This window comes from Arthrobacter sp. PM3, assembly GCF_003352915.1.
Taxonomy (GTDB): Bacteria; Actinomycetota; Actinomycetes; order Actinomycetales; family Micrococcaceae; genus Arthrobacter.
Window position 1 is genome coordinate 4089808 of sequence record NZ_CP022314.1, and the last position, 42149, is coordinate 4131956.

Below are 42149 nucleotides of genomic sequence, written 5' to 3' on the forward strand. Positions count from 1 at the left end.
GCACCGGGCCCGACCCCTCCGACCGGGCCCGCACCCTGCGCCGGGACCGTCACGGCCCCGCACCGGCGGACAGTCCGCCCCAGTAGACTGTCTCCAGCCATGACATTGCATATCTCCTACCCTGCCGAGCTGCCCGTCTCCGAGCGCCGCGAAGACCTGATGGCCGCCATCGCCGCCAACCAGGTGACGATCATCGCCGGCGAGACCGGTTCGGGCAAGACCACCCAGATCCCGAAGATGTGCCTGGAACTCGGCCTGGGCGAGAACGGGCTGATCGGCCATACCCAGCCCCGCAGGCTCGCTGCCCGCACTGTCGCCGAGCGCATTGCGGAGGAACTCGGCGTCGGGATCGGCCAGGAAGTGGGCTTCCAGGTCCGGTTCACCGGCGAGGTCAGCCGGTCCACCAAGGTCAAGCTCATGACCGACGGCATCCTGCTGGCAGAAATCCAGCGCGACAAGCTGCTGCGCAAATACAACGCCATCATCATCGACGAGGCCCACGAGCGCAGCCTCAATATCGACTTCATCCTCGGCTACCTCAAGCGCATTCTGCCGCAGCGCCCCGACCTGAAGATCATCATCACCTCGGCCACCATCGATCCGGAGCGCTTCGCGAAGCACTTCGGCTCGGAGGACGAACCCTCCCCCATCATCGAGGTCTCGGGCCGGACCTTCCCGGTGGAAATCCGCTACCGGCCGCTGTCCCAGCCCGCCGGCGGCGCCGGCGCTGGCGCCGAAGATGCAGAAGAGGCGGGGGAAGGCGTGGCCCCGGACGACGAACTCGAGGAGGACCGCGACCCCCTCGACGCCGTGTGCGACGCCGTCGACGAGCTCGCCCTGGAAGCCCCCGGCGATATCCTCATCTTCTTCTCCGGCGAGCGGGAAATCCGTGACGCCGCGGAGGCCCTCAATGCCCGCATCCAGTCCAACCGGCGGCTGGCCGGCACCGAGGTGCTGCCGTTGTTCGCCCGGCTGAGCCTGCAGGAGCAGCACAAGGTCTTCCACCCGGGCGGCAAACGCCGGATCGTGCTGGCCACCAACGTGGCAGAAACCTCGCTCACGGTTCCGGGGATCAAGTACGTGATCGACACCGGCACGGCCCGCATCTCGCGCTATTCGCACCGCACCAAGGTCCAGCGCCTGCCGATCGAGCGAGTCTCACAGGCCTCCGCCAATCAGCGCTCCGGCCGCTGCGGCCGCGTCTCCGACGGCATCGCGATCCGGCTGTACTCGGAAGAGGATTTTCAGTCCCGCCCGCTGTTCACGGACCCGGAAATCCTGCGCACCAACCTCGCCGCCGTCATCCTGCAGATGACGGCCATGGGTGTGGCGCGCGGACCCAAGGATGTGGAGAATTTCCCCTTCGTGGAGCCGCCGGATTCACGGGCCATTAACGACGGCGTCAGCCTCCTGCGCGAGCTCGGCGCCCTGAGCGCGGCGCGCGCGCCCGAACGGAACGGTGCCGGTCAAGAGAACGACGGCGGCGGGCGTCGCGGAGGCCGCCGGCCGGCGGGGGCCGGACGAAACGGCGGCGGGCTGACCGCCGTCGGACAGAAGCTGGCCCAGCTGCCGGTGGACCCGCGCCTTGGCCGCATGATCGTGGAAGCGGGCAAGCGCGGCTGCGTGCGTGAGGTCATGATCCTGGCGGCCGCCCTCACAATCCAGGACCCGCGTGAGCGTCCGACCGACAAGCAGCAGCTCGCGGCGGAGAAGCATGCGCGGTTCCGCGACGAGAACTCGGACTTCACCGGCTACCTGAACCTGTGGAACTACCTGCAGGAGAAGCAGCAGGAGCTGTCCTCCACCGCGTTCCGCCGGCTCTGCCGCACCGAATTCATCAACTACCTCCGGGTCCGTGAGTGGCAGGACCTCTTCGCCCAGCTGCGCCAGCTCGCCCGGCCGCTGGGCATCAGCCTGGACAACAAACGGCTGGCCGATCCCGTGGGCAACCACGACGGCATCCACATCAGCCTGCTCTCGGGCCTGCTGAGCCACATCGGCATCCTCGACGAGCGCAAGCGCGAGTACGCCGGCGCCCGCGGCAGCCGCTTCGCGATTTTCCCGGGCTCGGCGCTGTTCAAGAAGTCGCCCACCTTTGTGATGGCCGCCGAACTGGTGGAAACCAGCAGGCTCTGGGCGCGGGTGGCCGCGAAGTTCGATCCGTTGTGGGTTGAGCAGGTGGCGCCGGACCTGGTCAAGCGCAGCTACAGTGAACCGCACTGGTCCAAGAAGATGGGCTCGGTGATGGCCCACGAGAAGGTCACCCTCTACGGCGTGCCCATCATCCCGAACCGCCGCGTCAACTACGGGAACGTGGACCCGGAGCTGTCCCGCGAGCTCTTCATCCGCCACGCCCTGGTGGAGGGCGACTGGCAGACGCACCACAAGTTCTTCCACCGCAACCGCGCCCTGCTCCAGGAGGTTGAGGAGCTTGAGGCCCGGATGCGGCGCCGCGACATCCTGGTCGATGACGAGACCCTCTTCGAGTTTTATGACGCACGGATCGGACAGGAGGTCGTCTCCGAGCGGCACTTCGACAAGTGGTGGAAGGACGCCCGGCAGCAGGACCCGACGCTGCTGGACTTCGAGAAATCCCTGCTGATCAGCGAGGACGCCGCGGCGCTGGACGATTCGGCCTACCCGAAGACCCTGCTGCACAAGGGTTTCGAACTGCCGCTGAGCTACGAGTTCCACCCGGTTGCGCCGGGATCGCCGCCGAACCCGTCCGACGGCGTCACCGCCGAGGTGCCCGTCCTGTTCCTGAACCAGCTCGACGACGCCGCGTTCCGCTGGCTCATCCCCGGGCAGCGCGTGGAACTGGTGACGGCGCTCATCAAGTCACTGCCCAAACAGGTCCGCAAGAACTTCGTTCCCGCGCCCGACGTCGCCCGGCAGGCGGTGGCGGCACTGGACGCCGACTTCGATCCCGCCACGGACGAGCTTGAGCCGTCGCTCGAACTGGTGCTGCGCCGGATCCGCGGACAGGTCATCCCGCCGGGGTCCTGGAACTGGGACGCGGTGCCCGCCCATCTTCGCGTCAGCTTCCGCGTGGTGGATTCGCGCGGCAAGGTGCTGGATGAAGGCAAGGACCTCGCCGCACTGCAGGAACGCCTGGCCCCCGCCACCCGCCGGGCCGTCGCGGAATCCCTCGGTGCGACGCCGGGCACCACAGCACCAAAGGCGGCCGGCAAGGCCCCGGCCGGCAAGTCCGCCGGTTCCGCCCGGACGGTTGCCCCGCCGTCGGCGGCTCCGTCGACTGCAGGACCGGCAGCCCCGGGCGGGTTCACCGAACTGTCCGGGCTCAAGGACTGGACCTTCGGAACCCTGGCGCAGCAGGTCCAGGGCAGCGTCGGCGGGCACACCGTCACCGGCTACCCGGCCCTGGTGGATGAGGGAAGTTCGGTGGCGCTGCGGCTGTTCCAGACCGCATCCGAGCAGCAGGAGGCCATGCGCGCCGGCGTCATCCGGCTCCTGGCCCTGAAGGTTCCGCCGCCGGACCGCTATGTTCTGGAGCACCTGAACAACACGGAGAAGCTGGCGTTCAGCCAGAACCCGCACGGCTCCGTGTCCGCGCTGATCGCCGACTGTTCCCTGGCCGCGATCGACAAGCTCACGCCGGCCGGGCTGCCGTGGGACGAGGCGTCGTTCAAAGCACTCTACGAAATCGTCCGGGCGGAGCTGATCGACACCGTCTTTACCGTCACCGCCGTCGTCGAACGCGTCCTGGCCAGCACCCGCCGGATCGAAAAGCAGCTGAAGGGCACAACGAGCCTGGCACTGATCAGCGCGCTCAACGACATCCGGAGCCAGCTGGAGCAGCTGGTCTACCCGGGCTTTGTGGCACGCACGGGCTACGCCCAGCTCAGCCAGCTGCCGCGCTACCTCGCCGCGATTGAAAAGCGGCTCGAAAAGCTGCCCGGCAATGTCCAGCGGGATGCCCAGCACATGGCTGCGGTCCAGGCGCTCGAGGACGACTACGACGACGCCGTCTCAGCACTGCTGCCCGGCCGGCGGGCCGGCGCGGAGTTAACCCACGTGCGCTGGATGATTGAAGAACTCCGGGTGAGCTTCTTCGCCGTCGAACTCGGCACCGCCTATTCCGTCTCTGAGAAGCGGATCAGGGCGGCGCTGAACAAGGTGCTGGCGCCGGCGTAGCGGATCTAGGCGGCCGGGACGTGCTCCGCGTGGCCCGCCTTCCGCAGGCCCTCGCGGAGTTTCTCCGCGTTGGCGTCCAGGCGGGCCGGATCCGGGTGCTGGTCCACCGAGCCGAAATCGAAGTCCGCCATCGAGTTCGACGGCCACACGTGCACATGCATGTGGTTGATTTCGTAGCCGGCCACGATCAGGCCGGCCCGGGCGGCGTCGAACACGTCCACCTGGACGGCACCGATCTTGCGGGCGACGTCCATGACCCGGCCGAGAACCTCGGGAGTAGCGTCGGTCCAGCGGTCCACTTCCTCGGTGGGCACCACGAGGGTGTGGCCGTCGGCCAGCGGGCCCACGGTCAGGAACGCCACGACGTCGTCCTCGCGCCAGACGAAGCGGCCGGGGATCTCGCCGTTGATGATTTTCGTGAAGAGAGTGCTCATGCGTCCGCCTTTTCTGCCGGGGACCCCAGGGTGCTGGCGTCCAGGACAAAACGGTACTTTACATCGCCGGCCACCATGCGGTCGTACGCTTCGTTGAGCTGGTCCGCCGTGACCACTTCGACGTCGGACACCACGCCGTGTTCGGCGCAGAAGTCCAGCATCTCCTGGGTTTCCGCGATCCCGCCGATGAGTGAACCGGCGTAGGCGATCCGGCGCCGGATCAGTGCGCCGGGGTTGACCGGAGGCATCGCTTCCGAGGGCAGTCCCAGCTGGAACAGCGCCCCGTCCAGGCGCAGCGTGCGGAAGTACGGGTTGAGGTCGTGCGGCGCGGCGACGGTGTCGATGATGACGTCGATGCTCCGGTTCGCGGCCTCCATCGCGGCCGGGTCCGTGGAGAGGATGACGTCGTCGGCGCCCAGTTCGCGGGCAGCGGCGAACTTCTTTTCCGACGTCGTGAAGACCTTCACCTCGGCCCCCATGGCCTTGGCGATCTTCACGGCCATGTGGCCGAGGCCGCCAAGTCCGACAACGCCGACGACGTCGCCTTCCTCGACCTCGAAGTGGTTCAAGGGCGAATAGGTGGTGATGCCGGCGCAGAGCAGGGGCGCCGCGGCGGCGGGGTCCAGGCTTTCCGGGACGCGCAGGACGTAGTTGCGGTCCACGACGATCGAGGTGGCGTACCCGCCTTGGGTGATGGCGCCGCCGTTGCGGGCGTCCCTGGCCCCGTACGTTCCCACCATGCCGTTCTCGCAGTACTGCTCGAGCCCGTCCAGGCAGCTCTCGCATTCGCGGCAGGAATCCACCATGCAGCCCACGCCCACGCGCTCCCCCACCGTGAAATCGTCGACGGCGGAACCCACCCGGGTGACCCGGCCGACGATCTCGTGGCCCGGGATCAGCGGGTACGTGTCGCCGCCCCATTCGCCGCGGGTGGCGTGCACGTCCGAGTGGCAGAGGCCGCAGAACTCGATGGCGATCTCGACGTCGTCCTCCTTGGGCGCCCGGCGGGAGACCGTCAGCGGGACAAGCCCGCTATCCGGCGCGGTGGCGCCGTACGCGGCGGCCAGGGTGGGGCCGGCGGTGTTGGCGGACTTGGCGGCGCCCCCGTCCTCGACGTCGGGAAGCGGCTTGGCAAAGGGCGGCGGTACGGGGCGTCCTGGAGTCATGATCCCGACGCTACCCCCGTGACCGGTTCCCATGCCACTTGGACCTGTGGCCCCCCGCACGCCGGGGCCTCGTGGTCCCCGCAACACCGCCCCGTTCCCGGTGCCCGGCGGGGACACCCTTGCGGGGCCCGCCGCCCCGCGGGACATGCTCAGTGGTGAACTCAAGGAGTGGGCATATGCCCCAAGTGTCCAGTGTTCAGAGCAAGCACTGGACATGCTCCTGGTCCGGAGCCACGTCCGGGGCGCATGTCCAGCGGCAGAGCCCACGACGGAGCATTCCCAGTGGTTCCGACGAGGCCGAGGAAGCATGTCCAGCCGCGGGGTCCACGGCGGAGCATGTCCCTTGCCTGAACCCAGACTCGGGGAGCATGTCCAGTGCTGCGGACGAGCCCGAGGGGGCATGCCCAGCCGGGGAGGCCAAGACGGAGCATGTCCCTTGCCTTAGCCCAGACTCGGGGAGCATGTCCAGCGGTGAACCTAGGAGACGCTGCCCGTGGACCTTCCGGCCGCAGTTTCAACGTCCTCGCCGTACGGTGCCTCGCCGGTGACAACGTCACGCGCGGCATCATGGCACCACTCGGAGAACGAACCGGGATACAGGGCAGCGGCAAAGCCGGCAATCTCAAGGGCGGCAATTTCGTGGGCGGCCGTCACGCCGGAGCCGCAGTACACGGCGGTCGGGACGTCGGACCGGTAGCCGAGCCGCTCGAAGCGCTCCCGCAGCTCCGCCGGGCCCAGAAAGCGGCCGTCAGCCTGCAGATTGCCGGTGGTGGGGGCACTGACGGCACCGGGAATGTGGCCCGCGCGGGGATCCACGGGCTCGACTTCCCCGCGGTACCGCTCCCCCGCCCGGGCGTCGAGCAAAAGCCCGTACCGGCTCCAGGACGCGGCCTGCCCGGCGTCGATCGCGGGCATGGCGCCGGCAGACAGCGTGACATTGCCTGCTGGGGGCTGCTCGGCCCCGGCGGCCAGGCCGAACCCTGCCTCACGCCAGGCGGCCAGGCCGCCGTCGAGCAGCTGAACCGGACCGAAGCCGGCGTCGCGCAGCATCCACCAGACCCGGGCGGCGGCCATGTTGCCGCTGTCGTCATACGCCACGACGGCGTCGCCGTCGCTGATGCCCCAGCGGCGAGCGCACTCCTGGAACTGCTCCGCCGGAGGCAGGGGATGCCGTCCGCGCCCCGGTTCCGCGGGTCCGGCGAGTTCGGTGGCAAGGTCCACGAAGACCGCGCCGGGGATATGTCCGTGCAGATAGTGGTCGTGGCCGTGCGGGTCACCCAGCGTCCAGCGAACATCGAGGAGCACGGTGCGCTGGCCGCTTTCGCGGTCGTCCAGCCGGCTCTTGAGGGCGGCGGCATCGATGAGGGTGTCCATCCGTCCACTCTATCTTCGCGGCCGCAGCACCCCCGGTAGGCTGAAGCAGTGAACACCGCGCACCTGCAGGACCGGGACTGGGCCGACGAGGCCGTCCGCCGGATCAACGCCGAAAACAACCGGTCCGCCGATACCCACCTGTATTCGGTCCCGCTCCCCGACCACTGGGGCGTCCAGCTGTACCTGAAGGACGAATCTACGCACCGCACGGGCAGCCTCAAGCACCGGCTGGCACGGTCGCTGTTCCTGTTCGGCCTTGTCAACGGCTGGATCCGGGAAGGCACCACTATTGTGGAGGCCTCCAGCGGCAGCACCGCCGTGTCCGAAGCCTACTTTGCGCAGCTGCTGGGCCTGCCCTTCATCGCGGTGATGACCCGGACCACCAGCCCGGAGAAGATCGCCCTGATTGAGCAGTTCGGCGGCTCGTGCCATCTGGTGGACCACGCCTCCGAGGTCTACGAGGCAGCCGCCGATCTGGCCGCCAGCACGGGCGGGCACTACATGGACCAGTTCACGTACGCCGAGCGGGCTACGGACTGGCGCGGGAACAACAACATCGCCGAGTCGATCTTCGACCAGTTGGCGCTGGAAGAGCACCCGGTCCCGCGCTGGGTGGTGGTCGGTGCGGGTACCGGCGGGACCAGCGCCACGATCGGCCGCTACCTGCGCTACCACCGCCACGAAACGCGGCTCGCCGTCGTTGATCCGGAAAACTCGGCGTTCTATCCGGGTTGGCGGGACAGCCGGTCCGACGGCGGTTTGGCAGCTGCCGGTGCCGGTACCGGCCTGCCGTCACGCATCGAGGGGATCGGCCGGCCGCGGATGGAGCCGAGTTTTGTCCCGGCGGTTATCGACCACATGATCCAGGTCCCCGACGCAGCGTCCGTCGCGGCCATGCGCCACCTGCGCGAACACGCCGGACTGCACGCCGGGCCGTCCACCGGCACCAACCTCTGGGGCACGTGGCAGCTCATCGCCGCGATGATCGCGGAAGGCCGCCGGGGCAGTATCGTCACGCTGATGTGCGACGCCGGTGACCGTTACGCCGGGAACTACTACAACCCGGAGTGGCTGGCGGCCCAGGGCATCGATCCCGAGCCCCACGAGGCCGCGCTGCGCGGGTTCTTCAAGACCGGCACCTGGCCGGCCTGACGCACCGAGGCGCCTGCGGCTAAACCTCCACTGAGTCTCCGCTGGAGAGGTGCCGGTACTCGCTGCCGTACTTCGCGCCGATCCGGGTCACGTGCCCCTCGATCAGGCCCCGGCCCATGTCGTTCAGGAGCGCATCGTGGATCGGGAACGCGTGCGGGGCGCGGACGCCGATCACAAAGTCCACCACCTCCCCCACTTTGTTCCACGGGGCATGAATCGGGACAAGGAGGGTCTTCACGTCGACGCCGTCGGGAATCGCGAAGGAGTCCCCCGGGTGGTACACGTTGTCATCCACGAGGTAGCCGACATTGGCCACGACCGGAATCTGCGGATGGATGAGCGCATGCTGGCCGCCGAAGGTCCGGACCGAGAAGCCTGCGGTCTCAAAGTCCTCGCCCGCGGCCGCAACGTGGATGCGGCCGCCGGCATCGGGCGCCTTGCTGCGGAGCGTGGCGGCCACGGCTTCCGGGGCGTACAGCTCAAGCGCGGCGCTGCCCAGCAGTGCCCCTGCGACGGCGTCGACATCCACATGGTCCGCGTGCTCGTGCGTGATCAGCACGGCGTCGGCTCCGGCCAGCGCCTGGTCTGTCTCAGAGAATGTTCCCGGGTCAAAGACCAGCACCCGGCTGTCCTTCTCTAGGCGGACACAGGCGTGCGTGAATTTGGTCAGCTTCATCCGGCCAGCCTAGGCAACGGCCGCCACGGTGTCCACGAAGCTCTGCCGGCAGACGTGCACGCTGGTAATCTTGGACATTGCCAGTCCCAGCGGGTCCCACCCGCGAAACCCCAAGCGAAGCGAGTTCCACGATGCCCCAGGGCGCCACCGCCGGCAGCAGCCGGCCCCCCGCCTCGGCACAAGCGGCGCAGGCGGCACCGGTGCAGGGCAAGGAGCAGCGGGTCACCAAACAGCGCCTCGCCGTCAGTGCCGCCCTGGACGATCTCGCGGACTTCGTGAGCACCCAGGAGCTGTACCGCATCCTCCAGGAGCGCGGGACCGCGGTGTCCCTGGCCACCTCGTACCGCATTCTGCAGTCCCTCGCCGACGACGGACTGGTCGATGTCCTGCGCAACGCGGACGGCGAAGCCGTGTACCGGCGCTGCGCCGTCACCGGGCACCACCATCACCTGCTGTGCCGCAACTGCGGCAAGGCGGTGGAAGTCGAAGCCCCCGCAGTGGAGGCCTGGGCGGCGCGGATCGCCAAGGAGCACGGCTTCACCGCGGTGGAGCACACCGTGGAAATTTTCGGGCTGTGCCCCGAGTGCACGGCGTTGCAGGCCGGAAACTAACGCACAACCAGCTCAGGCGGCCGCCGTCGCCCTCGGCACCACCCTGCCGTTGAGTCCGCGCCTGGCCCGGGCTCCGCCGATCACCCGGCAGGCAACGTAGATCAGGAAGGACAGCGTCGTCACGTAGGGGCTGATCGGCAGCCGGCCGCCGAGGGCCAGCAGGATGCCGCCGACCGTCGCGGTCATGGCGAAGACGATGCTCAGGGTGACCACCAGCCGTGGTGAGGACGTGACCCGCATGGCGGCCGCCGCCGGAGTGATCAGCAGGGCCAGGACCAGCAGGGCGCCCACAATCTGGATGGACAGCGCCACGCTGATTCCCAGCAGCACCATGAAGCCAAGGGACAAGGCCCGCACAGGGACGCCGCGGGCGGTGGCGACGTCGGGGTCCACGCTGGCAAAAGTCAGCGGCCGCCAGATGGCGACCAGCGCCAGCATTACGACGACGGCGGCGACCGCCAGGACCTGCAGCTGCACCGTTCCGACGGACACAATCTGCCCGGTGAGCAGGCCGAACTTATTGGCGGCCCGGCCCTCGTACAGCGACAGGAACAGGATGCCCAGGCCCAGCCCGAACGGCATGACGACGCCGATGATCGAGTTCTTGTCCCGGGCACGGACCCCCATGAGGCCCAGCACCAGGGCCGCCAGCACGGACCCCGCCAGCGACCCGACGACGACGTTCGCGCCGATCAGGAGCGCGAACGCCGCGCCGGCAAAGGACAGTTCGGAGATGCCGTGGACCGCGAAGGCCAGGTCACGTTTCATCACGAAGGTGCCCATCAGGCCGCCCAGCAGCCCGAGGACTGCGCCGGCCCAGATCGAGTTCTGCACGAGCACCAGCAGTTCGCCGTAGTTCTCGAAGTTGAAGATTGACTGCAGCAGGTTGCCCAGATCCATCTAGCCCACCTCCCCTGCGACCGAATGGGCGTCGTGGTGGTGGTGCGTCGTGGCATCGGGCAGCCCCACCACAATCAGGCGGCCGTTGGCCTGAATGACCTCAACGTGGCTGCCGTACAAATCGGAGAGCACCTCGGTGGTCATGACCTCTGCTGGAGTGCCCACACGGAACCGTCCGCCGGCCAGGTACAGGACCCGGTCCACGTAGTCCATGATCGGGTTGATCTCATGCGTCACGAACACGACGGCGCTGTCCGCATCACGGCACTGCTTGTTGATCAAGGCGCTGACGGCCTGCTGGTGCTGAAGGTCAAGGGACAGCAGCGGCTCGTCGCACAGGAGAACCTTCGGATCCGTGGCGAGGGCCTGGGCAACGCGCAGGCGCTGCTGCTCACCGCCGGACAGCTGCCCCACCGGGACCCTGGCGTAGTCGGAGGCCCCGACCAGCTCCAGGAGTTCGTCAACCTTGCGGTCTACTTTCCTGCCGCCCAGGCGGATGCCCCAGCGGTGCCCGTCGACGCCGAGGGCCACGAGGTCGCGGGCGCGCAGCGGCGTGTCGGGGTCGAATGACTTCTGCTGCGGCACGTAGCCGATCCTCAGGCTGCCCCGTTCAACGGGCCGTCCGCCGAGCACGGCCGTGCCCGTGCTGAGCTCTTGCAGCCCGAGCAGGACCTTCAGGAAGGTGGTCTTGCCGCTGCCGTTGGGACCGAGCACGGCAAAGAATTCGCCCGGGTTGATATCCAGGTCCAGGCCCTCCCACAGCGTCCGTTGGCCGAACTGCAGGGAAGCGCCACGGAGGCTCACTACCGGTGTCAAATGAGGTTTCCTCGAGTTCCTGCGGGGCCGGCCGCGCCCGCTGTTGCGATCATCCTAGGGCCTTGCTGATGTTCTCCACATTTCCGGTCATCCACTGCAGGTAGGACTGGCCGTCCGGGAGGGTTTCGCTGAAGTTCACCACCGGGACACCGGCAGTCTCGGCGGCCTTTTTCAGCGCCACCGTCTGCGGCCCCTCGGTCTGGGTGTTGTAGGCCAGCAGCCGGACGCCCTTGGCGGCGATGAGATCGACGGCAGCTTTCAGCACGGCCGGGGGAACATCGGCGTCTTCTTCGATCGCGGCCGTGTATGCGGTAGGGGTCTCGTTCTCCAGCCCGGCGTCTTCAAGCAGGTACAGCGGCACCGGTTCGGTGACGGCCACGGGCACGTGGCCGTCACCGGACTTCATACCGGCGAGCCTGGTTTCCAGGCCGCCGAGCGAGGCCTTGAACGACGCCGCGTTGGTCCGGAACGTCTCCGCCGAGCCCGGCTCCAGCGCCGCCAGCTTCTCGGCCACGGCGTCGGCGAGCCGGGACACGGCCGGCAGGCTGTACCAGACGTGCTCGTTCAAGCCGGTGTGCCCATGCGCATGACCGGAGGAATCGGGGCTCGACGCCGGACTTTCGGCAGTCATGCCGGAGACCTCCACGGCGTTGATGACGTTGCCGTGGTCCAGTCCGGTGTCTGTTGCGAGGGTGTCCATGAAGGCGTCGTAGCCGCCGCCGTTCTCCACCACGAGTTCGGCTTTGGATACGGCCAGCTTGTCCTGAGTGGTCGCCTCGTACGAGTGCGGGTCCTGGCTGGTGCGGTTGATGATGGAACTGACCCGCACCTTGTCGCCGCCGATGCTGGAGACGATGTCGCCGTACACGCTGGTGGAGGCGACGACGTCGACGATCCCGTCGCCGGCGGTGCCGCGCGAACTTCCCGGCGTCGGCGCACACGCGGTGAGCAGGAGGCCCAGGCCGGCGAGGCCAGCAAGCATGGCTCGGGAAGCGGGAAGGCGCACAGGAGACCTCGGATCTGTTATTGAGAATCAGGAGCAATAGCAACACGAGTGTATCCCTAAATAGGAATCATTCCTATTTAGGGATACAGGGCGTGCCGCAGGTCCGTCCCTGCGCTACTGCTCCTGGCCCAGCCTCCGGTAGCCCGTGGCCTGCGTCGCGTCGCGGATCTCGCCGACCAGCTGCTCGATCACGTCCTCCAGGAACAATACGCCCCAGGTCAGGCCGTCCGGGCCGATCACGCGCGCCAGGTGCGAGCCCGTGCGCTGCATGACGGACATGGCCTTTTCGATTTCATCGTCCATGGCAAGGTTCGCCAGCGACCGGATGCGGCTTTCCGCAATCGGCTGCTGGTATCCGGAGTCCGGGATGGACAGGACGTCCTTGATGTGGAGGTAGCCGGAAAGCATGCCGTCCTCATCCAGCATCGGGAAGCGGGAGAACCCGGTCCGGCTGACGGCCTTTTCGAATTCGGCCGGCGTGGTGGCCGCCTTGAGCATGACGAGCTTTTCCAGCGGGACCATCACGTGGGAGGCCGTGTGCTCGGAGAACTCCAGGGCTCCCGTGATGAGTCCGGCGTCGTCGTCCACGAGCCCGTGGCGGGTCGATTCCTGCACGATCGACTGCACTTCTTCGAGGGTAAACGTGGACGCGACTTCGTCCTTCGGCTCGATCCGCATGAGCTTCAGGATGTGGTTGGCCGACCAGTTCAGGGCCGCGATGACGGGCTTGACCATCCGGGCAATGAACATTAGCGGCGGAGCCAGGAGCAGCGCTGCCTTGTCCGCGACCGACACGGAGATGTTCTTCGGCACCATTTCGCCGAACGTGACGTGCAGGAAGGTCACCACCAGCAGGGCGATGGCGAAGGCCGCAATGTCGGCGGCCTCCACCGGGATGCCCGCAGCCTCCAGCGGCACGGCCAGCAGGTGGTGGATGGCAGGTTCTGCCACCTGCAGGATCAGCAGCGAGCAGACGGTGATGCCGAGCTGGGCGCACGCGAGCATGAGGGAGACATTTTCCATTGCCCGCAGCGTGGTCTGTGCGCGCTTGGACCCGGCCTCGGCCAGCGGCTCGATCTGGCTCCGGCGCGCGGACATGACGGCGAACTCGGCCGCCACAAAGAAGGCGTTGCCGACCAGCAGGACGGCAAGCCAGAAGATTCCGGCCCAGTCGCTCATGCGGCACCTGCCTGGCTGGCGGGCTGGCCGTCTCCTGACAACCGCGCGGGCTTGAAACAGATCCGGTCGATCCGGCGGCCGTCCATGCGGGTCACGCTGAGCGTCCCGCCGACGACGTCGACCGTGTCACCGACTGCCGCGATGCGGCCAAGCTGGCGCATGAGGTAGCCTCCCACCGTTTCGTAGGCAGCCTCGTCGGGCACGGTCAGGCCCGGGATCTGCTCGGAGAGTTCATCGGGGCGCAGCAGGCCGGGGAAGTACCAGTCCCCCGAGGCGCTTTGGAGCAGGCCCGGCCGGACCTTGTCATGCTCGTCGGCCACTTCCCCGACGATTTCCTCCACAAGGTCCTCCAGGGTGGCGACCCCGGCCGTTCCGCCGTACTCGTCGAGGACAACTGCCAATTGCAGGTTCCCCTCGCGAAGCTCGGCGAGGAGGGCATCCAGGTGGATGGTCTCCGGCACCCGGAGCACGTCCGTCATGATCGCGCCGGCCTGCAGCTTGGCGCGCCTGTCCGCGGGCACGGCGATGGCCTTCTTGATGTGGACCACGCCGCGAATGTCATCGGAGGACTCGCCGATCACCGGGAACCGGGAGTAACCGGTGCGTTTGGCCGCCTCTACGATGTCCGAAACCGGTTGATCGGCGTCGATGGTTTCCACGCGGATGCGCGGAGTCATGACGTCGGCGGCGGTCTGGCCGGAGAACTTCAGCGTCCGGGCGATGAAGTTCGCGGTGCCGGCGTCGAGAGTGCCCATGGCGGCGGAGCGCCGCACGAGCGAGGCCAGTTCGGCCGGGGTGCGGGCGCCGGAGATCTCCTCCTTGGCCTCCAGCCCGAAGACGTTGAGGACCTTGTTGGAGAAACCGTTGAGGACCACGATTGCGGGCTTGAAGATGGCCGTGAACACCAGCTGGGGCCGGGCGACGGCCTTGCCGATCGGGAACGAGAGCGCGATTGCCATGTTCTTGGGCACGAGTTCGCCGATCACCATGGAGAGCAGGGTGGCCAGCGCCATCGCCAGGATCAAAGACAGCGACGTGATCGCCGCGGGCGGGACGCCGACGGCGGCGAGGGGACCTTCGAGCAGCTTGCCGACCGACGGTTCCATGACGTAGCCGGTCAGCAGTGTGGTCAAGGTGATGCCCAGCTGACAGCTGGACAGCTGGGTGGAGAGGGACTTGAGGCATTTGAGCAGGGGCTCGGCCCCGGTGTCCCCGTTGTCGACGGCGCGCTGCACCGTTGCCTGGTCGAGGGCGACGAGGGAAAATTCCACGGCCACGAAAAAGCCGGTGCCGAGGATGAGCAGGAGGCCTGCTACAAGGAGAAGCCATTCCATTTAGCGGCCTGCTTCCCGGGCCGCGGCACAGGGCCGTGGCCGTTGCAGGGGACGCAGCGGCCGGTGGTGCCCGGCCGGTGGGCGGACCGGCGGAGGATGGTCGGCGGAGGCCGACCCTGTTTCCTGGAAGGCTCCGGGGTGGCGTGCTGCCGGAGAGTGATGGGCGCGTGAACGGGGATTGCCGGCTCTGCGGGTGGACTGCGCGGGAACGGATTCCGTTCGCCGCTGGCAGCTCCCAGGCCGGCACCTAGATTTACTGTCCATAAGGACTTCAGTCTACAGGAGCGGCCGCCACGAGCCTCCGACCTGCGTCGTCACCCTGCGCCGTCACGGGCCGCCTGCCTCACCAGCTCTGTGGAACGGGCCGGCCTTCCTCGTACCCGGCTGCGGACTGGATGCCGGCCACGGCGCGTTCCCGGAAGCCGGCGAGGTCGGCGGCGCCGGCATAGCTCATCGAACTGCGCAGGCCGGCGGTGATCATGTCCAGCAGGTCCTCGACCCCGGGACGCGCCGCATCCACGTACATCCGGGAGGTGGAGATGCCTTCCTCGAAGAGGGCCTTGCGGTCCTTCTCAAAGGCCCCCTCGCGCTGGTTGCGGTTCTGAACCGCCCGGGCGGACGCCATGCCGAAGCTCTCCTTGTACTGCCGGCCGGCGGCGTCGAGCTGCAAGTCCCCCGGGCTTTCGTGCGTGCCGGCAAACCACGAGCCGATCATGACTTGGCTGGCCCCGGCGGCCAGGGCCAGGGCGACATCGCGCGGATACCGGACACCGCCGTCGGCCCACACCCTGCCGCCGGCCTCCCGCGCCGCGGCGGAGCATTCCAGGACCGCGCTGAATTGCGGGCGGCCCACGGCCGTCATCATGCGGGTGGTGCACATGGCGCCCGGCCCCACTCCCACCTTGACGATGTCCGCGCCGGCCTCGATCAGCTCCCGGGTTGCCTCGCCGGTCACCACGTTGCCGGCCACCACGGGCACGCCGGGGTTGAGTCCCTTCACGGCGGCCAGGGCATCGAACATCTTCTGCTGGTGGCCGTGGGCCGTGTCAAGGACCAGCACATTCACGCCGGCGGCCAGCAACTCGGCCGCGCGGCCGGCAACATCTCCGTTGATCCCGACGGCGGCGGCAACCTTCAGTTTCCCGTCCTCATCCAGCGACGGGCGGTAGATCGTGGACCGCAGGGCGCCCTTGCGGGTGAGCACGCCCGCCAGGACCCCGTCCTGCTGCACCGGGGCGTAGTCCGTCCCGGCCGCATCCATTGCGTCAAAGGCGCGCCGCAGGGCGCGCGCCGAACCGGCGCCGGCGCCGCCGTCGGCCGACCCGTCCGCGAGCATCCCGGCGTCGAGCACGAGCGGCTGGTGGCGGACGACGGCGGCCAGGGACGCGAAACGGTCCTGGCCCTCACAATCGGCGGCGCGGACCACTCCGGTGACGGCCCCGGCGGCATCAACCACCACCACGGCACCGTGGGGGCGCTTGCCCATGAGGTGGACGGCGTCAATGACGGTGTCCGTGGGCGCCAGGGTCACGGGTGTTTCGAGGAGCGGGTGGCGGCCCTTGATCCAGGCCGCGACGTCCCGGATGACATCGAGGGGCACGTCTTGCGGCAGCACGCCCAGCCCGCCGCGCCGGGCCATCGTCTCGGCCATCCGCTTCCCCGTCACCGCCGTCATGTTCGCGGCCACCAGCGGGATCGACGAGCCGGTGCCGTCGTCGGCCGCGAGGTCCACGTCCAGGCGCGAGGTCACGTCGGAACGGGACGGCACCAGGAAGAGGTCGGAGTAGGTCAGATCGGTGGTGGGCTCACTGAGGAAACGCACGGCTGCTCCTTTAATTGGCACTTCAGCGCCAAGCGGGTTCTCCCACGATTCTAGGGTGAATTCCGGCGCGGGCGGCAGCGTGATTCGGCGGCCGCGGCGGCAGATGATGATTTGGGTCACGCTTATTGGCGGTTTGGCAAGAATCGTAACTAGACTGGCATGGGTCTGGGTTCACTGGACGCAGAGACTGGCTCGATCGTTGTGCCAAGGCACCGTGGAAGCCGACGGGAATCAAACTCATGGAAGAGGCGTATTTCAAGTGCCAGAGCAGCCTAGCCACCGTCTACCAGAGGAATTTGGCGGAAACGAGTGGCTCGTTGACGAACTGTATGAGCGTTACCAGAAGGACAAGAACACGGTTGACGCCAAGTGGTGGCCGCTGTTCGAATCCTTTGAAGCAAGTGACGCCTCGTCCGCCAACGGAACATCCGGCGCAGCGACCGCTGTGCGCCCCGCCACCCGTGAACTTCCCGTTGTAGCGCAGGCTGCGGCAACCCAGGCAGCAGCCGCCCCCGCGGCGCCCGCTCCGGCCGCGCCCGCCGCCCCCGCTCCGGTTTCCCCCGCCGCTCCGGCCCCCGCCGCCAAGAGGATCCCGGCCACTGTCGCCCGGGACCGCGCCAAGTCCTCCGATGCCGGCCCCGGCACCGCGCCGATCCCCGCGCAGCTGCCCAAGAACGTCAAAGCCCCGACCGCGCCGGAAGAGGACGTGGTCTCTGTCCTGCGCGGCCCGGCCAAGGCCATCGCCTCGAACATGGTCACCAGCCTGGAAGTGCCTACCGCCACGAGCGTCCGCGCCATCCCGGCCAAGCTGCTGATCGACAACCGCGTGGTCATCAACTCCAACCTGGCCCGCGCCCGCGGCGGCAAGGTCTCCTTCACGCACCTGATCGGCTACGCCGTCATCCGCGCCCTGTCCCAGTTCCCGTCGATGAACGTCTACTACGACGAGATCGACGGCAAGCCGGTGGCTGTCCAGCCCGCGCACGTGAACTTCGGCATCGCGATTGACATGCCCAAGCCGGACGGCACCCGCCTGCTCATGGTGCCGAACATCAAGAAGGCGGAGACCCTCAACTTCTCCGAGTTCTGGCACACCTATGAGGACCTGATCAAGCGTGCCCGCAACGGCAAGCTGACCGCGGATGACCACTCGGGCACCACCGTGTCCCTGACCAACCCCGGCGGCATCGGCACCGTGCACTCCGTGCCCCGTCTGTCCAAGGGCCAGGCCGCCATCATCGGCGTCGGCGCGCTCGATTACCCGGCCGAGTTCCAGGGTGCCAGCGAAAAGATCATCGCCCAGAACGCGATCAGCAAGGTCCTGACGCTGACCTCCACCTATGATCACCGCGTCATCCAGGGCGCCGGCAGCGGCGAATTCCTCAAGCTCGTGCACCAGCTCCTGCTCGGCGCGCAGAACTTCTACGACGAGATCTTCGAGTCCCTGCGCATCCCGTACGAGCCCGTGCGCTGGAGCCCGGACCTGCAGGTGGACCCCGCCGATGAGATCAACAAGGTCGCCCGGATCCAGCAGCTCATCCACGCCTACCGCGTGCGCGGCCACCTCATGGCGGACACCGATCCCCTGGAGTACGTCCAGCGCAAGCACCCGGACCTCGATGTCCTGACCTACGGCCTCACGCTGTGGGACCTGGACCGCGAATGGCCCACCGGCGGCTTCGGCGGCAAGCCGATGCTTAAGTTCCGCGACATCCTCGGCGTGCTCCGCGACGCCTACTGCCGCACCGCCGGCATCGAGTACATGCACATCCAGGACCCGGCCGAGCGCAAGTGGTTCCAGGACCAGATCGAGCACCCGTACTCCAAGCCGAGCCGCGATGAGCAGCTGCGCATCGTCTCCAAGCTCAACGCCGCCGAGGCCTTTGAGACGTTCCTGCAGACCAAGTTCGTCGGCCAGAAGCGCTTCTCGCTCGAAGGCGGCGAGTCCCTGATTCCGCTGCTGGACGCAATCATCTCCGACGCCGCCGACGACGAGCTGGACGAAGTGGCGATCGGCATGGCCCACCGCGGCCGGCTCAACGTGCTCACCAATATCGCCGGCAAGACGTACGCCCAGGTGTTCCGCGAATTCGAAGGCACCCAGGACCCCCGCTCGGTGCAGGGTTCCGGCGACGTGAAGTACCACCTCGGCACCGAGGGAACCTTCACCTCGGACAACGGCAAGGAGACCAAGGTCTACCTCGCCGCCAACCCGTCGCACCTCGAGGCCGTCGACTCGGTCCTGGAGGGCATCGTCCGCGCCAAGCAGGACCGCCTGGACCAGGGCGAGGCCTTCCCCGTGCTGCCGATCATGGTGCACGGCGACGCCGCCTTCGCCGGCCAGGGCGTAGTGGCGGAGACCCTCAACCTCTCCCAGCTGCGCGGCTACCGCACCGGCGGCACCATCCACGTCGTGGTCAACAACCAGGTCGGCTTCACCACGGCGCCGTCCTCCTCGCGCTCCTCCACCTACTCCACGGACGTCGCCAAGATGATCCAGGCGCCGGTGTTCCACGTCAACGGCGATGACCCGGAGGCCGTGGTCCGCATCGGCCAGCTCGCCTACGAGTTCCGCCAGCGTTTCCACAAGGACGTTGTCATCGACATGGTGTGCTACCGCCGCCGGGGCCACAACGAGGGCGACGACCCCTCGATGACCCAGCCGCTGATGTACAACCTGATCGAAGCCAAGCGTTCGGTCCGCAAGCTGTACACCGAATCGCTGATCGGCCGCGGTGACATCACCGAGGAAGAGGCCGAGCAGCTGCTGCGCGACTACCAGGAACGCCTGGAGCGCGTCTTCGCCGAAACGCACGCCGCGCAGACGTCCCCGATCCCGATCATCACAGCCGATTCCGCCGCGGTGTCCGATCTCGAACGCCCGATTGCCCAGCAGTCCGATTCCGGCGTCAGCACCCCGGCGTCCACCGCGATCTCCGCGGAAACCCTGGCCCGCATCGGCAAGGCCCACACCGCCATTCCGGAGGGCTTCACCGTCCACGCCAAGCTCAAGCAGCTGCTGGAGAAGCGCGAGGCTATGTCCCGCGAAGGCGGCATCGACTGGGGCTTCGGCGAGCTCGCGGCCTTCGGCTCGCTCATCATGGAAGGCGTTCCCGTCCGGCTCGCCGGCCAGGACTCGCGCCGCGGCACGTTCGTGCAGCGCCACGCGGTCTTCCACGACCGGGCCAACGGTGACGAGTGGCTGCCGCTTGCCCACCTCTCGGAGGACCAGGCCAAGCTGTGGATCTACGATTCCCTGCTGTCCGAATACGCCGCCATGGGCTTCGAGTACGGCTACTCCGTGGAGCGCCCGGACGCCCTGGTGCTCTGGGAGGCGCAGTTCGGCGACTTCGTCAACGGCGCGCAGACCATCATCGATGAGTTCATCTCCTCCGCCGAGCAGAAGTGGGGCCAGCGGTCCTCGCTCGTCCTCATGCTGCCGCACGGCTACGAGGGCCAGGGACCGGACCACTCCTCCGCCCGGATCGAGCGTTTCCTCCAGCTCTGCGCCGAAGAGAACATGATCGTGGCCAACCCCACGACGTCGGCCTCGCACTTCCACCTGCTGCGCCGCCAGGCCTACAGCAAGCCGCGCAAGCCGCTCATCATCTTCACGCCGAAGCAGCTGCTCCGCCTCAAGGCGGCCGCGTCATCCGTGGAGGACTTCACCACCGGTTCGTTCCGTCCGGTCATCCCGGAACACGAGCAGCTGCAGGCGGACGCCGTCGAACGCGTGCTGCTGGTGTCCGGGCGCCTGTACTACGATCTGCTGTCCACCCGGCAGAAGACCGAGAACAAGACCACCGCGATCGTGCGCGTCGAGCAGCTTTACCCGCTGCCGGCCGAGGAGATCGCCGCGGAGCTGGCGAAATACCCGAACGCCGAAGTTGTCTGGGCCCAGGATGAGCCCGCCAACCAGGGTCCGTGGCCGTTCATCGGGCTGAACCTGCCCGAGGCAATCGACCGCCGGGTCCGCCTGGTGTCCCGCCCGGCCTCCGCGTCCACCGCGGCAGGGTCGATGAAGCGTCACGCTGCAGAACAGGACGCCCTGCTCAAGCAGGCATTCGCACGTAAATAGCGGCATCGCTGCCCGGCCGGAGACTGAAACACAACACTCCGGCCGGGCAGCTCTGTTTAATGGACTGTTAGTGGTCAGCTTGATGGACAGCGCTGAAGTGAAGAGGTAGTCGTGGAAGATCGGAAGCTGCGGATCGCAGCTGTTGGGGACGAGCTGTTGGCCGGGCTCGGTGATCCGCGGGCCCTGGGCTGGCTGGGCCGGGTCCTGGCCCGGACGCCGCAGGACAGCGTCGCCCTGGAGTGTTACTCGCTGCCGTGCCCGGAGGAAGGCACCGAGGGAATCGCGGCACGCTGGCTGGAGGAGGCGGGCCGCCGCTTCGGCGACCACCACGAGAACCGACTGGTGATCGGCCTGTCAGGCCGCGACATCGAATTCGGCCTGTCCACGGCCCGCAGCCGGCTGAACCTCGCCAACATCCTGGATTCCGCGTCGCAGAACAAGATCGAGGTCTTCGTCGTCGGACCCCCGCCCACGCTTGATCCGGCCCAGAACCGCCGGCTCGGCGAACTCAACACCGCCTTTGCCGACGTCACGACGCGCCGGAAGCACCTCTACGTGGACACCTTCTCGCCGCTGCTCAACCACGAGCAGTGGCGCCAGGACCTTGCGGCCAACGGCGGCACGCCGGGCCAGGCCGGCTACGGGCTCATGGCGTGGCTGGTCCTGCACCGCGGCTGGTTCCAGTGGCTGGGCATGGACACCCCGGAGTAAACCGACGCCGCTCCGCTCCGGAAATTTCGCGATATATCTTGACCGGTTCCCGGGCGCGATATATCGTGACTTCATAGTCGCGATATGTCGTTAGCCAGCCCGCCCGTTTTTCGCATCTTCGGAGGAACCATGTCAGAGAACACGTGGACCGTGACCGGCCCGCAAACCATCGACGTCGACGGCGTCCGCGCGCTTAAGCTCGGGATCGTCCGCGGCCGCTTCGACGTCGTCACCCACGACGAGAACGTGGCCACCATAGAAGTTTCGGAAATCTCCGGCGATCCGCTGTCAGTCTCGGTGGTCGACGGCCGGCTGGAGGTCCGCCACCAGCTCCACGGCGCCCATGGCTGGTTCAAGAACCTGATGGAGAGCGTCCACAACAGCAGCAACAACTCCGTGGTGATCAGCATCGCACTGCCGGCCGGCGTCGACGTCGAGGCCGGCACGGTGAGCGGCGACGGCCTGGTCTCCGGGCTCAGCGCCCACACCCGGCTGAACACCGTCTCGGGATCCGTCATGGCCGACGGCACCTCGGGAGACCTCTCCGTCAATACGGTCAGCGGCGAAGTGATCGCCCGGAACCACCACGGCGTGCTGACCGCCAAGAGCGTCTCCGGCGAAGTGACGGCCTCGGGCGAGTTCAGCCACATCCGCGCCAATACCGTCAGCGGCGACCTGAACTTCGATCTCCACGGTTTCACCCGCGATTTCGGCGCCAACTCGGTCTCCGGCGATGTCACCATCCGGCTGCCGCACGACGTCGGGGTGGACATCGTCGCCAAGTCCGCCAGCGGGGCCGTGGTCATTGACGCCCTGAAGTATGCCCAGCCCGGCGGCACCGTCCAGACCATTGCGGGACCGGACGCCAAGCTGATGCTGGTGCGGACCAACTCCGTGTCCGGCAAGACCTCCATCTTCCACGGCCAGCCGTCCGCGGACCCCGAAACGGCCCGCTGATGCCTCCCGTCTTCGCCCACGGAGCCCTGCGGCTGTACCTGCTGGCCCTGCTCGAATCCGGCCCCAAGCACGGCTACGAGCTCATCAAGGCCCTCAGCGAGCGGTTCGGCGGCACCTACTCCCCCAGCGCCGGCACCATCTACCCGCGGCTGGGCAAGCTCGAGGAGGAAGGGCTCGTCGCCACCCACACCGAAGGCCGCCGCACGAACTACAGCATCACGGCGGCAGGCCTCAACGAACTGAACAGCCGGCGGGACGAGCTCGCCGGCGTCGAGAACGACATCTCCGCCTCGGTCCGCCGGCTCGCGGACAACCTGCGCCAGGACATCCGCGTTAACATGCGCGGGCTCCGGGCCGATCTCGCGGCAACGGCGGAAGCCGCACGCTCCTCGGCCCGCGCCGGAGGGACGGCCGGCACGGGGCCTGCCGGCGCGTGGTACTCCCCGGAGGGCGAGAGGCGGCTGAAGGAAGCCGAGATGCTTGTCCAGGCCTTCCGCGACGACATGCGGGTAGAGCTGCGCCGCCACGCCGGGAAAAGCCCCGTCACGGCCGTCACACTGGAGACCGTCCGGACCGTGCTCGACCAGGCCAGGATCTCGATCCGCAATTCGCTCGGCGGCTGACGCTCCCGGTTCGCGGCGGGTGCCGTGATGTGGGAGACTTGAGGGCAGCTCTTTTGAGTACCAAGATTAAGGAGGCCAGCTATGAGCAAGCGTGCACGTAAACGTCGTGACCGTAAGCGTGGCGGCGCGAACCACGGTAAGCGCCCCAACACCTAAGCCACGGCTAGGATCAAATGCTTTAAAGCCAAAGACCCCGGAACCGCACGGTCCGGGGTCTTTGGCTTTGGCTGAGGATCCCTCGCGGTGCGGCTCAGGCGTCCACGGGCCGGATGGAGTGGATCCGGTCCAGGATGGAGTTCTTCAGGTTTTCCGGGGCCGCTTCGGTGCACGAACGCTTAACCATCACGCGGATGACACATTCGAGGTCGTACTGCTCCAGGCATTCCGGGCAGCTGTCCAGGTGGTCCTTGATTTCCGCGATGTCGCTATGCGTCAGCGCACCGTCCAGATATTCGTAGATTCGTTGCATCCGGGCGTCGTCGCAATCGCCCAGTCCCTGGCAGTCGCTCATTTCCTGTTCTCCTGATTGTTGCTCTCGGCCGTGGCGCTTGACTCGGTGGCGGCCCTGAATCCCCGTTCGGCGGCATAGTCCGCAAGCATGTCCCGCAACATCTTCCGGCCGCGGTGCAACCGGGACATGACGGTCCCGATGGGGGTGTTCATGATGTCTGAAATTTCCTTGTACGCGAAGCCTTCGACGTCGGCGAAGTACACCGCCAGCCGGAATTCCTCCGGAATGGCCTGGAGTGCACGCTTGACGTCCGAATCCGGCAGGTGGTCCAGGGCCTCGGCCTCCGCCGAACGCAGTCCCGAGGACGTGTGCGACTCGGCGCGGGCAAGCTGCCAGTCCTCGATCGTGTCCGAGTTCGACTGCAACGGCTCGCGCTGCCGCTTCCGGTACAAGTTGATATACGTGTTGGTCAGGATCCGGTACAGCCAAGCCTTCAGGTTCGTCCCGGGCTTGTACTGGTGGAAAGCGGAAAAGGCCTTCGTGTACGCCTCCTGAACCAGGTCCTCGGCGTCCGAGGGATTCCGGGCCATCCGCATGGCCGCGGAATACAGCTGATCCACGTACTGCATGGCATCGCGTTCAAAGCGCACGCGGCGCTCTTCCGCCGACTCCTTGGAGACGTCCAGCGGCTTGCCGTCCACCTCGGTTTCCAAGGCGGCAGCACTGCCGGCGTCAGGGGCTTCAGTGGAAGGGGCGTCGTTTCCGGCAACCTCGTGCATGGCCGCAACGGCCGGGTCCATGGTGCTCATTGCCTTCAAGTCTACTGTCACCTTCCGCCGGGCGCCCCGGACTCCCGCGGGCGCCACGGTCCACGTCTGCCCGAAACCGGCTTCCGGTTCCGTCCTCTCCAACACCTGAGTCAAACCGTCCAACTCCTGATCCTTCTTCAGCCGTACCGAACCTGCCTTTCACAACGACGTCAGGCAGGCAAATATTCCGCAAAAGTGCAAGACTAGAACCGGTTCCCCCGCAGTGAATCCGCGGTTCGTCCAACCAGGAGGAAATTCATGTCGTTTGTCCGCTTTCTCGCCCGGCCCATGCTCGCCTCCAGTTTCGTCCTCGCCGGCATGGACAAGCTAAAGAACGCGGATGACACTGCGGCACAGTTGTCCCCCCTGCTCCGGCGCGCTGCCGACGCGCTCCCGTTCCAGACCAATGAGAAGGTCCTGGCCCGCGTGATCGGAGGCACGCAGGTGGGTGCCGGCGTCTGCTTCGCACTCGGCAAGTCCGCCCGGCTGGCCGCCACCGTCCTCGCGGTCATTTCGGCCCTGAACGGCTACGTCGAATGGCGCAGCGCGGACATCTCCTCGAAGGAAGCCCGCGACGCCCGCCGCAAGCAGCTCCTGAAGAACGTCTCCCTGACCGGCGGCGTGCTGCTGGCCGCCGTTGACACCGCCGGCAAGCCCAGCCTGGCCTGGCGCGCCGGCCACCTCGCCGCCGACGCGAAGAAGAACGCCGCCCACTTCGCCGCCGATGCCCGCAAGACCAGCAACAAGCAGCTGAAGAAGGCCGACAAAGTAGTCCGCAAGGCCGCCAAGACTGCCGGGGCCTAAGACGGTAATGACTGGCGCCACCTCCTCCGCAACCACCCCCTCCCGTCCGGACAGCACCCCGACGTCGGACGGCGGTCCGCACTGGGCCGCGCCGTTCGCCGCACGGCCGGTTGACGCCACCGTCACTGTCCCGGGGTCGAAGTCCCTGACCAACCGGTACCTCGTGCTCGCCGCCCTGGCGGACGGCCCCTCCCGGCTGCGGGCTCCCCTGCACTCGCGGGACTCCGCGTTGATGATTGCGGCCCTGCGCCAGCTCGGCGCGACCATTACCGAGGTTCCCGGCGACGGTGCCTTCGGCCCCGACCTGGAAATCGTCCCGCTCAGCATCGACGCCGCGGCGGACACGGACATTGACTGCGGCCTGGCCGGCACGGTCATGCGCTTCGTGCCGCCGGTGGCCGCGCTGCGCCGCGGCGAGTCCCGCTTCGACGGCGACCCGCATGCCCGCAAGCGCCCGATGGGCACCATCATCGAGGCCCTGGCCGGCCTGGGCGTGGCGGTCAGCGCGCCCGACGGCGGCCCGGCGTCGTCATTGCCGTTCACCGTCCGCGGCACCGGAGCTGTGCGCGGCGGCCACCTCGTCATCGACGCCAGCGCGTCATCCCAGTTCGTCTCCGCACTGCTGCTGGCCGGCGCCCGGTTCACCGAGGGCCTCCACCTGGAACATGTCGGCGCCCCCGTGCCGAGCCTCGACCACATCAACATGACCGTGGCCGTGCTGCGCGGGGTGGGCGTGAGGGTGGACGATTCGGTGCCGAACCACTGGGTCGTCTCCCCCGGCCCGATCCGCGCCTTCGACGTCCGGATCGAGCAGGACCTCTCCAACGCCGGGCCGTTCCTCGCAGCGGCCCTCGCCACCGGCGGCACCGTGCGGGTCCCGAACTGGCCCGCCCGGACCACACAGGTCGGTGACCTCTGGCGGGGCATCCTGGCCGCCATGGGCGCCACCGTGACCCTCGACGGCGGCACCCTGACCGTCAGCGGCGGCCGGGAGATCCAGGGCGGCGACTTCGACGAGACCAGCGAACTGGCCCCCACCGTGGCCGCGCTCTGTGCGCTGGCCAGCGGTCCGTCGCGGCTAAGCGGTATCGCCCACCTCCGCGGACACGAAACGGACCGGCTCGCTGCCCTCGTAGCCGAAATCAACCGGCTCGGCGGCGACGCCGAAGAGACCGCCGACGGACTCGTCATCCGCCCGGCCAAGCTGCACGGCGGCGTCGTGCACAGCTACGCCGACCACCGCATGGCCACGGCCGGCGCCATCCTCGGCCTGGCCGTACCCGGCGTCGAGGTCGAAGACATCGCGACCACGGCCAAGACCATGCCGGACTTCCCGCAGCTCTGGGAAGCCATGCTGACGCAGGGAACCGCCGCAGACGAGGACTCCGCCGGTGGCGCGCAGCACTGATTCCTGGGATGAATCCGACGTCCGGATCCGTCCGAACAAGAAGGGCTCCCGGCCCCGCACCAAGGACCGGCCCAGCCACGACGACGCCGTCACCGGGCGCATCATCACCGTTGACCGCGGACGCTACACCGCCGTCGTCGACGAGGGCACGGCCGGCGAACGCAAGATCATCGCGGCGCGGGCCCGGGAGCTGAGGCGCAGTCCGGTAGTGGCGGGAGACTTTGTCTCCCTCGTCGGGGACGTCAGCGGCGAACCCGACACGCTCGCCCGGCTCGTCAAAATCCAGGACCGGCGCACACTGCTGCGCCGCAGCGCCGATGACACCGACCCGGTGGAGCGCGCCGTCGTGGCCAACGCCGACCAGCTCGTGGTGGTGGTCGCCGCGGCCAATCCGGAGCCCCGGACAGGTTTCATCGACCGCGCGCTGGTGGCCGCCTACGACGCCGGCATTGAACCGCTGCTCCTGGTCACCAAGGCCGACGTCAAGGATCCCGCCGAGCTGCTGTCCAACTACACCCACCTTGAGCTTCCCGTCATCATCTCCAAGACCGCGGACTCCGCCGCATCGGGCATCGATGCCCGCTCCGACGACGGGCTTTCCGCCCGGCTCGACAGGGACGCCGTCTCCCAGCTGCGCGGCTATCTCGACGGCAAGGTCACCGTCATGCTGGGCCATTCGGGCGTCGGCAAATCGACCATGGTCAACGCCCTGACCGGAGCCGAACGCGCCACCGGCGGTGTGAACGCCGTGACGGGCCGCGGCCGGCACACCTCGTCCTCGGCCCTGGCACTGAAGGTCAACGACGCACCGGCCGGCAGCTGGATCATCGATACCCCCGGCATCCGGTCCTTCGGACTTGCCCACGTGGATCCGGACCGGATCCTGCACTCCTTCCCGGACCTGGAACCGGGGACCGACGATTGCGAACGCGGCTGCAAGCACGACGCCACCGCCGTCAACTGCGGCGTCGACGCCTGGGTCGCGGCCGGGCACGCCGGCCCCTCGGGCCCGGCACGGCTGGCGTCCCTGCGCCGGCTGCTCGGCACGGACCCACGGATGGAAGCGCAGGAAACCAAGGAACTGGGCACGGTTTCGTAAGCCTCCCCCGGCGCGCGGCTCCCGCCGACGGCGGCGCCGTGCCGCGGCCTCCCCGCAGGCCGCCCGCTTAGACGGTAGTTTGGAACCATGAGCCAAAATGCTTCGAGCTACAACGATGACCTGCGCCTTGCCCATGTCCTGGCCGATTCCGTCGATTCCCAGACCATGAGCCGGTTCAAGGCGCTGGACCTCCGGATCGAAACGAAGCCCGACCTCACCCCCGTCACCGACGCCGACAAGTCCGCCGAGGAAGCCATCCGCGGCCAGCTCTCCCGGTCCCGCCCCCGCGATGCCGTCCTGGGCGAGGAATTCGGCAGCTCGGGGCACGGCTCCCGGCGCTGGATCATCGACCCCATCGACGGCACCAAGAACTTCGTCCGCGGCGTCCCGGTCTGGGCCACCCTGATCGCCCTCGTCGACGAGGGCGAGCCGGTGGTCGGCGTCGTCAGTGCACCGGCCCTTGGCAAGCGCTGGTGGGCGGCCAAAGGCGCCGGGGCCTACACGGGCCGCTCACTGGCGGCCGCCACCCGGCTCAGGGTCTCCAACGTTTCCCGGCTCGAGGACGCCTCACTGTCCTACTCCAGTCTCGGCGGCTGGAAGGAACGGGGGAACCTGGACGAGTTCCTGGGCCTGACCGAGGAAGTGTGGCGCACCCGCGCCTACGGCGACTTCTGGTCCTACTGCCTCGTGGCCGAGGGCGCAGTGGACATCGCCTGCGAACCGGAACTGAACCTCTACGACATGGCGGCCCTCGTGCCGATCGTCACGGAGGCCGGCGGCCGCTTCACCTCGCTGGAGGGCGAGGACGGCCCCTTCGGCGGCAACGCGCTGGCCACGAACTCGATCCTGCACTCCGAAGTCCTCAAGCGGCTCAACCCCGGACTCGACGACCTCCTGTAGGCGTAACAAAGCGCTTCACAATCCGGGACCGCCTTTTCCCCGGCCACGCGGATGTCCTACGCTCGATGCAGGTCACGAGTGCCAGCGTAAAACCCCGGTTTGCTGGCCGGCAACCCTCCATTCGCGGTGGGGTGCCCCGGGTGACGACCTGGCCGGTCCGGAGCGGACCCGGCAAGCGCGGATTCCCACGAGGTGGGGTCCTGTCCGAGTGAGGTCCCATGACAACTGCCACTTTCCCTGCCGCCGCCGAATTCCACGCAGCCTCTGGAGCCGGGCAGGACGATGCCCGCTTTGCCGCGGCCGCCCGCCCGCTGGCCGCCGTCACCGGGGCGGAAATCCAGGCCCCGCTGATCACCGGCGGCCACGCCCGGTACGCCAACCTGGACTACGGCGCGTCCGCCCCGGCCCTGTCCCTGGTCTCGGCCTACCTGAACGAAATCCTGCCGTACTACGCCAGCGTCCACCGCGGCGCCGGCTACGCGTCCCAGATCAGCACCTCCGTCTACGAGAACTCGCGGGACATCGTCCGGGACTTCGTCGGCGGCCGGCCGGACGACTCCGTGATCTTCACCCGCAACACCACCGACTCGCTGAACCTGCTCGCCGGCTGTCTGCCCCTGAAGGACGGCCGTCCCGCGGGCGAGGTCCTCTACCTCGACATCGAACACCATGCCAACCTCCTGCCCTGGCAGAACGTTCCGCACCGCAGCGTCGTTGCCGCGGCCACCCTCGAAGCCACCGTGGACCGGCTCCGTGAGGAGCTCGCCCGCGGCGGCGTGAGCCTGCTGGCCGTCACCGGCGCGTCCAATGTCACCGGCGAAATCCTCCCCGTCCGGGCCCTGGCCTCGCTGGCTCACGAGTACGGCGCCAGGATCGTAGTGGACGCCGCGCAGCTGGCCCCGCACCGGCGGATCAATATCGCCGCGGACGACATCGACTACCTCGCCTTCTCAGGGCACAAGCTCTACGCCCCCTTCGGCGCCGGCGTTCTCGTGGGACGGACGGACTGGCTCGACGCCGGCACACCGCACCTGGCCGGCGGCGGCGCCGTCCGCGACGCCCGGCTCGATTCCGTCAGCTGGACCACCGGTCCCGCACGGCATGAAGGCGGCTCCCCGAATGTCCTGGGGGCGGCGGCGCTGGCCCGCGCCACCCAGGTGCTTGCCGAGCTGGACCCGGCGCAGTGGTACGAGCACGAGGAAGCCATCCGCTCCTACCTTGTCGAGGGCCTCGAACGCATCGAGGGCGTGACCGTGCACCGGATCTTTGCCGGGTCGGACAACGGCAGCATCGGCGTCGTGAACTTTTCCGTGGCAGGCTACGACGCCGGCCTGGTGGCCGCCTACCTCTCCGCCGAGCATGGCATCGGCCTGCGCGATGGCCGCTTCTGCGCCCACCCGCTGCTGAAGCGGCTCGGCCTGCCCGCCGGTTCACTGCGTGCCAGCTTCGGCCTGGGTTCCCGGCTGGAGGACGCCGAGCGCCTGCTGGCCGGCCTCCGCCAGCTGCGGCAGGCGGGACTCGGCTGGGACTACGTGGTGGATGCCGGCCGCTGGGTGCCGGCCAACGACACCCGCAACTACCCGCACTGGGCGCCCAACACCCCGGGCACTGCCGGTGCCGCGCCCTGCACCCTCGACTGAGCGGCCGCAGGCCGGGACCGCGTGCGGTAAATTCGGAAGGTACCTGCAACCGGCAGGAATTTCCCGAAGGAGACTGAAACGTGGCACGCGGCGGGCCCAAACTCCAGCACGAGCGGCGCCGGGAGCTCGGGCAAAGCTTCCAGGACGGCGGGGAGCACTACGAACGCGTCCGGCCCGGCTACCCGGAGGAATCCGCCGCATGGCTAATCCCGGCCGGGGCGAAAGACGCCGCAGATGTTGGCGCCGGCACGGGCAAGTTCACCGCCCTCCTGGCCGCCCGGGGCCTCCACACGGTGGCCGTTGACCCCTCCGCCGACATGCTCGGACAGCTCGGCCGGACCCTGCCGGAGGTCACCGCTGTCGTCGGCACCGCCGAGGACACCGGCCTGGCGCCGGAATCGTTCGACCTCGTCACGGTGGCCCAGGCCTGGCACTGGTGCGATCCCCGCCGGGCCAGCACCGAGATCGCCCGGATCCTGCGCCCGAACGGCGTCCTGGGCCTGATCTGGAACCAGCTGGACACCTCCGTCCCCTGGGTGCATCGGCTCTCGCGCATCATGCACGCCGGTGACGTGCACAAGCCGCACTTCCGGCCGCCCGTGGGCCCTGAGTTCACCGGACTGGAGAGCCACCTGACCCGGTGGGAGGATTCCGTGACCCCGGAGGACATCAAAGAGCTGGCGAAGTCCCGCAGCTACTACCTTGCGGCCTCCGAAACCACCCGGGCCAAGGTGACGGCCAACCTCGACTGGTACCTGAACGAACACCTGGGCCATGCCCCGGGCGACCTCCTCAGCCTGCCCTACCTGACCCAGACCTGGCGCGCCGTCCGGACCTGAACCCGCGCTGCGCCGCTCCCGCCGGTGCGACCGGTGAGAGCTTCCATATAAACCGCCTGTGACGTGCCCGCTACGTCCCGGATTGCACCGAAACACGCTGGCGCTTATTGTTTCGGTATGCCTAATAATTAGTTGTAGGCATACAAAACATTGACCCCGGCCGTTTTCCGCGCCGGAGCCGACCGCCGCGTCAACGCCGACGCGCCAATCACGGGAGCTGGCAGTGCTGGACGTCAAGGGACACGAACAATCGCCGCAGGGTGCCCGCACCTACAAGCATCCGGCTGCCCGCAAAGCCCTGCTCGGGCTGCTGGGTCCGGCGTTTGTCGCATCAATCGCCTACGTGGACCCCGGAAACGTCGCCGCCAACCTGACCGCCGGGGCGAAATACGGATACCTGCTGGTCTGGGTCCTCGTCGCCGCCAACATCATGGCGGTTCTCGTGCAGTACCAGTCGGCCAAGCTGGGGGTCGTCACCGGCAAGAGCCTGCCCGAAATCCTGGGCGAGCGGCTCAAGCCGTTTGGGCGACGGGCGTTCTGGCTGCAGGCCGAAATCGTTGCCGCCGCCACCGACCTCGCTGAAGTGGTGGGCGGGGCGATCGCCCTGTACCTGCTGTTTGGCCTCCCCCTCCCCGCGGGCGCCCTCATTGTCGGCGCGGTGTCGATGGTCCTGCTGGCCGTGCAGGCCCGGGGAAAGCAGCGGCCCTTCGAGTTCGTCATCATGTTCCTGCTCGGCATCATCACCATCGGCTTCCTTGCCGGGCTCCTCATCAGCCCGCCCGATCCCCGGGCGGCCCTGGCCGGGCTCATTCCGGGATTCCAGGGCCCCGACACGGTCCTGCTGGCCGCCAGCATGCTTGGCGCCACCGTCATGCCGCACGCCATCTACGTCCACTCGGCACTGTCCCGCGACCGGCACCGCCCGGACGACGACGAGCATGTCCCGCCGGCCGCCGTCGCCCGCCTGGTCCGGGCCACCCGCTTCGACGTCGTCGCCGCCCTGGCCGTGGCGGGAATCGTCAACATCGGCATGCTGCTCCTGGCCGCCTCCACGCTCGGCGGTGAGGAAGGCACGGACACCATCGAAGGGGCCCACGCGGCCATTGCGGCCAACCTGGGCCCCGTCGTCGGGGTGGTCTTCGCTGTCGGCCTCCTTGCCTCCGGACTGGCGTCCACCTCGGTGGGCTGCTACGCGGGCGGCACCATCATGCAGGGCCTGCTCAAAATCCGGATCCCCGTCATGGCCCGCCGCGTGGTCACCCTGATTCCGGCCGTGGTGCTGCTGGCGGTCGGCTTCGACCCCACGTGGGCGCTGATCCTGAGCCAGGTGGTGCTCAGCTTCGGGATCCCCTTCGTCCTGGTCCCGCTGGTGGTCCTGACCAGCAACAAGACCCTGATGGGCCGCTTCGCCGACGGACTGGCCCTGCGGATCGCCGCCATCATCAGCGTGATCCTCGTCGTGGCGCTCAACCTGGTCCTGCTGTGGCTGACCTTTGCCGGGCGCGGCTGACGGTAGGCTTGTGGGTGTGAAGACCAGTACGCCCTCCTCCTCGATCGAGGACTACGTCAAGGTCATCTATTCCTTCACCGAGTGGCAGCAAAAGCCCATCACCTCCACGCAGCTGGCGCAGCGCCTGGGCGTGGCGAATTCCTCGGTCTCGGAAATGGTCCGCAAGCTCAAGGACCAGGGCCTCGTAGACCACAAGCCCTACAGCGCCGTCACGCTCACCGACGACGGGCTGCGGCTCGCGCTGTCCATGGTCCGGCGGCACCGGCTGATCGAGACGTTCCTGGTCCAGGAGCTGGGGTACCGCTGGGATGAGGTCCATGACGAAGCCGAGCTGCTGGAACATGCCGTGTCCGAGACCTTCATTGACCGGATGGCCGCCAAGCTGGGAAACCCGGCGCGGGACCCGCACGGCGATCCCATTCCCGCCGCGGACGGCACCGTCCTGATGCCCGCCGCGCACCGCCTCAGCGACCTCGACGACGGCCACACCGGCCGGATCATCCGGATCAGCGACGACAATCCCGAACTGCTGCGCTACCTCGCCGCCGAGGACATCGATCTCGACGCCGAAATTGAAGTGGTGGGCAGGAAGCCGTTCGGCGGCCCGCTCGTAGTCCGGATCGGTTCCGCCGCGGCGCCCCGCGCCTTTGATCTCGCGGAGGAAGTCGCCGCTGCCCTGTGGGTCCACAGCGACGCCGCACACGCGGGCTGCAGCCTTTCCGACAGCTGAGCGGAGGGCCGCGCCCGGGGCTCCGGGCCGCCGTCGTTCCCGTATCGTTGAAGAATGGTTACACGACGTGAAGCAGCCCAAGTCCTCGACATTCCGCTGGAAATGGCGACCCGTCACGGGATCCCGTCGCGGCTGTCCGAGGCGGAGCTCGGCGAGCTGCTGGACAATCCCCCGGCCTGGCTGGTCCAGTCCAAGGCAAACCGGACAGGCAAGCGGCCCGTCTGGGTCCACCTCACGTGCGCCGTCTGCGGGTTCTCCGAAGCTGCCCGGCCGAAGAAGTGGTGGCCGGACTTCACCTACGTCTGCTGCGCCCACCATGAGGCGCGGGACATTCCGGCCCTTCCGCCCGGGCTCGTGCGCAGCGTGTACGACGGCGTCGGCAGCCGCTTCGCCGGCATCGTGGACGCCACGGTTCCTGAGGCGTAGCGTAGAAAGACGGGGCTAGTCCGGGCCCCTGCCGTGAGGAGAGCACCATGCCTGACAAGACGCCGCACCAAAACATGGCCAAGAAGCCGGTGAAAACCATCAAGGAAAAACGGGCCGAGAAGAAGGCGAAGCATATCGTCGACGCCCACACCGACCCGGTGGCACACATCAAGAAACGCTGAATGAGCGTAGAAGGCCGGAAGCCCATGCTTCCGGCCTTCTACGGTTTCCCCGGACCTGCCGCGGACCTGTCGCGGACGCCGGGCCGCTGGTGGAATCACCCGGCGCGGGTGGTGACGCCCCGGTAGCGGAGCGCCACACTGGGACCAGCGCGCCGGACAGCGCGACCGAACCAGACCGGAGGAATGCCAGTGACAACCACACCGGAGACCGAGGCCCACGGGCCGGTCGACTTCATACTCCTCGAGTTCCCAGTGGACAAACTGACGGGACGGGCCAGCGAGGAAATCGTCAAGCTCATCGAACAGGGCACTATCCGCCTCTTCGATCTCCTCGTCGTGATGAAGAACGAGGACGGCACGGTCGAGATCCTGGAACTCACCGATCCGGGCGGCCCTGCGGCGGCGTTCTCCTACTTCGACGGCGCACGGTCCGGGCTCCTGGGCGATGACGATATCGCCGAGGCGACCGCGGCGCTGCTCCCCGGTACGGTGGCAGCGCTCATTGTCTACGAGAACACCTGGGCGGCGCCCTTCGTAGCTGCCGTTCGCGAAAGCGGAGGCGAGCTGATCGCGAGCACGCGGATCCCGGCACCGGACGTCATGGAAGCCCTCGACGCCCTCGAGGCCCAGGATGCTGCGTCGCCGGCCGCTGACGCCTAAGACCTGACGCAGAACAAATGTGAGAGGAGAAGAACTATGGGACTTCTGAGAGGCATGGCCCGTACGGCCGTCGTTGCCGGGACGGCCACCGCAGTCAGCGGCCGGGTCCAACGCCGGCAGGCAAACAAGTTTGCCGAGAAGGACGCCGCGACCGCGGCCAAGCAGCAGGAAGCCTACGACGCGCAGATGGCACAGCAGGAACCGCCACCGCAGTACCAGCAACCCGTCTACCAGCAGCCTGTCTACCAGCAGGCACCGCCACCGCCGCCCGCGCCTGCGGCCGGCGGAATCAGCGACGACGCCATCCAGCAGCTCAAGGAACTCGGGGCGCTCCGGGAGCAGGGCATTCTCACTGATGAGGAGTTCATGGCACAGAAGGCGAAGATCCTCGGCAGCTGAGCCACCCTCATCCCGTCGTCCGGGGACTTTTGCTCACAGGCCAAGACCCAAATACAAAGAGCGGGGGAAGCGTCCGGAGACGCTTCCCCCGCTCTTCTACGGGGTTTGTGGGTGCTTCACAAAACTCCGGACCCAGCTCCTGCTGCGGCAACTTCGAACTTTCGTTGGTCTCCCTGCACAGGTTAAGCACCGTGGTTGGCACAGGCACAAGGCGCGGGTTCGTCTCTGAAACGATTCGTCCGCCGCTGCACAATGCCTAGGGATGGCTAGGCAGGCCGAGCCTGGTCAACTCTGGACAAGTTGGGCGGCAGCAATGGCCAGCCCAGGGATGGAACCGATGAATCCAGCCGCAGCTGGTCGGTAAATCGTGTCTGCCATCGTCGCCCAGCGTCCCCGCGTTTCCCCGTCTGACTGACCGGCTGCGGCGTAGAGAGCAACCCATAGATCGTATAGCGACTGCTTTAAATCGGTTTCCCCGAAAGCACGCTCTTCTGCGATACAACTGCGAATCGTTTGCACGATCTTAGAAACGTGCAAGCGAAGCTCGGGTGACAGGTTTTGGTCCTCGCCCAACAGGGAAACAACATCATCCAAGTAGGCCATGATTTCCCCTGCACGTTCCGGGGTAGGTTTCGGAACGTGACCATCTATAGCTGCGGCCAGGTTTTCCAGTGTATCCATTGCGTGGACGGTAAATATGCTCCCGTTGGAAGCAGAGTTCCATGCGTGCGGATAGTTCATGATGGCTTTGGTCCAGAGGCGGGAGCTGCGTCGAAATGATTTGACGCGGTAGCCACTGCGCTCAAGGTCATCGATGCTGAATTTCATGGCCGCTAACAGGCACATGGCGTAAAGATGCTCGTCTAGAGCGTTGTCTTCATCTGCCTCAAGGCCCCTGGATTTGATCGGGCTTGCCCCTGGATGTTCGCCCCACTTCTCAAAGAGTTCTAGCAGTTCGTGCGCGGGGTTCCTCAACTATGTCTCTCTAACTCTAGGAGTGCCTGTCACTTGATCTTATCCATTGGGTCAGACATCGGTCCTCGCGTTTTCCCCTCCCTCGGGAAGATTCCTAGCCCTCGCTCCCGCCGAACGATCTCAAGACCAGACTTGTCCAGCAGCCAGCGGCCGCCTAGAGGGTGTCTGATTTCCTTGGATCGGGAGACGGGTAGTTCCGGTTGCGGCGAAGCAGGACGCTATGCTCTCACAATGGATGGCCCGCTCTCCGCGTCTGCTGACGATATTGGCACCCTACCCACAGGAACCTGAGCTCCTAGACGTATATGGCGATTGGTATCACCTTGACGATCGGCGGCTTGAGTCCCAACTTGAAGCTCGTGTTGAACTTTCCTTCCTGAGCCGCGTCATGCATGTTCTCCTTTAGTTCATCCAGCATTGGCTGCTGAATCCGGTTGAGAACTTTGTTCCGGCTCAGGATCGACGTGCCCTTCATGGAGACCTCGCTCACCTTGCCGAGAACGGTAAACGTGCCGTCGAGGATCCGGTCTTTGTCCTGGCTTGCGAAGTGCTCGGTGTCGCAGATTGTCACTGCCGTAACGTGCCTGCGGGCTGTTCCTCCTACGACCTTCCCGAAGTACTCGCGGGTTGTTTCGTTCCGAAAGTCCTGACGTACTGCCTGTGTAGCCGCCGCAGCTAGATCGGCCCTGGATTCCGCCTCGAGGTTGGATTTCTGAATGAACTTCTGCAGTTCTTCGTGTCCCTGCTCGTAGTAATAGTCGAACTTTTCGCGTTGGTCCTTCTTCGCCTGCCACCTAGTCACGGCTGCAACGAGCTCTGGCGTTGCCAAGTCCAGGATGCTGTTGATTTCGTTCGCTTCGAACGTGGCAGCGAACTCGACAAACGACCCCACCTCGACACCCTGCAAGGAGTCGATCCCTGTGATTGGTCTGATCAAGTTCTGATTATGAAGTTGCTGGCGCACGTTATGGAGGAAGTTTGCTTGGGTGTACTGGAAGTTCAGTCGATTCTTCTGCTCATCCTTGGCGTCTTCGCTCCCAGAGGACTTGGCAGAGGCACTGACCTTAGCTTTGGCATTGGCTGTCCAAGGGAGGTTAAATCCAGTTTCGGCGTCGGCTGCTCCTGCCGCCTCCTTCGCTTGTTGGATCACGCTTGCCTGAATGGTCTCGCGCATTTCGTCGATTGGCAGACCTATGTTAAAAATTTGCTGGATGAGACCTGCCACGAACTCATCGTTGCGGTAAATCACCAAGCTGTATCCGTCGGCTTGGTCTGTTTTTTTGTCTGCCACTCTTATCCGTTCTTCGTTTTGATGTAGTCCGCCAGGGCCACCGATATCATTTACCACCACCATAGCCACCACGGGCCACGTCCGTGATGGCTACCGCCAAGCGCGTCTGGGCCAGGTTCGGCGGACGGAGTCCAACTGCTTTTCGGACTCTTGAAGCTTTTTAGTGGAGCCTTGAGTGCACGCACGCTTACGAGCTCCTAGGGAGCTCAGCAGCAGGTGGAAGCGCCCCGGGGGGAGGAATGCTGATGCTTAAGTTGCGGGAGCGCTGGGCGCGAGCTTAGAGGCCACATGTACGACTGGCTGCTCTGCCGCTAGTGCATGTCGCTGAACAGATCAATCAGATGGACCAAGCAATACCCGTTAGTATCATCATGCTGGCGGCATCGGCCGATCATCTTACTTTTGGGGGAACATGAGCGACGCTGTAGTCATCGCAGGCATGATTTTTATTTTTGCTTTGATAGTTTTCTTCTTCACCCGGAAGTCCTGGAGTAAGGGCATCGAGAACGCGGATGAAGCTTCCATAGAGATTTCACCGACGAAGTTTGGCCTCCAGTTCAAACGGGAAGCGGCCGCGTTGCAGCAGGAAACGGCAGCAGTTGAAGAAGCCGTTAATGCGCTGGGTTCAGACCCGGTAGAACCGTCTGCCGCTCAACTAGCTCTACCGGAGGAGAACGCCGAACGTCTAGGCGAGGCTGCTCGTACAGCTGTCGTGACAGGTCGAGACCTGGTAGTCGTGGGCGCCGAGTGGGGCGGTCTGATTTCAAAGGCCAAACAATTCATGGACGATAACGACGTTCCAGCTCCTGAGGACGAATCCTCACTGGGTCAGCTTCTGCAAACCATTAATGAAGACTGGCCAGGCATATTGCCTGAGAAGACCGTAGGTCTTGCAAGCCGCGCAGACGTGTTGCTTGAAAAGCTCATGGCAGCTCAGCCCACCGAAATCGAGCATGACGACATCCTGTCCTTCAGCACTGCGTTGACGTCACTCCACCGAATCCTCAGCAAGGCCGCTTCGAAGGCCCGGCACCCTGCGCATCGCCGCAAGTGGGACAGTGACCTCTGAAATGCACACTGAGACGGCTGCACCCAGTCAGCGCCGTGACCGGTGCATCCATCCGACGGCATCAACAGTCCGGTTTGGTGTTACTGCCAGTCAGGCCCTGCACAGCCGTGAGGCCGGGCAGGGCTTGCTGCATCGATACGGGCTTAGCGGCCGTACTCGGAGTCTTGCTGACGGCGGTATTCTGCTGGTCGCTCATACCTTTTATACCTTCGGCCGGTGTTGGAAAAGGTGGCCTCGAGTCTAGATCGTCGTCCCCGGGAGGGGCCCCGCCCGTGCAAACCCGCGAGGGGTGATCACTCTTTGCCGTTGGCCTCGAAAGCCCACCGTTCGACTTCATCAGCGGCGATCTCACGGCCTAGGTCATCGGCTGCTGTACTTGCCCAGTCCTGCATCACATTGACGGCGGATTCATAAGTTGAGACGGGATACCCGTATCTGTAGCTAAACCGTTTGTCGTCCGGACCGGCCTCAGCACGAAGTGTGGCCAGAACTCTATCGTCCACGATGAGGCAAGGGTGACCGGGATCGCCTGCGCCGGCGAAGTAAAGAACCTTGGTGAAGAATGCCGGACCAAGGAACTTGAAGGCGTTGGTGTTGCGCGGCCCCCGCATCGATGTGTATCCGTCACGGGCCGATGTCGAGGCGTCAATGTAGGCACTGCGCAGGATTCCTTCAGCCCGGGGCAGATCCTGGTAGACAGCGTCGATGCGCTTCAGGTTGAGTCGGTGCCGCGTACCGGTTCCCCATGCCACGGCTGACCAAAGAAGTGGCAGCGGGTCTTCAGTTTGCGGCTGCGCGGCCATATTGAAGAGATCGCCTCTTCTGATCCAAGCTCTCCCCTGGGTAGTGACTGAGCCGTCATCGGCGATTCCCGTTAGGGGGTGATTAGCCGTTTCCGGCTGTCGGTTCCACCAGTCCAGACTCACGAGGACTTTGTGGTTGATGATGGCTTCGTCGCGGTTGTGGGTTCGTAGCCACTGAAGCAGTGCAGCTGGTACGGCGGGATTGCTCAAGGCGTGTCCTTACTTCAGGTCGGGAGGGACGGTTCGAGGTGGAACTCAACCGGGGATTTGCGAACCGGATGTGGGTGAGGAGTCGCCTTCGAGAGGCGCTGCAATGCTTTACCAAGCCCGTTCCTGATTCTTTGCAAGCGAAGGTGAAAAGACCTTGGAGTGGACTTGGTTAGTATGGCCGGGCTGCAGTCTGCAGAATAACCCAAAACATCTCGCGACACGCTCCGCGCCGAATCCGGCAACACTCCGGTGGTGGCATTCTTTTATCTGACGACACAAAATGGGGGACAAGATGATCGAAGACTTGCTGCTCGGCGGTCACAAAGGGATTGTGGCAGACCTGCACACGCGGATAAAACAAATTCGCGACGAGGCGTACGACGGCGCCAACATCATTCTCCTACGCGGACCCAGCGGGGTAGGCAAGTCAAGGATTATCCGCGAACTCTACACAGCCTTGTGTGCAGATCAGAACCGTGTTGGTCCCGCGTATTGGGGACCCTTATACCACCCTGGCCCGACGCCGGAATCAGGCGCCAGTGACCCCATGCAAGTCCGCAAAGAACTGGGACCCCGCCCGGAATCGTTCATATGGGCCCCGGGTGCCCTGCCAAACTTCGGCTGGTGGACACTCGACTGCGTGCGCGATTCAGGCGGTAATGCTCTGGACGTCACTCGCACCTTGACAGCGCAACTTGATGCGCATGCATTGCCACTGGCAATCGCCCACCGCAGAAAGTCAGCGTGGACCGAAAAGGCGGCCGGCGCCTGGGAACGTGTTCTCGGAGAAGTCCAGTCGGTGGCAAAGGACGAGGCCGTTGGAGTGCTCGAGGACTTTCTGGGACAAGCATTAAACGTAGCCCTGCCCGGCATCGGACCGCTCTTGGGGTGGGGTGTGAAGGGCGTGGGCGCAGCGAAAGACCGGTACCAGGAAAATCAGCTGCTGAATCGGGAGGTTACTTCGGGTGACTTAGTGGCAAAAGCGGGGCGCAGCCGCGCCGAAGAAACAGCACGGGGGCTTCGGAGCCTTTCCCGTCCGACGCTGCCAGGAGTTGTGGTGATTGAAGATTTGCACCGCATGGACGCTTCCTTCGCCAATTTCCTCGACGCTGCCGCAGAGACTGATTCAAGGAAGCCATTGCTGGTTATCGGGACAGTCTGGCCCGAAGGATTTAGCAACCCGGCCTTCTCCGACTGGTTTAAGAGCCGGGGTGTGCGCGTCTCTGAACTGATTGAGGTTCCGGAACTTCTCGAGGACGATCTCGTTCGCATCTTGCTTGAGTACGCGCCCAACACCAACGTCCCGGACGCTCACGTCATCGTAGAGCGGTTTGGCACTCCTCATTTCCTCAAGCTGTGGCTAACGTGCCGGGGAACTCAAAAGCTCATCAAGAAACAACAAGGTGCCCTTGTCGTTGACGAAACGTTGATGAACGACATCCCCGACGACATCAACGATGTCATGAAGGAGCGGTGGAAGGAGCTTCCAACCGAAGCACGGCAGGCCATTGGACTCGCGGTCGCGGCGCAGCCGCAAGGAGCGGAGCGCCTGCCAAAATTCCTACCCGAAATCATCAACAGTCTGCGTCCACCCGTTGAGCTTCCCGAAGGAAGGTCCATTCAGGAGGGCATGCAATTTGCAATTGATCCCTCGGCCTGGTGCCGCCTTACTCAAGAGGTGGCAAGCCTGCGCGAAGAGAGCCTCCACCGCATCGTCCGGGAACAACTGTTCTCCGGGCCTGATCGGTGGGATGCTGACGAAGTCGAATCCATCCGGGCCTCGGCTGTCGACGCACTCGTTCAATGGGTCGTCCTGAACGTGCCGGTAGACTCTTGGCTGACGTCCCTAGGGCCCGACCCAACGCCAAAGAATGAGGAACGCTCTGCAGCCGCCCCGTCCCACGCAGCAGCCGAATGGCTCATAGACCTTGACCCCGACGGAACAACGCTCGCGCATGGCTGGGCGCACTTGGACCTTGCCAGTCAGCATCGTCATGTCTACGCATATCCGGCGGCGATAGCGGCAATGGAAAAGGCAATGGGTGTCATGCGCCTGAGAACCGGGGATCAAAACGAATTCTTACTCGCACTGCAGGAACTTCTGGCTAACACGTATGCCGAGTCCGGCAATCTGGCAAAGGCCATTGAGATTCAGAAGAGACTGCCTCTAGAGGCAGCAGCAATTCTCGGACCGGAAAATCTGGGGTCCCTAGTTATTCGACGTTCTCTGGCAGATTATCTGACAGACGCCGGAGACTTGGAGGCGGCCTACGAACAACTGCGACCGCTATTGGACGACCACGTTCGGGTTCTCGGCCCCAATCATCCCCACACACTCACCACCCGGGCGTTTCTCGCTGAATGTCTTGCGCAACGCGGACGCCTGAAAGAGGCCGTGGAAATGTTCACGACACTCCTGAAGGACCAAATCAGAATCTTGGGGAAAGACCATCCCAACACACTAAGCACGCGCGGTAGCCTCATCGAACATTCAAAGGTGACCGCAGATAGCGACGAAACGAAGACGGAACTCGAAAGACTGCTGGCCGACCGCACCCGGGTGCTAGGCGAACGCCACCACAGCACGCTGGGGACGCGGCGGGACCTAGCCAACGCGCTTGCTGCACATGGGGATCTAGTCGGCGCTGTCGAGCTAGGAGACTGCTGAACTAATCGCTTTTGAGAGGGGTCGGGCGGGCGCGTGAGCGCTTTGCCCGGCCCTTCGGGCGTGTGCGGGTGGCCGGTTCGGATTCCGTTGGGTGGTCAGTTGTCGGTTTGGGGCGGAGGCCTGGTGCCGAGGGGCCCTCCGGGTCTTTCCAGGGCCTTGGGGCGGCCCTCACGCGATGGCCCAGGATCCGTGTTCGCTGGTGAGTCCGAGCTTCAGGAGCCTGCGGAGGTTCAGCCCGGCGATCCGTAGCTGCAGCCAGGCGTTGTTTCGGCTGGTGCCGCG

General features: G+C 66.3%; 38 protein-coding genes and 1 riboswitch. Of the genes, 23 read left to right on the forward strand and 15 right to left on the reverse strand.

The window, feature by feature from the left end:
* The first annotated feature begins 99 nt into the window (after window positions 1-99).
* Window positions 100-4155, forward strand: coding sequence for an ATP-dependent RNA helicase HrpA (gene hrpA, locus CFN17_RS18620; RefSeq protein ID WP_208749162.1), 4056 nt, complete (start codon window positions 100-102; stop codon window positions 4153-4155).
* A 5-nt stretch (window positions 4156-4160) separates the two neighbouring features.
* Here the strand turns inward: hrpA and CFN17_RS18625 are convergent, their stop codons facing one another.
* The 3 genes from CFN17_RS18625 to CFN17_RS18635 all read right to left on the reverse strand — a co-directional run bounded on the left by CFN17_RS18625 (window position 4161) and on the right by CFN17_RS18635 (window position 7129).
* Window positions 4161-4589: an HIT family protein gene (locus CFN17_RS18625; protein ID WP_208749163.1), complete on the reverse strand. Its 429-nt coding sequence runs from the start codon at window positions 4587-4589 to the stop codon at window positions 4161-4163.
* Complete coding sequence (locus CFN17_RS18630; RefSeq protein WP_261792269.1) at window positions 4586-5755, reverse strand: NAD(P)-dependent alcohol dehydrogenase; 1170 nt, start codon at window positions 5753-5755, stop codon at window positions 4586-4588. The genes CFN17_RS18625 and CFN17_RS18630 overlap by 4 nt, the downstream gene beginning before the upstream one ends.
* 477 nt (window positions 5756-6232) lie before the next feature.
* Window positions 6233-7129: a sulfurtransferase gene (locus tag CFN17_RS18635; protein ID WP_208749164.1), complete on the reverse strand. Its 897-nt coding sequence runs from the start codon at window positions 7127-7129 to the stop codon at window positions 6233-6235.
* A 48-nt stretch (window positions 7130-7177) separates the two neighbouring features.
* Between CFN17_RS18635 and CFN17_RS18640 the strand changes: the two genes are divergently transcribed.
* A complete protein-coding gene (locus CFN17_RS18640) occupies window positions 7178-8281 on the forward strand; it encodes a PLP-dependent cysteine synthase family protein (protein WP_208749165.1) in 1104 nt (367 codons plus the stop codon).
* Between the two features lie 19 nt (window positions 8282-8300).
* Here the strand turns inward: CFN17_RS18640 and CFN17_RS18645 are convergent, their stop codons facing one another.
* The gene (locus CFN17_RS18645) at window positions 8301-8957 is read right to left on the reverse strand and encodes an MBL fold metallo-hydrolase (protein WP_208749166.1); all 657 of its coding nucleotides are present in this window, start codon (window positions 8955-8957) and stop codon (window positions 8301-8303) included.
* Between the two features lie 131 nt (window positions 8958-9088).
* Between CFN17_RS18645 and CFN17_RS18650 the strand changes: the two genes are divergently transcribed.
* Window positions 9089-9568 carry a Fur family transcriptional regulator gene (locus CFN17_RS18650; RefSeq protein WP_261792491.1) on the forward strand — a complete coding sequence of 160 codons (480 nt, stop codon included), beginning with the start codon at window positions 9089-9091 and terminating at the stop codon, window positions 9566-9568.
* A 12-nt stretch (window positions 9569-9580) separates the two neighbouring features.
* Here CFN17_RS18650 and CFN17_RS18655 read toward each other — a convergent pair whose 3' ends face one another.
* From CFN17_RS18655 to CFN17_RS18680, 6 genes are all read right to left on the reverse strand, one after another.
* Window positions 9581-10468 carry a metal ABC transporter permease gene (locus tag CFN17_RS18655; protein ID WP_208749167.1) on the reverse strand — a complete coding sequence of 296 codons (888 nt, stop codon included), beginning with the start codon at window positions 10466-10468 and terminating at the stop codon, window positions 9581-9583.
* Complete coding sequence (locus CFN17_RS18660; RefSeq protein WP_208749168.1) at window positions 10469-11284, reverse strand: metal ABC transporter ATP-binding protein; 816 nt, start codon at window positions 11282-11284, stop codon at window positions 10469-10471.
* A gap of 49 nt (window positions 11285-11333) precedes the next feature.
* Entirely contained in the window at window positions 11334-12266 is a 933-nt protein-coding gene (locus CFN17_RS18665) for a metal ABC transporter solute-binding protein, Zn/Mn family (RefSeq protein WP_208749169.1), read from the reverse strand.
* Window positions 12267-12404: 138 nt separating this feature from the next.
* Entirely contained in the window at window positions 12405-13469 is a 1065-nt protein-coding gene (locus CFN17_RS18670) for a hemolysin family protein (protein WP_208749170.1), read from the reverse strand.
* Window positions 13466-14803: a hemolysin family protein gene (locus CFN17_RS18675; RefSeq protein ID WP_208749171.1), complete on the reverse strand. Its 1338-nt coding sequence runs from the start codon at window positions 14801-14803 to the stop codon at window positions 13466-13468. Before CFN17_RS18675 ends, CFN17_RS18670 begins: the two co-directional genes overlap by 4 nt.
* Window positions 14804-15146: 343 nt before the next feature.
* Window positions 15147-16625, reverse strand: a complete 1479-nt coding sequence (locus CFN17_RS18680; RefSeq protein WP_208749172.1) for a GuaB1 family IMP dehydrogenase-related protein — start codon at window positions 16623-16625, stop codon at window positions 15147-15149.
* A 259-nt stretch (window positions 16626-16884) separates the two neighbouring features.
* On the opposite strand from CFN17_RS18680, the gene CFN17_RS18685 reads away from it, so the two are divergent.
* The 5 genes from CFN17_RS18685 (at window position 16885) to CFN17_RS20100 (ending at window position 23150) form a co-directional block, all read left to right on the forward strand.
* Complete coding sequence (locus tag CFN17_RS18685; protein WP_208749173.1) at window positions 16885-20703, forward strand: multifunctional oxoglutarate decarboxylase/oxoglutarate dehydrogenase thiamine pyrophosphate-binding subunit/dihydrolipoyllysine-residue succinyltransferase subunit; 3819 nt, start codon at window positions 16885-16887, stop codon at window positions 20701-20703.
* Window positions 20704-20814: 111 nt separating this feature from the next.
* A complete protein-coding gene (locus CFN17_RS18690; RefSeq protein ID WP_208749174.1) occupies window positions 20815-21414 on the forward strand; it encodes a GDSL-type esterase/lipase family protein in 600 nt (199 codons plus the stop codon).
* A gap of 129 nt (window positions 21415-21543) precedes the next feature.
* A complete protein-coding gene (locus CFN17_RS18695) occupies window positions 21544-22371 on the forward strand; it encodes a DUF4097 family beta strand repeat-containing protein (protein WP_208749175.1) in 828 nt (275 codons plus the stop codon).
* Window positions 22371-22994 carry a PadR family transcriptional regulator gene (locus tag CFN17_RS18700; protein WP_208749176.1) on the forward strand — a complete coding sequence of 208 codons (624 nt, stop codon included), beginning with the start codon at window positions 22371-22373 and terminating at the stop codon, window positions 22992-22994. Before CFN17_RS18695 ends, CFN17_RS18700 begins: the two co-directional genes overlap by 1 nt.
* 81 nt (window positions 22995-23075) lie before the next feature.
* Window positions 23076-23150 (forward strand): 50S ribosomal protein bL37, encoded by a 75-nt coding sequence (locus CFN17_RS20100; protein ID WP_369299106.1) that lies wholly within the window; start codon window positions 23076-23078, stop codon window positions 23148-23150.
* Window positions 23151-23244: 94 nt separating this feature from the next.
* Here CFN17_RS20100 and rsrA read toward each other — a convergent pair whose 3' ends face one another.
* Complete coding sequence (gene rsrA, locus CFN17_RS18705) at window positions 23245-23505, reverse strand: mycothiol system anti-sigma-R factor (protein WP_208749177.1); 261 nt, start codon at window positions 23503-23505, stop codon at window positions 23245-23247.
* Window positions 23502-24254 carry a sigma-70 family RNA polymerase sigma factor gene (locus CFN17_RS18710; RefSeq protein WP_261792270.1) on the reverse strand — a complete coding sequence of 251 codons (753 nt, stop codon included), beginning with the start codon at window positions 24252-24254 and terminating at the stop codon, window positions 23502-23504. Before CFN17_RS18710 ends, rsrA begins: the two co-directional genes overlap by 4 nt.
* 258 nt (window positions 24255-24512) lie before the next feature.
* On the opposite strand from CFN17_RS18710, the gene CFN17_RS18715 reads away from it, so the two are divergent.
* The 13 genes from CFN17_RS18715 (at window position 24513) to CFN17_RS18765 (ending at window position 34851) form a co-directional block, all read left to right on the forward strand.
* Window positions 24513-25058, forward strand: a complete 546-nt coding sequence (locus CFN17_RS18715) for a DoxX family protein (protein WP_208749178.1) — start codon at window positions 24513-24515, stop codon at window positions 25056-25058.
* 7 nt (window positions 25059-25065) lie between these two features.
* A complete protein-coding gene (gene aroA, locus CFN17_RS18720) occupies window positions 25066-26466 on the forward strand; it encodes a 3-phosphoshikimate 1-carboxyvinyltransferase (protein ID WP_208749179.1) in 1401 nt (466 codons plus the stop codon).
* Entirely contained in the window at window positions 26450-27565 is a 1116-nt protein-coding gene (locus CFN17_RS18725; RefSeq protein WP_208749180.1) for a ribosome small subunit-dependent GTPase A, read from the forward strand. Before aroA ends, CFN17_RS18725 begins: the two co-directional genes overlap by 17 nt.
* Before the next feature lie 87 nt (window positions 27566-27652).
* A complete protein-coding gene (gene hisN, locus CFN17_RS18730) occupies window positions 27653-28465 on the forward strand; it encodes a histidinol-phosphatase (protein WP_208749181.1) in 813 nt (270 codons plus the stop codon).
* Window positions 28466-28535: 70 nt separating this feature from the next.
* Window positions 28536-28649: riboswitch (SAM riboswitch) on the forward strand.
* A 34-nt stretch (window positions 28650-28683) separates the two neighbouring features.
* Window positions 28684-30105: an aminotransferase class V-fold PLP-dependent enzyme gene (locus CFN17_RS18735; RefSeq protein ID WP_208749182.1), complete on the forward strand. Its 1422-nt coding sequence runs from the start codon at window positions 28684-28686 to the stop codon at window positions 30103-30105.
* 80 nt (window positions 30106-30185) lie between these two features.
* Window positions 30186-30944, forward strand: coding sequence for a class I SAM-dependent methyltransferase (locus tag CFN17_RS18740; protein WP_208749183.1), 759 nt, complete (start codon window positions 30186-30188; stop codon window positions 30942-30944).
* A 223-nt stretch (window positions 30945-31167) separates the two neighbouring features.
* Window positions 31168-32454: an Nramp family divalent metal transporter gene (locus tag CFN17_RS18745; protein ID WP_208749184.1), complete on the forward strand. Its 1287-nt coding sequence runs from the start codon at window positions 31168-31170 to the stop codon at window positions 32452-32454.
* 16 nt (window positions 32455-32470) lie between these two features.
* Window positions 32471-33184 carry a metal-dependent transcriptional regulator gene (locus CFN17_RS18750; RefSeq protein ID WP_208749185.1) on the forward strand — a complete coding sequence of 238 codons (714 nt, stop codon included), beginning with the start codon at window positions 32471-32473 and terminating at the stop codon, window positions 33182-33184.
* Window positions 33185-33238: 54 nt separating this feature from the next.
* Window positions 33239-33610, forward strand: a complete 372-nt coding sequence (locus CFN17_RS18755) for a hypothetical protein (protein WP_208749186.1) — start codon at window positions 33239-33241, stop codon at window positions 33608-33610.
* 47 nt (window positions 33611-33657) lie between these two features.
* Window positions 33658-33792, forward strand: coding sequence for a hypothetical protein (locus CFN17_RS20025; protein ID WP_261792271.1), 135 nt, complete (start codon window positions 33658-33660; stop codon window positions 33790-33792).
* Window positions 33793-33918 (forward strand): hypothetical protein, encoded by a 126-nt coding sequence (locus CFN17_RS20030; RefSeq protein WP_261792272.1) that lies wholly within the window; start codon window positions 33793-33795, stop codon window positions 33916-33918.
* 57 nt (window positions 33919-33975) lie between these two features.
* Complete coding sequence (locus CFN17_RS18760) at window positions 33976-34452, forward strand: DUF6325 family protein (protein WP_261792273.1); 477 nt, start codon at window positions 33976-33978, stop codon at window positions 34450-34452.
* 36 nt (window positions 34453-34488) lie between these two features.
* Window positions 34489-34851 carry an SHOCT domain-containing protein gene (locus CFN17_RS18765; protein ID WP_261792274.1) on the forward strand — a complete coding sequence of 121 codons (363 nt, stop codon included), beginning with the start codon at window positions 34489-34491 and terminating at the stop codon, window positions 34849-34851.
* 285 nt (window positions 34852-35136) lie between these two features.
* On the opposite strand, the gene CFN17_RS18770 is transcribed toward CFN17_RS18765, so the two are convergent.
* Window positions 35137-35826 (reverse strand): hypothetical protein, encoded by a 690-nt coding sequence (locus CFN17_RS18770; RefSeq protein WP_208749188.1) that lies wholly within the window; start codon window positions 35824-35826, stop codon window positions 35137-35139.
* 295 nt (window positions 35827-36121) lie between these two features.
* A complete protein-coding gene (locus CFN17_RS18775) occupies window positions 36122-37117 on the reverse strand; it encodes a hypothetical protein (protein ID WP_208749189.1) in 996 nt (331 codons plus the stop codon).
* Window positions 37118-37529: 412 nt separating this feature from the next.
* On the opposite strand from CFN17_RS18775, the gene CFN17_RS18780 reads away from it, so the two are divergent.
* Window positions 37530-38186 carry a hypothetical protein gene (locus CFN17_RS18780; protein ID WP_208749190.1) on the forward strand — a complete coding sequence of 219 codons (657 nt, stop codon included), beginning with the start codon at window positions 37530-37532 and terminating at the stop codon, window positions 38184-38186.
* A 293-nt stretch (window positions 38187-38479) separates the two neighbouring features.
* Here CFN17_RS18780 and CFN17_RS18785 read toward each other — a convergent pair whose 3' ends face one another.
* Window positions 38480-39199: a hypothetical protein gene (locus CFN17_RS18785; protein ID WP_208749191.1), complete on the reverse strand. Its 720-nt coding sequence runs from the start codon at window positions 39197-39199 to the stop codon at window positions 38480-38482.
* A 292-nt stretch (window positions 39200-39491) separates the two neighbouring features.
* Here CFN17_RS18785 and CFN17_RS18790 point away from each other — a divergent pair, with 292 nt between their 5' ends.
* Window positions 39492-41867, forward strand: coding sequence for a tetratricopeptide repeat protein (locus CFN17_RS18790; RefSeq protein ID WP_208749192.1), 2376 nt, complete (start codon window positions 39492-39494; stop codon window positions 41865-41867).
* Window positions 41868-42149: the final 282 nt, after the last annotated feature.

What these genes read in the sequence shown, in the direction of transcription:
- hrpA (WP_208749162.1), top strand. Translation starts at nt 100, where the DNA reads ATGACATTGCATATCTCCTACCCTGCCGAGCTGCCCGTCTCCGAGCGC.
- CFN17_RS18625 (WP_208749163.1), bottom strand. Translation starts at nt 4,589, where the DNA reads ATGAGCACTCTCTTCACGAAAATCATCAACGGCGAGATCCCCGGCCGC.
- CFN17_RS18630 (WP_261792269.1), bottom strand. Translation starts at nt 5,755, where the DNA reads ATGACTCCAGGACGCCCCGTACCGCCGCCCTTTGCCAAGCCGCTTCCC.
- CFN17_RS18635 (WP_208749164.1), bottom strand. Translation starts at nt 7,129, where the DNA reads ATGGACACCCTCATCGATGCCGCCGCCCTCAAGAGCCGGCTGGACGAC.
- CFN17_RS18645 (WP_208749166.1), bottom strand. Translation starts at nt 8,957, where the DNA reads ATGAAGCTGACCAAATTCACGCACGCCTGTGTCCGCCTAGAGAAGGAC.
- CFN17_RS18650 (WP_261792491.1), top strand. Translation starts at nt 9,089, where the DNA reads ATGCCCCAGGGCGCCACCGCCGGCAGCAGCCGGCCCCCCGCCTCGGCA.
- CFN17_RS18655 (WP_208749167.1), bottom strand. Translation starts at nt 10,468, where the DNA reads ATGGATCTGGGCAACCTGCTGCAGTCAATCTTCAACTTCGAGAACTAC.
- CFN17_RS18665 (WP_208749169.1), bottom strand. Translation starts at nt 12,266, where the DNA reads ATGCTTGCTGGCCTCGCCGGCCTGGGCCTCCTGCTCACCGCGTGTGCG.
- CFN17_RS18670 (WP_208749170.1), bottom strand. Translation starts at nt 13,469, where the DNA reads ATGAGCGACTGGGCCGGAATCTTCTGGCTTGCCGTCCTGCTGGTCGGC.
- CFN17_RS18675 (WP_208749171.1), bottom strand. Translation starts at nt 14,803, where the DNA reads ATGGAATGGCTTCTCCTTGTAGCAGGCCTCCTGCTCATCCTCGGCACC.
- CFN17_RS18695 (WP_208749175.1), top strand. Translation starts at nt 21,544, where the DNA reads ATGTCAGAGAACACGTGGACCGTGACCGGCCCGCAAACCATCGACGTC.
- CFN17_RS18700 (WP_208749176.1), top strand. Translation starts at nt 22,371, where the DNA reads ATGCCTCCCGTCTTCGCCCACGGAGCCCTGCGGCTGTACCTGCTGGCC.
- rsrA (WP_208749177.1), bottom strand. Translation starts at nt 23,505, where the DNA reads ATGAGCGACTGCCAGGGACTGGGCGATTGCGACGACGCCCGGATGCAA.
- CFN17_RS18710 (WP_261792270.1), bottom strand. Translation starts at nt 24,254, where the DNA reads ATGAGCACCATGGACCCGGCCGTTGCGGCCATGCACGAGGTTGCCGGA.
- CFN17_RS18715 (WP_208749178.1), top strand. Translation starts at nt 24,513, where the DNA reads ATGTCGTTTGTCCGCTTTCTCGCCCGGCCCATGCTCGCCTCCAGTTTC.
- aroA (WP_208749179.1), top strand. Translation starts at nt 25,066, where the DNA reads ATGACTGGCGCCACCTCCTCCGCAACCACCCCCTCCCGTCCGGACAGC.
- hisN (WP_208749181.1), top strand. Translation starts at nt 27,653, where the DNA reads ATGAGCCAAAATGCTTCGAGCTACAACGATGACCTGCGCCTTGCCCAT.
- CFN17_RS18735 (WP_208749182.1), top strand. Translation starts at nt 28,684, where the DNA reads ATGACAACTGCCACTTTCCCTGCCGCCGCCGAATTCCACGCAGCCTCT.
- CFN17_RS18755 (WP_208749186.1), top strand. Translation starts at nt 33,239, where the DNA reads ATGGTTACACGACGTGAAGCAGCCCAAGTCCTCGACATTCCGCTGGAA.
- CFN17_RS20025 (WP_261792271.1), top strand. Translation starts at nt 33,658, where the DNA reads ATGCCTGACAAGACGCCGCACCAAAACATGGCCAAGAAGCCGGTGAAA.
- CFN17_RS20030 (WP_261792272.1), top strand. Translation starts at nt 33,793, where the DNA reads ATGAGCGTAGAAGGCCGGAAGCCCATGCTTCCGGCCTTCTACGGTTTC.
- CFN17_RS18760 (WP_261792273.1), top strand. Translation starts at nt 33,976, where the DNA reads ATGCCAGTGACAACCACACCGGAGACCGAGGCCCACGGGCCGGTCGAC.
- CFN17_RS18765 (WP_261792274.1), top strand. Translation starts at nt 34,489, where the DNA reads ATGGGACTTCTGAGAGGCATGGCCCGTACGGCCGTCGTTGCCGGGACG.
- CFN17_RS18780 (WP_208749190.1), top strand. Translation starts at nt 37,530, where the DNA reads ATGAGCGACGCTGTAGTCATCGCAGGCATGATTTTTATTTTTGCTTTG.
- CFN17_RS18790 (WP_208749192.1), top strand. Translation starts at nt 39,492, where the DNA reads ATGATCGAAGACTTGCTGCTCGGCGGTCACAAAGGGATTGTGGCAGAC.